Annotated in this window: 49 protein-coding genes and 1 tRNA gene; 32 read left to right on the plus strand and 18 right to left on the minus strand. The window is 46.8% G+C overall.

The window, feature by feature from the left end:
- From QUF61_RS10930 to QUF61_RS10950, 5 genes are all read left to right on the plus strand, one after another.
- Positions 1-3,236 (plus strand): Ig-like domain-containing protein (locus QUF61_RS10930; RefSeq protein WP_289681690.1); only part of this gene is annotated, 3,236 nt, incomplete at its 5' end.
- 88 nt (positions 3,237-3,324) lie between these two features.
- Positions 3,325-4,119 carry a nucleotidyltransferase domain-containing protein gene (locus QUF61_RS10935; RefSeq protein ID WP_289681692.1) on the plus strand — a complete coding sequence of 265 codons (795 nt, stop codon included), beginning with the start codon at positions 3,325-3,327 and terminating at the stop codon, positions 4,117-4,119.
- A 13-nt stretch (positions 4,120-4,132) separates the two neighbouring features.
- A complete protein-coding gene (locus QUF61_RS10940) occupies positions 4,133-4,528 on the plus strand; it encodes a hypothetical protein (RefSeq protein WP_289681693.1) in 396 nt (131 codons plus the stop codon).
- A gap of 82 nt (positions 4,529-4,610) precedes the next feature.
- Positions 4,611-6,839: a response regulator gene (locus QUF61_RS10945; protein WP_289681694.1), complete on the plus strand. Its 2,229-nt coding sequence runs from the start codon at positions 4,611-4,613 to the stop codon at positions 6,837-6,839.
- The gene (locus QUF61_RS10950; RefSeq protein ID WP_289681696.1) at positions 6,836-9,265 is read left to right on the plus strand and encodes a response regulator; all 2,430 of its coding nucleotides are present in this window, start codon (positions 6,836-6,838) and stop codon (positions 9,263-9,265) included. The genes QUF61_RS10945 and QUF61_RS10950 overlap by 4 nt, the downstream gene beginning before the upstream one ends.
- Before the next feature lie 24 nt (positions 9,266-9,289).
- On the opposite strand, the gene QUF61_RS10955 is transcribed toward QUF61_RS10950, so the two are convergent.
- Genes QUF61_RS10955 through QUF61_RS10965 form a run of 3 tightly spaced genes read right to left on the minus strand, consistent with a single transcriptional unit; the run spans position 9,290 to position 15,440 of the window.
- Positions 9,290-11,584, minus strand: coding sequence for a two-partner secretion domain-containing protein (locus tag QUF61_RS10955; RefSeq protein WP_289681697.1), 2,295 nt, complete (start codon positions 11,582-11,584; stop codon positions 9,290-9,292).
- Positions 11,585-11,592: 8 nt separating this feature from the next.
- Positions 11,593-14,505: a hypothetical protein gene (locus QUF61_RS10960; RefSeq protein WP_289681699.1), complete on the minus strand. Its 2,913-nt coding sequence runs from the start codon at positions 14,503-14,505 to the stop codon at positions 11,593-11,595.
- A 50-nt stretch (positions 14,506-14,555) separates the two neighbouring features.
- Entirely contained in the window at positions 14,556-15,440 is an 885-nt protein-coding gene (locus QUF61_RS10965; protein ID WP_289681700.1) for a DUF928 domain-containing protein, read from the minus strand.
- Positions 15,441-16,013: 573 nt separating this feature from the next.
- Between QUF61_RS10965 and amrB the strand changes: the two genes are divergently transcribed.
- Complete coding sequence (amrB, locus tag QUF61_RS10970) at positions 16,014-16,808, plus strand: AmmeMemoRadiSam system protein B (RefSeq protein ID WP_103920331.1); 795 nt, start codon at positions 16,014-16,016, stop codon at positions 16,806-16,808.
- Complete coding sequence (gene amrA / locus QUF61_RS10975) at positions 16,795-17,349, plus strand: AmmeMemoRadiSam system protein A (RefSeq protein WP_103920332.1); 555 nt, start codon at positions 16,795-16,797, stop codon at positions 17,347-17,349. The genes amrB and amrA overlap by 14 nt, the downstream gene beginning before the upstream one ends.
- Here amrA and waaF read toward each other — a convergent pair.
- The 3 genes from waaF to QUF61_RS10990 all read right to left on the minus strand — a co-directional run bounded on the left by waaF (position 17,346) and on the right by QUF61_RS10990 (position 19,658).
- Positions 17,346-18,356: a lipopolysaccharide heptosyltransferase II gene (gene waaF, locus QUF61_RS10980; RefSeq protein ID WP_289681703.1), complete on the minus strand. Its 1,011-nt coding sequence runs from the start codon at positions 18,354-18,356 to the stop codon at positions 17,346-17,348. The two genes, amrA and waaF, sit on opposite strands and share 4 nt — an antisense overlap.
- 127 nt (positions 18,357-18,483) lie before the next feature.
- A complete protein-coding gene (locus QUF61_RS10985; protein WP_289681705.1) occupies positions 18,484-18,912 on the minus strand; it encodes a DUF29 domain-containing protein in 429 nt (142 codons plus the stop codon).
- A gap of 5 nt (positions 18,913-18,917) precedes the next feature.
- The gene (locus QUF61_RS10990) at positions 18,918-19,658 is read right to left on the minus strand and encodes a sulfite exporter TauE/SafE family protein (protein ID WP_103920335.1); all 741 of its coding nucleotides are present in this window, start codon (positions 19,656-19,658) and stop codon (positions 18,918-18,920) included.
- 121 nt (positions 19,659-19,779) lie between these two features.
- Here QUF61_RS10990 and murB point away from each other — a divergent pair, with 121 nt between their 5' ends.
- The 14 genes from murB to QUF61_RS11060 all read left to right on the plus strand — a co-directional run bounded on the left by murB (position 19,780) and on the right by QUF61_RS11060 (position 35,791).
- Complete coding sequence (gene murB, locus QUF61_RS10995; protein WP_103920336.1) at positions 19,780-20,718, plus strand: UDP-N-acetylmuramate dehydrogenase; 939 nt, start codon at positions 19,780-19,782, stop codon at positions 20,716-20,718.
- A gap of 436 nt (positions 20,719-21,154) precedes the next feature.
- Positions 21,155-21,619 carry a ribosome maturation factor RimP gene (rimP, locus tag QUF61_RS11000; RefSeq protein WP_103920337.1) on the plus strand — a complete coding sequence of 155 codons (465 nt, stop codon included), beginning with the start codon at positions 21,155-21,157 and terminating at the stop codon, positions 21,617-21,619.
- A gap of 31 nt (positions 21,620-21,650) precedes the next feature.
- Positions 21,651-23,159 carry a transcription termination factor NusA gene (gene nusA / locus QUF61_RS11005; RefSeq protein WP_103920338.1) on the plus strand — a complete coding sequence of 503 codons (1,509 nt, stop codon included), beginning with the start codon at positions 21,651-21,653 and terminating at the stop codon, positions 23,157-23,159.
- Positions 23,160-23,182: 23 nt separating this feature from the next.
- On the plus strand, positions 23,183-25,921 hold the full coding sequence (gene infB / locus QUF61_RS11010; RefSeq protein WP_103920339.1) for a translation initiation factor IF-2: 2,739 nt from the start codon (positions 23,183-23,185) through the stop codon (positions 25,919-25,921).
- A 160-nt stretch (positions 25,922-26,081) separates the two neighbouring features.
- Positions 26,082-27,461, plus strand: coding sequence for a Na+/H+ antiporter NhaA (nhaA, locus tag QUF61_RS11015; protein ID WP_103920340.1), 1,380 nt, complete (start codon positions 26,082-26,084; stop codon positions 27,459-27,461).
- Between the two features lie 234 nt (positions 27,462-27,695).
- Positions 27,696-28,553 (plus strand): symmetrical bis(5'-nucleosyl)-tetraphosphatase, encoded by an 858-nt coding sequence (locus QUF61_RS11020; RefSeq protein WP_103918346.1) that lies wholly within the window; start codon positions 27,696-27,698, stop codon positions 28,551-28,553.
- Positions 28,554-28,650: 97 nt separating this feature from the next.
- Positions 28,651-29,145 (plus strand): SixA phosphatase family protein, encoded by a 495-nt coding sequence (locus QUF61_RS11025; protein WP_103918345.1) that lies wholly within the window; start codon positions 28,651-28,653, stop codon positions 29,143-29,145.
- A 128-nt stretch (positions 29,146-29,273) separates the two neighbouring features.
- Complete coding sequence (lgt, locus tag QUF61_RS11030) at positions 29,274-30,092, plus strand: prolipoprotein diacylglyceryl transferase (RefSeq protein WP_103918344.1); 819 nt, start codon at positions 29,274-29,276, stop codon at positions 30,090-30,092.
- Positions 30,093-30,095: 3 nt separating this feature from the next.
- A complete protein-coding gene (gene yrfG / locus QUF61_RS11035) occupies positions 30,096-30,815 on the plus strand; it encodes a GMP/IMP nucleotidase (protein ID WP_103918343.1) in 720 nt (239 codons plus the stop codon).
- A gap of 12 nt (positions 30,816-30,827) precedes the next feature.
- Positions 30,828-31,727, plus strand: coding sequence for a polyphosphate kinase 2 (ppk2, locus tag QUF61_RS11040; protein ID WP_103918342.1), 900 nt, complete (start codon positions 30,828-30,830; stop codon positions 31,725-31,727).
- Between the two features lie 250 nt (positions 31,728-31,977).
- On the plus strand, positions 31,978-33,234 hold the full coding sequence (locus tag QUF61_RS11045; RefSeq protein ID WP_103918341.1) for an agmatine deiminase family protein: 1,257 nt from the start codon (positions 31,978-31,980) through the stop codon (positions 33,232-33,234).
- Positions 33,235-33,361: 127 nt separating this feature from the next.
- Positions 33,362-34,381 carry a PhoH family protein gene (locus QUF61_RS11050; protein ID WP_103918340.1) on the plus strand — a complete coding sequence of 340 codons (1,020 nt, stop codon included), beginning with the start codon at positions 33,362-33,364 and terminating at the stop codon, positions 34,379-34,381.
- Positions 34,371-34,913, plus strand: a complete 543-nt coding sequence (gene ybeY, locus QUF61_RS11055; protein WP_289681710.1) for an rRNA maturation RNase YbeY — start codon at positions 34,371-34,373, stop codon at positions 34,911-34,913. Before QUF61_RS11050 ends, ybeY begins: the two co-directional genes overlap by 11 nt.
- Before the next feature lie 11 nt (positions 34,914-34,924).
- Positions 34,925-35,791, plus strand: a complete 867-nt coding sequence (locus tag QUF61_RS11060) for an HlyC/CorC family transporter (protein WP_289681712.1) — start codon at positions 34,925-34,927, stop codon at positions 35,789-35,791.
- A 65-nt stretch (positions 35,792-35,856) separates the two neighbouring features.
- Here the strand turns inward: QUF61_RS11060 and QUF61_RS11065 are convergent, their stop codons facing one another.
- Positions 35,857-36,723: an OmpA/MotB family protein gene (locus QUF61_RS11065; protein WP_103918337.1), complete on the minus strand. Its 867-nt coding sequence runs from the start codon at positions 36,721-36,723 to the stop codon at positions 35,857-35,859.
- A gap of 117 nt (positions 36,724-36,840) precedes the next feature.
- On the opposite strand from QUF61_RS11065, the gene ispB reads away from it, so the two are divergent.
- The 6 genes from ispB (at position 36,841) to QUF61_RS11095 (ending at position 42,140) form a co-directional block, all read left to right on the plus strand.
- Complete coding sequence (gene ispB, locus QUF61_RS11070; RefSeq protein WP_103918347.1) at positions 36,841-37,809, plus strand: octaprenyl diphosphate synthase; 969 nt, start codon at positions 36,841-36,843, stop codon at positions 37,807-37,809.
- Positions 37,810-37,866: 57 nt separating this feature from the next.
- Positions 37,867-37,943, plus strand: a tRNA-Pro gene (locus QUF61_RS11075).
- A 151-nt stretch (positions 37,944-38,094) separates the two neighbouring features.
- The gene (speD, locus tag QUF61_RS11080) at positions 38,095-38,901 is read left to right on the plus strand and encodes an adenosylmethionine decarboxylase (RefSeq protein ID WP_289681714.1); all 807 of its coding nucleotides are present in this window, start codon (positions 38,095-38,097) and stop codon (positions 38,899-38,901) included.
- 25 nt (positions 38,902-38,926) lie between these two features.
- Complete coding sequence (locus QUF61_RS11085) at positions 38,927-40,381, plus strand: GspE/PulE family protein (RefSeq protein WP_289681715.1); 1,455 nt, start codon at positions 38,927-38,929, stop codon at positions 40,379-40,381.
- Positions 40,382-40,638: 257 nt separating this feature from the next.
- Complete coding sequence (locus QUF61_RS11090) at positions 40,639-41,403, plus strand: ABC transporter permease (RefSeq protein ID WP_289681716.1); 765 nt, start codon at positions 40,639-40,641, stop codon at positions 41,401-41,403.
- 170 nt (positions 41,404-41,573) lie between these two features.
- Positions 41,574-42,140, plus strand: coding sequence for a thiamine phosphate synthase (locus QUF61_RS11095; protein ID WP_289681717.1), 567 nt, complete (start codon positions 41,574-41,576; stop codon positions 42,138-42,140).
- A gap of 127 nt (positions 42,141-42,267) precedes the next feature.
- Here the strand turns inward: QUF61_RS11095 and QUF61_RS11100 are convergent, their stop codons facing one another.
- The 10 genes from QUF61_RS11100 to QUF61_RS11145 all read right to left on the minus strand — a co-directional run bounded on the left by QUF61_RS11100 (position 42,268) and on the right by QUF61_RS11145 (position 48,686).
- Positions 42,268-42,651: a hydrogenase maturation nickel metallochaperone HypA/HybF gene (locus QUF61_RS11100; RefSeq protein WP_289681718.1), complete on the minus strand. Its 384-nt coding sequence runs from the start codon at positions 42,649-42,651 to the stop codon at positions 42,268-42,270.
- Complete coding sequence (locus tag QUF61_RS11105) at positions 42,614-42,850, minus strand: HypC/HybG/HupF family hydrogenase formation chaperone (protein ID WP_103920222.1); 237 nt, start codon at positions 42,848-42,850, stop codon at positions 42,614-42,616. Before QUF61_RS11105 ends, QUF61_RS11100 begins: the two co-directional genes overlap by 38 nt.
- Positions 42,851-42,980: 130 nt before the next feature.
- Complete coding sequence (locus QUF61_RS11110) at positions 42,981-44,681, minus strand: GMC family oxidoreductase (RefSeq protein ID WP_289681720.1); 1,701 nt, start codon at positions 44,679-44,681, stop codon at positions 42,981-42,983.
- The gene (locus QUF61_RS11115; RefSeq protein ID WP_289681721.1) at positions 44,678-45,232 is read right to left on the minus strand and encodes a gluconate 2-dehydrogenase subunit 3 family protein; all 555 of its coding nucleotides are present in this window, start codon (positions 45,230-45,232) and stop codon (positions 44,678-44,680) included. Before QUF61_RS11115 ends, QUF61_RS11110 begins: the two co-directional genes overlap by 4 nt.
- Positions 45,233-45,311: 79 nt before the next feature.
- On the minus strand, positions 45,312-45,758 hold the full coding sequence (locus QUF61_RS11120) for a thioredoxin family protein (protein WP_289681722.1): 447 nt from the start codon (positions 45,756-45,758) through the stop codon (positions 45,312-45,314).
- Positions 45,759-45,824: 66 nt separating this feature from the next.
- Positions 45,825-46,385 carry a hypothetical protein gene (locus QUF61_RS11125; protein WP_103920226.1) on the minus strand — a complete coding sequence of 187 codons (561 nt, stop codon included), beginning with the start codon at positions 46,383-46,385 and terminating at the stop codon, positions 45,825-45,827.
- A gap of 118 nt (positions 46,386-46,503) precedes the next feature.
- Positions 46,504-46,926, minus strand: a complete 423-nt coding sequence (locus QUF61_RS11130) for a type II toxin-antitoxin system VapC family toxin (RefSeq protein ID WP_103920227.1) — start codon at positions 46,924-46,926, stop codon at positions 46,504-46,506.
- Positions 46,926-47,168, minus strand: coding sequence for a type II toxin-antitoxin system Phd/YefM family antitoxin (locus QUF61_RS11135; protein WP_289681723.1), 243 nt, complete (start codon positions 47,166-47,168; stop codon positions 46,926-46,928). The genes QUF61_RS11130 and QUF61_RS11135 overlap by 1 nt, the downstream gene beginning before the upstream one ends.
- Positions 47,169-47,370: 202 nt before the next feature.
- On the minus strand, positions 47,371-47,580 hold the full coding sequence (locus tag QUF61_RS11140) for a hypothetical protein (protein WP_289681724.1): 210 nt from the start codon (positions 47,578-47,580) through the stop codon (positions 47,371-47,373).
- The gene (locus QUF61_RS11145) at positions 47,547-48,686 is read right to left on the minus strand and encodes an ATP-binding protein (RefSeq protein ID WP_289681725.1); all 1,140 of its coding nucleotides are present in this window, start codon (positions 48,684-48,686) and stop codon (positions 47,547-47,549) included. The genes QUF61_RS11140 and QUF61_RS11145 overlap by 34 nt, the downstream gene beginning before the upstream one ends.
- A 184-nt stretch (positions 48,687-48,870) precedes the next feature.
- Between QUF61_RS11145 and QUF61_RS11150 the strand changes: the two genes are divergently transcribed.
- The 5 genes from QUF61_RS11150 to QUF61_RS11170 all read left to right on the plus strand — a co-directional run bounded on the left by QUF61_RS11150 (position 48,871) and on the right by QUF61_RS11170 (position 55,750).
- Positions 48,871-52,491, plus strand: a complete 3,621-nt coding sequence (locus QUF61_RS11150; protein WP_289681727.1) for a two-component regulator propeller domain-containing protein — start codon at positions 48,871-48,873, stop codon at positions 52,489-52,491.
- Positions 52,492-52,820: 329 nt separating this feature from the next.
- A complete protein-coding gene (locus QUF61_RS11155) occupies positions 52,821-53,105 on the plus strand; it encodes a hypothetical protein (protein ID WP_103921795.1) in 285 nt (94 codons plus the stop codon).
- Complete coding sequence (locus tag QUF61_RS11160; protein WP_103921796.1) at positions 53,092-53,517, plus strand: type II toxin-antitoxin system VapC family toxin; 426 nt, start codon at positions 53,092-53,094, stop codon at positions 53,515-53,517. The genes QUF61_RS11155 and QUF61_RS11160 overlap by 14 nt, the downstream gene beginning before the upstream one ends.
- Before the next feature lie 51 nt (positions 53,518-53,568).
- Positions 53,569-54,513 carry a tetratricopeptide repeat protein gene (locus tag QUF61_RS11165; protein ID WP_289681729.1) on the plus strand — a complete coding sequence of 315 codons (945 nt, stop codon included), beginning with the start codon at positions 53,569-53,571 and terminating at the stop codon, positions 54,511-54,513.
- Between the two features lie 91 nt (positions 54,514-54,604).
- Complete coding sequence (locus QUF61_RS11170; RefSeq protein ID WP_289681731.1) at positions 54,605-55,750, plus strand: sensor histidine kinase; 1,146 nt, start codon at positions 54,605-54,607, stop codon at positions 55,748-55,750.
- Positions 55,751-55,754: 4 nt separating this feature from the next.
- Here the strand turns inward: QUF61_RS11170 and QUF61_RS11175 are convergent, their stop codons facing one another.
- The gene (locus QUF61_RS11175; protein WP_289681732.1) at positions 55,755-56,699 is read right to left on the minus strand and encodes an energy transducer TonB; all 945 of its coding nucleotides are present in this window, start codon (positions 56,697-56,699) and stop codon (positions 55,755-55,757) included.
- Positions 56,700-57,044 lie beyond the last annotated feature (345 nt).

A 57,044-nucleotide genomic window follows, 5' to 3' on the forward strand; every position in this document is an offset into this window, starting at 1 on the left:
TTGTAACCGGTGAAGATGGCAGCGCGACTGTGGTGATAACTGATGTCGGACAGGATGGCGGCAGCGCAGTGGTGGTGGCACGCTTTGGTGATGCCAGCGCGCAGGCACAAGTGACTTTTACCCTGGAGCCAGATAACAGCACGATTCAGGGTGCACAGCTTGCGTTGGTGCCGGAAGTGGCTTCCGGTAATGCTACTATCAGCTTAACCGCACTGCTCAAAGACAGTAATAACGCGCCGCTGGTTGATAGTCTGGTATTTTTCAGCTTTGCCGATCAAAATCAGGAAAGCTTAACCCCAGGCAGCGTTGTAACCGGTGAAGATGGCAGCGCGACTGTGGTGATAACTGATGTCGGACAGGATGGCGGCAGCGCAGTGGTGGTGGCACGCTTTGGTGATGCCAGCGCGCAGGCACAAGTGACTTTTACCCTGGAAGAGATACCCGTTACACCGGTTGCCAGTATAGAAATTATTTCTGAACACAGTGTGCTGCAAGCCAGCAGCCGTAGCCAGATCACCGTACACTTAAAAGATGAGCAAGGTGGTTTATTGGCAAACACGGCTTTTCAGGCGCAGGTTTCCGGGCAAGCCTGGCTGGATAATGTGCCGGCAAGCACTGACGGCAATGGCTACGCAGTATTTGAAGTAGAACATGGCGGGGCTGAAAATGTATTGCTGGCAGTCAGCAGCGGCGAGCAGATTCAAACCCGTGCCTTATATTTTGGCGCATCCCTGTCACTGGTTGCCGCCAGTCAGAGCGCAACAGGCTCAGTGGCTTTTACTGCGCTGCTGCGTGATGCCAATAACGCGCCCTTATCCGGTGAAAATATTCATTTTGGTTTTATCGGTCAAAGCAATGATCTGCTTGATCCGGGGTTTGCCACGACGGACAATACCGGCGTAGTAACCGTGACGGTTACGGATTTGGGCAATGATGGTGGCAATATAACTTTATATGCCCGCAGTGGGCAGTTACAAACCCAGAGCAGTGTTCAGTTTTTTGTCGCGCTGGGAGAGGGTAACACCTTGACTGCCAGTGCTTCAGCGAAATTACTGCGCAGCGACCAGAGCAGCACCCTGACCGCCACCGTTGCCAATCAGGCAGGATTTGCCATCAGTAATATGCCGATTCAGTTTTTTGCCGATGGCAATCTGCTGGGGGAAATCAGCACCGATCAAAATGGTCAGGCACAAATGCAGGTCAGCCCTGTTGCCCAGGGTAATACGATTATTACACTACAAGCGGGCAGCAGCAGCGTACAAATTCCTTTGTATTTTGGTGCGCAACTGAGTTTATCACCGAATAACAGCACGGGCATTGCCGATACCACAACTTCGGTCAACCTGCTGGCAGCTTTGCAGGATGCGCAAGGCGTAGGCATTGCCGGGCAAAAAGTGAACTTTAGCCTGGGTAATCAACAAAGCGCCCTGCTGGATAAGTTCCAGGGCATCAGTGATGAGCAGGGACGAGTACAGCTTGGCGTAACGGGAAGTCAAAGTGAGCAGGCTACCATCACCGCCAGTGCAGGCGGCTTAAACCCGGCAACAGCCACGATTAATTTTCAAACCTCCAGTGTACCCACCGTGCTGCATTTAAGCAGTATGCCCAGCGCCACCCAGCCATTATCTCTAAATGGCAGCGCGCAGATCATCGCGCAGGTGAATGATAGCCAGGGACAACCGCTGTCCGGGGTGCGTGTACAATTCAGTACCAGTGGCATTGGCGTGATTAATGAATCTGTCACCACCGACACGCAGGGGCGTGCCATTGCGACTTTCAGCGCACAAACCCAATCCGGCATTTCTACCATTACGGCCAATGTCGGCGAGGACAATGCCTTAACTGAAAGCATTACCCTGACCATACAATCTGATGCAGCAGGTCTGCTGGAACTGCTCAGCATACAACCGGAAACTATCGGCATTGTCGGCAGTGGTTCTGCGCAAAGTGCGGTAATTGAATTTCAGGTTAAAGACAATCTGGGTAATCTGGCGCAAGATGGTGTTGCAGTGGACTTTGAACTCAGCAGCGCCAGCCTCGCCGGTGATGAAAGTTTGTCTACCGGCGGCGGCATTCCCCCCGCCGCTTGTGGCAGTGTTGGCGGTACGGGCAAAAGGGTTTGTGGCGTTACCAGCAATGGCAAGGTATCAGTCAGTCTGAAAAGTGGGCGTGTTGCCGGGGTTGCAGCGATTGTTGCCAGAGTACGTAATACCGACATCAGCACCCTGGCGCGGGTCAGCATTGTCGGTGGTATACCGGATGCGCAGCGTTTCGGCATTGCCGCGCAATACCTGAATATTGCCGGTGGAAGCACCTTTGGCCTGGAAGATTTAATAACGGTTTATGTCGGGGATCGCTTTGGTAATGTGGTGGCTGATGGGACGCGGGTAAACTTTATCAGTGAAGGCGGCACCATAGGCAGCAGCGCTGGTAGTAACGCTTTTACCAGCACCACCATCATGGGTCGCGCCACGGCAGTGTTACAGTCTGCCACACCCACCACACCGCAGCTTGATGGTATCAATAACACGGGCAATGCCGCGTTCAATCGCATTGTTGCTTATACCACAGGTGCAGAATACTTTTTTGATGCAAATGGTAATGGTGCGTATGATCTGGGCGAAGTCTTCACGGATATCACCGAGCCTTATATTGATGGCAATGATAACGGTGTATTTGATAATGGCGAGCTGTATATTGATCGCGACCAAAATGGCTTTTTTACCCAGGGAGATGGTGTTTACCAGGATAATACCTTGATTTGGACGAGTATGAATATCGTATTTTCTGATGCTTTTGATATCCCTAATCCGCCTGATGATTATAAGGCTATTATAGTTAAAGATGAGGGGCGCATCGTTAATCAGGAAGTCCCCATCCTTGTAAATAAAACAAAGTCTTTTGAAGTGAGTGTACAAACCCCTTATGGGAACTCTCCGGTGAAAGGTACCAAAATCACCGTCACCGCCGAGATAAGTCGTATTGGCCTTGGAGATAGTGATACCGTTGTCCTTGATGATGTGCTAGGTGGCACGACCAATCTGGAAGTTGCTGATAGACAAGGCGTTACCCCTTTTAACTTTAGTTTAACCAACCCTGGTGTTTTGAAAGAAACACCAGTAATAGTAACCATCAGCGTAGAAGGTCCAATTGATGGAAGTATTGCTCCTGGTAGTAACGGCAGTGAAGTTGCAATAGTTAATGCAAAATTAAAACCCCCACAACCCCCACCCTGATCTCCCAGGTTTTGAAAACCTGGAAGGTCTTTGAATAAACTAACCGTCTTAAAATGCTGTTGATAAATCGCCATCAAGGAAAGTAACAATGATTGCAGAACCTGTCAGAACCGAGATTTTAAGACGTATCAAAGCGGCTGAGGCGGAACATGGCGTGCGGGTGTTGTATGCCATTGAATCCGGCAGTCGCGCCTGGGGCTTTGAATCACCGAACAGTGATTACGATGTCCGCTTTATTTATGCTCACCCTAAAGACTGGTATGTCGCCGTTGATCTGGAACAAAAACGCGATGTGATTGAATACCCCATTGTTGATGAAATCGATATTAATGGTTGGGATGTACGCAAAGCCCTGAAGTTGTTCTGGCAATCCAATCCAACTTTTGTCGAGTGGTTGCAATCGCCAATTGTGTATGTGGATGATCAGCATTTTGCACCAACAGCCCGTGCCTTGCTGACAGATGTTTATTCGGTTGAAAAAGGTATTTATCACTACCGCAGCATGGCTAAAACCAATTATCGGGGCTATTTGAGAACACCGATAGTACCGCTGAAAAAATACTTTTATGTATTACGTCCCTTGCTGTCTATATTATGGCTGGAGCAATACCAGCAGCCCGCACCGATTGTTTTTGAACAATTGCGAACGCTGATTACGGATAATACGGTGGTCAATGATGCCATCTCCGATTTGCTGGAGAGAAAAAAACGCAGTCAGGAAAAAGAGCAGGTACCTGCCGTTTTGGTGTTGAATCAATTTATTGAGGCTGAATTACAACGTCTGGAATGCTATCAGGCCAAACCCAAAGCACAGCAGATGCAGTTGAAATCCTTAAACAGCTTATTCCATGCCGTATTAGCGTCAAATCAGGTGCCTGTTTAGAAAGCGGACAGATATGAAAAAAATGAAATTCTGGTTCTTCCTGTTTGCACTGTTTTTCCCTTCGCTGGTCATGGCTGTTTGCGAGGAACAGAGTGCGGAAGCCCGTCGCTGGCAGGAAGCCGCAGAGAACTACCGGCAGCTATCCCAGGATTTACTCTACCGCTGGGATCGGCAACTGGATGAATACGAGAAACAGTTGCGGGAGTTCGAGAAGTTTCGAAGGCAACGCAAGAAACGCCTGGAACGGGAAGATCGGCAACTTGATCAAGAAGAACGAAAACTGGATCAGGATAAACGGGCGCAACAAGAAGTGGAAAAAACCGGGAAAGCATTGGAGGAAGTGCTGGATGATATGGAAAAACAATTTCAAAATTACCGTCGGGCGCTGGAAAGATTGCCCCGGCCTTGAGAAAATTTTTATCTTTATCTTATGCGCATGGCGTGATTAATACAGGTATTCCATTTTTAGACATTTCCTCAGGTATCAGTATATGATTTTTCCAAATCTGCCACAGCGTTTCTGGCTGCCCTATCTGGTTGCCATCATACTGGTTGTTATTGCCGCAGCCCTGCGTATCTGGCCGTTGGGCGGCCTGGAATTGCGCATTCCCTGGGTGACATTTTATCCCGCAGTGATGGCTGCTTCGCTCTATGGAGGGTTTGGTGCCGGGGTATTAGCCACTGGACTAACGGTTGTGGTGGTTTTAGTGTGGTCACCTACTGACACCCCCTTTATTGATGATCCCGGTGATTGGCTGGGCATTGCGGTATTTTCCATTAATGGCCTGCTTATCTCCACCATGAGCGGTATGATGTATAGTGCTAAAGCGCGGGCAATGGCAGCTAAAGAATTGGCAGAAGCGGCCAACCGCGCAAAAAGCGTGTTTCTGGCAAATATGAGTCATGAACTGCGTACCCCGCTAAATGCAATTCTTGGTTTTTCCCGCTTGATGCGTAACACACCGGATACCACCGCAGAACAGCAAGAGAATCTGGATATCATCGCCAGTAGCGGTGAACATTTGCTTAATCTTATTAACAATGTGCTGGATATTTCAAAAATTGAAGCCGGTCACATGATAAAGGAAGATGCCACCCTGGATTTGCACCAGTTCCTGCATGAAGTTCAGGCCATGATGGCGGTGCAAGTGGTGAGCAAAGACTTGTATTTCAAACTGGAACAAGGTCCAAATCTACCCCGTCATATCATAATTGATGGTGGAAAATTACGTCAGGTGCTGATTAATCTGATTGGCAATGCAATCAAGTTTACCAATGAAGGTGAAGTTGTGTTACGGGTTATTGTCGTTGAACAAATGCAGTCACAACAGGCACGGCTGCGCTTTGAAGTGAAAGATTCCGGTATTGGCATTCACAGCGAGGATTGTGAGTCTATTTTTACACCATTCACCCAAACCGGTAAACAATCCTTGACGGAAGCCGGTACTGGTTTGGGGTTGACCATCAGCCGTCAGTATGTGGAGCTTATGGGAGGGCGACTGCAAGTAAGTAGTGAATTTGGACAAGGCTCGGTGTTTTATTTTGAAATGCTGGTCACATTACCTGAACTCACTGCTAAAGCAAGCCAGGAACTACAAGCAGGCCAGGTTATTGGCCTGGTGGCGGGACAGCCCAGCTATCGTATTTTGATTGCTGAAGACAAGCTGGAAAACCGCCTGTTATTGCGCAAATTGCTGGAACCACTGGGGCTGGAAATTCGAGAGGCCAATAATGGGCGTGAGGCGCTCGCCTGTTTTGAGCAATGGCAGCCGCATTTAATCTGGATGGATATCCGTATGCCGATAATGGATGGATTGAAGGCAACCCGCCTGATCAAACAACAGGATGCGTCTGGCAAAACCAAAATCATTGCCTTGACCGCCCATGCCCTGGAAGGAGAACGACGCAAGATTCTGACAGCAGGTTGTGATGATTTCATCCGCAAACCTTATCGGGATACGGATATTTTTAATACTTTGAGCAAATATCTGGGTTTGCGTTATCGTTATAGTGAAGCCGAAGCGATACAGTTAGGCAAGGCACAGGTTATGGAGTTGGCAGAAGGGCAGCCACGCTATCGTCTACTGGTCGCTGATGATAAAGCTGAAAATCGCTTGCTGTTGCATAAACTGCTGGTTCCACTGGGATTTGAAGTGTGTGAAGTGGGTGATGGTCAGGCGGCTTTGACATTGTTTCAGCAATGGCAGCCGCATTTAATCTGGATGGATATTCGTATGCCGGTGATGGATGGACTGGAAGCAACCCGTTTGATTAAGCAACAAAGCAGTACAATCAAGATCATTGCATTGACTGCGCATGCCCTGGAAGATGAGCGGCATGAAATTCTGGCCTCAGGCTGTGATGACTTTATCCGCAAACCCTATCGAGACACAGAAATTTTTGCAGCACTGGCAAAACACCTGGGGGTACGCTATCGTTATACAAAAGCACCCCGACAGATTGAACAACAAATACCGAAATCTATGCTTGCAAGCATAATGCTGGATAATCAGCAATTGGCTCAATTAGCGCCAGATTTATTCGATAAATTATACAGGGCCACAGAATTACTGGATGAAGAAGAATGCCTTGAGGTTGCCGGTATAATTAGCGATAAGCAGCATAAATTGGGTGAACAGTTACGCACCATGATTGAAAACATGCAATTCAAAGAATTACTTGCCATACTGGATGACTTAAAGAGAAAACAAAGCACATGAATGAGGCAGGCACAGCACCCGCATTGCCGGAAGATATTCTGATTGTTGATGATATTTCACCTAATCTCAAGCTATTACGGGATATCCTTAAAGAAGCAGGCTACCGGGTACGCTCGGCTGATAATGGTGAGTTGGCATTGCGTAGCATACAGGCCAGAGCACCGGTTTTAATCCTGCTCGATGTTCGTATGCCAGGTATGAATGGTCTGGAAGTCTGCAACCATCTGCAAGCTGATCCTGCCACCCGTGAGATTCCGGTTATATTTATCAGCGCCTTGAATAGTCCTGAAGATAAAACACATGGTTTTGCGGCAGGCGGGGTGGATTATATTAGCAAACCCTTTGACAAGTCAGAAGTCCTGGCCAGGGTGCATATCCATATCATGCTGCGCCAAACACAATTGATGCAGAAACAGCAAGCTGAACACCTGCGGGAAGAAATTCGCCAGCGTTTGCAGGCGGAAGCCGCACTTCAGGTTGCGCATGATGAGTTAGAGTCACGTGTTACGGCCCGTACCCGTGAACTCAAGGAAACCAATATCGCTTTGCAGGCTTCGGAACAGCGTTATACTGATCTTTATAATAATTCCCCGGATATGTATGCATCTGTTGAAGCGGCAACTGCAAATATCCTGCAATGTAATCAGACGCTGGCGGATAAGCTGGATATCACTAAAGCGGAAATCATTGATCGCCCTATTTTTGACATCTATCATCCCGATTGTATGCCTGCTGCACAAAGTGCATTTCACTCATTTGTGGAAACGGGTGAAGTGCATGGCGCAGAACTGCAACTAAAATGCAAAGATGGCAGCAAGCTGGAAGTGGAGTTAAACGTTTCAGCAGTGCACGATCAAGCGGGTAAAGTGCTTTATAGCCGTTCCTGCTGGATCGATATCAGCAAACGTAAGCAGGCAGAGCAGGAACTGACACAATACCGCCATCACCTGGAAGAGCTGGTGGCAGAGCGCACAGCAGCATTGGAAAATGCCAAAGAAGCCGCTGAAGCCGCCAACCACGCAAAAACCTTGTTTCTTGCCAATATGTCCCACGAATTACGTACGCCACTCAATGCCATTCTGGGTTTTTCCCAATTATTACAAGCCGATAAAACGCTATCTGACAAGGCGCGCAGTAATCTGGAAATTATCAACCGCTCCGGCAACCATCTGCTGGTTCTGATCAACGATGTACTTGATATGTCCAAGATTGAAGCGGGACAAGTAATGGTGGATAAGGAAAATATCGAGCTTGGTGGATTGATCCGTGATTTAAGCGATATGATGAAAGTACGCGCCAAAGCAAAAGGTTTGCAACTCTTGCTGGCGCAGGACGTGGGGTTCCCCTGTTATGTGCAGGCCGATGAGAGCAAGCTACGTCAGATATTTATCAATCTACTTGGCAATGCTATTAAGTTTACCCGGCAAGGTGTAATTCATTTCCGGCTTGCTTGCCATAGCATGGCACAAAACGGACATGTTGAAATACAATGCGAAGTACAGGACTCTGGTATTGGAATTGCCGCAGAACATTTAGACCGGATATTTTTGCCTTTTGAACAACTGCCCCTGGATCCTGCGCTGGATACAGGGCAAAAAGGCACGGGGCTGGGGCTGGCACTGACCAAGCAATATATCGAAATGATGGGTGGTCAGATTACGCTGGAGAGCCAACCGGGCAAAGGCAGTTGTTTTCGGTTCCAATTACCTCTGGCTAAAGGTAAAGCAAGTACGCTTGCAACCCACGTAGAGCCTGAACCGGGTCGGGTTGTCAGCCTTACTCCGGGACAAGGTGAATATCGTATTCTGATTGCTGAAGATCACCCTGACAGTGCCTTATTGCTGCAACAACGCCTGGAAGGGGTTGGATTTAGTACAAAAATTGCGGTTAATGGGCGTGAAGCCGTGGATTTATTCCGCGACTGGCAGCCACATTTTATCTGGATGGATATGCGTATGCCCTTGTTAGATGGTTATGCCGCCACAGCCCGCATTCGTAAGTTACCAGGAGGCGATAGCGTTAAAATTGCCGCCTTAACCGCCAGCACTTTTAAGCAACAGGAAGCTGAAATCTTTGCTGCAGGTTGTGATGAGGTGCTGCATAAACCTTATCTGGAACGGGAAATTTTCACACTGATGCAACGACAATTGGATTTGCATTATCAATCGATAGCAGTCCCTGATGAAACAAGCAAAGTGGTATTTTCTGACTTAAATGTGGAAAGTCTGTCGCACCTGCCAAAATCAATATGTAATGACTTACACGAGGCCGTTCTAGATTTGGATGATGAACATATTATCCAGTTGGTCGCGCAAATACGCCAACTGGAACCGGCAACCGCAGATGCCGTGCAGACCTTGAGTGATGGATATCGCTATGAGGAATTGCTGATGTTGTGTGAACACAGTCTGAAGGAACGCAAATAAAATAACCTGAATGTTGAATTCAGATTAATCATGAAATCCACTGGGCAACCAGTCATCGACAGCATTAGGTACGCCTGGTGCAGAGGTCAAAATAAAACGGCTTTGATCTGCTTCTTGTTCCGCGCAGGGAGTTTGTTCCAAGTCCTTTTGAGTCAGCAGTTCTGTCGCGGGAGGAATCAGTTCGCCGGTAAATTGGGATTGCGGTGATTCGATCACCACCTCGCCATCAACACCGCGTTGTGAAGTTGCATCAATGGCACTGCTGTGACTAAGCAGCAGACGTTGTGACTGCACCTGAATATTACCACCGTTACCATCAAAAGCCTGGGCTAATAATTGCCCATTATTTAAAACCACAAAACGCGGACGATTGATTTGAATATCGCCGCCACTACCCGCACCGCGTTGCACGCTGCTGGTGACTTTACTGTTAAAGGCATATAAACGCTGTTGGGTATTGATCAAAATCTGCCCACCACCGGCATTTTTAGCCTCAGTATTAATTTGTGCATTGTGGGTTAAATCCAGGGCATTATTAACATTCAGCAGAATATTACCGGAATTACCTGCATAGGTTTCAGTGCTTTGGCTGGCAGAGGCAATGCCGCCACCATTTGTTAAGTGAATATTTTCAGCATCGATCTGAATCTGTCCAGCATTACCACTGCCTGCGGTAATACTGGAAACCACAGCTTGATTGCTGGTAGTTAAGGTTTCTGTTTGCAGATAAATATTACCGCCATTGCCAGCATCAGCCGCAGTTGACTCTGAACTGGAATACAATCCGGCATTATCTTTCATTTGTATATTTTGGGCGAGCAGTTGAATATCACCACCAGTACCGGAACCAAAACTACTGCTGGAGAGGCGTGCCTGTGAGCCTAATTCAATATTATTGGCCTGGATATTTAAGTTACCGGCTTGACCCTTGCCATAGGTATCGGAAAAAATACTGGTTCTTCCGGTTTCATGCTGTCCGCTTAAACTCAGTAAGCCATTAGCATGTAAAAGAATAGAACCACTATCACCCTCCAGTGTGCCGGTAATAATTGTGCCTCCACTACGCATATGCGCATCATTAGCCACCTGGATATTGATATTACCGCCTTGACCACTGCCATAACTGGTACTACTGATGGTTCCCGCATCACTGATTTCGAGACTGCCGACATTTACTTCAATTGTACCTGCATCACCGGCTGGGCCTTCCTGATTTTCACTATTGGAAAACAGACCGCTGAAGGGATAATCAGTCTCAGCATAAGACAGGCTTTTATTAATAGTGAGTTTGTCTGTCACATTAACTGTTAGTTTTCCACCTTGTCCGCTACCGGCAGTGCTGGTATTCAGGTTTGCGGCATTGCTGATAGTCATGCTTTTTGCGTTAACCTGTAACGTACCTGCATCACCTGTCCCAAAAGTTTTAGTATTGATTTCAGTATTATCCAGGCTTAAATTTTTGGCCTGGATTTGCACCTGTCCCGTTGTCTGACTACGGGTTTTGGCTTTGAGTGCGCTGTTTTGGAGTTGCACATCCCCCCCATGAATAAACAAGCTGCCACCCACAGTTTGGCTGACTTCCAACTCACTGGCATTTAGCTGTATATCAGCACCATTTGTTATATCTGCTATCGCATTGGTTGCCAATTCCCCCGGCTCTTGAGTGGCAAGTAACTGGATAGTACCACTGGCTGTTTTTAATTGGCTGCCATCCAGGTTAATGGGGCCGCCCGCGACCAGGAAATGCTGACCATTCGTCAGGCTTAGTTGACTGTCAGTAAAGCTGACAGGCGCGCTGTTTTGATTAATAAAGCCAAATGCAGCAGGTGATGCATTGCTTAAGTTGGAGGGTATTGAATTCGGTTGCGCAGAAAAGCGCAAATCATCAGTTAAACGCAAATAATCTGCGCTGCTGACATAAAAAGAACTGCCGAGATTCAAGCTGGCTTGTTCACCAAATTGCACCCCGGCAGGATTAAATAAATAAAAACCGGCACCGGCAATATCGCTGCTTAACATCCCGTTAATAAAAGATGTCTTGCCGCCAGTGACGCGGCTGATAATGTTAGAAACAGAATCAGGCCCGGAGAAAGTTGCGCTTTCTCCGGTCTGAAGATTCAATTGGCTGAAACTGTGAAACAAGTTCCCGCCTGCCTGCTGGCCCAAATCCGCAGTTACCTGGTAATTTGGGCCAGCAAGCGCACCTGTCTGGCCTAATGTGCCATCTAATACCACCTCAGCATAAACGGCTGAGCATAACAAACTGGTAAGCGTGGCGCACAGGCCAGCGCTGAAATTAGCGCACAGGTGCATTTTCATTGAATCTCCTATTGTGGAACAACAACCTTCAATATCAAAGGAATCACCAGCTTACGGGATTGATAAGGCGCATGCAATATAAAGCGATCTTGTGCATCCATCATAAAGTTACCCGCTGCATCGGTTGCCAGTTGCGTGGCCTGCTCGGTTCCGCGCGCAATATTGGGTGCTTCAGTCACAAAGTCCGGCACGATATCATACAGATCCGGGCCTAACTGAACCCGGAAACTGCCGTCAACCCGCTGGTAAATATCTGTTGTCGGAATACCCAGAAGATTTGCCAACATCTCCATAAATAAATCGGCATCAGGTACGGTTGGATAAACAGTTTGTGTCAGACCCGCACATTCTTCAACACCGGTATCCTGACCATAGACCAATTCTGCAAATGGGTTTTCACCTGTGCGACGTGCCGGGTAGGTATACAAACCTGCTGCCTGTTGACTGCGACGGAAGTTACTACTGCCACCACTGGGTTTGAATGACTGTGGATTATTACTAAACTGGCGACGGTTGCTTGTGCCGGAAGTTGTAGCTGGCATAAATACCGCAATACCATTTTGATCCATGCTCAATTGACTGCCTGGATTATTGGTATCACCTACGCCTAAGGCTTTCGCCATACAGGTCATGTTAGGTGGACCAAAGCTGACGCCAAATTGTTTGCCGTGATCGGTTGTGACTAAAAACTCTCCCGTCATCGGATCTTCACTAATACCCTCTGGCGTGCCTTCCGGTGCTTCCCGAATGGCATCTGGAGTCAGCATCAGGTCAAAACCGATACCGGCAAAATCTCCTTCACCATCCAGAGAGATAAAGCCTTCTGCGTCCTGTTTAAAACCAAAGCCAGGGAAGAAATCAGCCATCACTCGATCCATTTGATCCAATGCAGGCTCACCAGCACCACCTAAACCAAAGCCTTTTGCCAGGTTATGCGGTTCAAGGCGGAAATCAATATCGCTGCCAAAGACATCTGCACCAAACTCTAAAATAGGCATGGGCAGGCGTTGACCATCAAACTCATTACCCGTAAAGAGCAATTCTCCAGTGTTCGGATCAATGCTGACACCTGGTGGCAAGAAGCCTTCTACCAGCGCCAGATCATCAGCGGAAACGCCGTCAGCGGCAATGGTATCCAGGTTAGCCAGAATTTCCAGCATTTCAAATGGATTCTCTTGTGCCAATTGTGTCAGTGCTGCATCAGGCAAGGCATCAAAACGCTCAGGTGTCCAATCATTAAACACGCGGGGCGGTAAGCCATGCAAATGGTCAGCACCTAAACCGGCTAAGGCAGCATCAGGCAGTTGCATGAATTGCTCGCTATCCATTCCCATCAGGCAATCACCACCCAGGTTACCAACCTTCGCTGCATCCATTTGACCAAACATCAAAGGCGGCAGGTTTTCACAATCTTCATGATCCATGCCCTGGAAGGCATCATCTGGTAAGCCGAAGAAGACATCTTGCTGGATATCCATCCATAGTTCAGGTGGTAGCGCGGCAATATCATGCCGATCCAGACCCTGCAAGGCATCAGGATTAAGACGGTTAAATTGCGTTGGAGTTAAGCCTCTTAAAGCTTTCGGTGGTAATGCACCAATCTGTTCCTGTGAAAAATCATCAAAAACGTCTGGTGGGAAGTTAAAGAATTCTTGACCATCCATATCCATTAAAACATCCAGCGGCAGTGCTTGTACCTGCCCACTGTTCAGATGACCATAAGCATCTGGGCGGAATCCATCAAACTGCTCGGGTGTCATGCCGGCAAAAAAGTCAGGTGATAATCGATTAATATCATCTTCACCAAAGAAGTTAAATAAGGCGGGATCATTAATCAATTCCGGTCTATCAAAATCCGTGGGGTTAAAGAGACCATCGCCTTCACAATAGGTTTTGCCTAAAATCTGATCTTCGATACAAAGTCTGCCTTGATCATCGCAGGATACATTGTTATTAGGATCATTATCATCAATACAGACAAAACCTTGATTATGATTAGCATCACAGGTCATGCCATTATCCGGATCATGAATACAAGCGGGTGGGATTTCATGACAGAAAATACCTTCTAAAGGATTTTCCTCGCAAATAGGATGTCCCTTTGCATCGCAATAAATACCCTCATCAGGATTTTCTTCGCATTGTACGTCACCACAGGAAATGCCCAATTCCTCATCCGGGAAACAAAGCTGCTTGCCTCGTTCATCACAAAACAGGTTTTTACTGGGATCTTCAACGCAGACACCGGGAACATCTTCACAACCCGGGAGTCCTGGCCTAATGAGATCAACACGGCAAATCTTATGACCAAACTCATCACAGAATAAACCTCTTTCCGGCGCATCCATACAGAACTTAGGTTGTTCCCCTGTACATTCTGGCATATCCTTATTAATCAATAATGAGCAATCAATAGGGGGTGGTGTGTTTGTTGTACAACCAGGATCGACATTAGGATCGCAAGCTGCTGGATCAACGGAATCCTGGCAGGCAGGATCGACATTAGGATCACAAGCTTGCGGATCAACGGGATCCTGGCAGGCAGGATTGACATTAGGATCACAAGCTTGCGGATCAACGGGATCCTGGCAGGCAGGATTGACATTAGGATCACAAGCTGGCGGTTCAACGGGATCCTGGCAGGCAGGATTGACATTAGGATCACAAGCTGGTGGTTCAACGGGATCCTGGCAGATAGGATCGATATCAGGATCACAAGCTGGTGGTTCAACGGGATCCTGGCAGGCAGGATTGACATTAGGATCGCAAGGTGGAGGATTGGTTAAACAGATTGGATCATCAGGATTAAAATTAGGATCAGCCGGATCACAAACATCCGCGCTGGCAGTATTCATCCATCCCGCCAAGGTCATACAACTGCCAAATAGCAGCAATTGCCTCATCGTTATTGGTATTTTCATTACAAACTCCTTATAGACTGTTATAAAAACCTGGCAATAAATAGCCTTAATTATTGTCCAAGCTTCGTATCATAAACTGCGACTTTCGGCATCCCAACCTGTTCAATCAGGGCTGCACGATGTTGATGCAATAGGGCATTATCCGGGTTGGTCGCAATCAACCGCGAAATCGAAGTAATACTGTCATACCAGTAACCATGACGGGCATAAAACGCATATTGCTTATCCGTATGATTCTGTTGCTGGGTTAAAGTTGCAGAAAGTGGAGCATGTGCAATTGTCGCGCTGGCAACCATATCACCTGAACGTTGCGTTTCATCCAGAACAATACTGACAAACCACTCATATTCGGTATCAGGTTTTAAGGATACGCCATAATCTACCAGAGAGATCGCATGTACACCCCGTTGCCAGCCACCATCCGGGGTTTTTAATGAAACCTCGACAATCGGCTCAATCTGTTGGCTGTCATTTAACACAAATTCTATTGATTCTGGCCAGGGATCGGATAAATACCAATACAGTACCGGTTGGGGTTGGCTGCTTAAACCCGTATGCTTGGGCGACAAGGGCGCTAAGAGCGCGGGTAATAAAATAATAGTTTCTTCAGCGTCATTCTGACCCCGGGAAACACCTCGTGATACGCCTCGGGAAACGCCTCGGGAAACGCCTCGGGAAACACCTCGTGATACGCCTCGTGAAACACCTCGTGAAACACCTCGTGAAACACCTCGTGAAACACCTCGCTGAGTTGTTCCTGAACTGTCATCCGCTAAACCAGCTTCCCGGCGGCGAGGTAATAAATCAGCGGCAGGAGGCTGATAATGTGGCGCTGCTTCTATTATATTATCTGATTTTGCATTGTCGGCATAAACTGTCGTCATTGTGGAACATGATAAAATGACTATGGTAATAAAAAACAAGATAAATCGCATGGGAGATGCCTCCTGGATAAACTTTGGATGTCAGGGTTTTATTCTTAAATAACCTGAGTTTGGTATAAGCCCAATCAGCATTAAAGGCACTGAAAACCACTGACACCTCACGCTAACAATTAACAACATGTGCAGGATTTGAGTATTTTCAGTTAAAAATCTTATGTCAGGTTCAGGTTACACAAGATATACTGTAAGCAAATATGTATCTTAGTCTAAAAGGTTGCAGGATGAATGGAATAATCTAAACGATAGCAGGTTAGCTATGATGACAATACAACTTATGTTACCCCGTACACTCAACTTTATTAAATCAGTAAAATACAACGTATCATGCTCTGAAATTATAACAATGACTCGAACACTTTCAAGTGACAACAGTTCCGTTATCAAGCAAAAGAATATACCTGCAACATATATCAGTCCTATAATAAAAATAAGACCATGTTATTAATCTTAGGGGCTATCCAATAATAAATTTCCAGAGATTGCATAATCATATTATTCATACTCAAGACATGGCAAATGGAAAGTTATTACAGGACGGTTTCTAAGCATACAGAGGCTTAAATCATGTTTGAACAAATCCGTCCCCCTGCCGTTGCTGGCTTTTTTTATCCTGCTGAACAAACTGAACTTGAGAACATGTTACAAGGCTTTCTTCAGGTTTCTGTGGATTCAGACCTGCAAATACCGCCTAAGGCAATAATTGTGCCTCATGCAGGTTATATCTATTCCGGTTCAGTTGCCGCCAGTGCTTATGTCCGTTTGCAACCAGTACAGGAAAAAATTCGGCGCGTGGTGTTGCTAGGGCCTTCGCATCATGTGCCATTTCGTGGACTGGCAACCAGCAGCGCTACATATTTTGCGACGCCATTGGGTGAAGTAAAACTGGATACAGACAGCACTGAAAAAGTATTGCAATTACCGCAGGTGGGAATGCTGGATGCAGCCCATGAACAGGAACACAGCCTGGAAGTACATTTGCCGTTTCTGCAAATGCTGCTGGATGATTTTGTACTGCTACCGCTAGTTGTGGGTGATGCCAATGCAGCAGCCGTGGCACAAGTGCTGGAACAGGTTTGGGGTGGTGAGGAAACGCTGATAGTCATCAGTTCCGATCTCAGCCATTTTCATGATTATCAAACGGCGCAACAACTGGATGCGCAGACCTCAAAAGCCATTACCAGCCTGGAGCAAACCCCGTTACGTGGTGAGCAGGCTTGTGGTTGCAAACCAGTTAATGGTCTGCTGAAAGTGGCTAGAGACAAACATTTAAGCGTGGATGTTGTGGATTTACGCAATTCTGGCGATACTGCCGGTTCCAAAGATCGCGTTGTAGGATATGGGGCTTATGTCTTTCACTGAAACTGAACAAAATACCTTGCGTCAAGTGGCAATTGATGCCATCAGCTACGCTCTGGAAACGGGCAAGTCATTTACGCTGGATCCGCAGACTTACCCGGAAAAATTACAGGAAATCAAGGCCTGCTTTGTGACGCTGAATAAAGATAAGGCCTTGCGTGGTTGTATCGGTAGCTTAACTGCCCACCGCCCACTGGTGGCGGATATTGCTGCTAATGCCCAGGCCGCAGCCTTCTCTGACCCACGTTTTCCACCACTAACAGCAATGGAATGGCCCAACCTGAGCCTGCATTTATCGGTATTAAGCACCCCTAAAGCCATGCACTTTAAGGATGAAGCCGATTTAATCACCCAATTGCGTCCCGGTATTGATGGTTTGATACTGAATGTCGCTGGGCATCGAGGTACATTTTTACCTGCCGTTTGGGAAATCCTGCCTGATCCGGTATTGTTCCTGGCGCAATTAAAACAAAAAGCGGGTTTACCCTCAAATTTCTGGTCGGATGATGTGGAGATTTTCCGTTATCAGACAGAAATGTTTTAAATTAGCCTGCTCACGTCCTGCGGGAGAATGTCGCTAAGACAGGCCAAGTGCCCCAGTGGGCATTGGCGTTTAAAGCAGGGGCTGCAATCTAAATCTAGGGACAGGATATGTGCATTTTCACTTAAAGGCGGGGTGAAGCCAGGGTCTGATGAACCATATAAAGCAACTAAAGGCCGGTTTAAGGCGGCAGCAACATGCATTAGGCCCGAATCATTGCTGATAACGCTGTGAGCGATGGATAATAAATCAATGGCCTGTGCCAAGCTGGTTTTGCCACATAAGTTTTGACATGAACCGCCAGTCAGTTGATTGATGGTTTCCGCAGTGGCACGGTCTTTTTCTGAGCCAAACAGCCATATCTGCCAACCTTGTTCGAGTTGATGTTGCGCCACCTCGGCAAAATGTTCAGGCGGCCAGCATTTGGCTGGGCCGTATTCTGCGCCAGGGCATAAGGCCAATATCGGTTTATCCTGCTGCAAGCCAAAACTGTTCAGGGCGCGTTGAACAGCCGCCGGGGAAATTTGCAGCGCGGGAATTGGCAGTGGCTTCGGCAAGGGTGCATTTTCCGGCAAGGCCAAAGCCACAAACCGATCCACGGTGCGGGTCAGTTCGTTTTTATCCAGTTTGCGCGCCTGATTTAGCAGGAAATAACGTAATTCTCCAACATAACCACGGCGCTGCGGAATATTTGCCCAGAAAGGAATCAAGGCGGATTTTAGGGAATTGGGCAGCACCAGCGCTTGTTGATACGCTGTCTTGCGCAAGGATTTTGCCAGTTGATAACGTACCCCCAGCGCCAGTTTGCCATGCCCGACGGGTTGACAAATAGCATTTCTGACCTCCGGCATACGTTCCAGCAAAGGCAGGCTCCAGGCAGGAGCCAGCACGTCAATGGCGCGTTCTGGACTTTGTTGTTTAAGCACCTTAAACAGACTTTGTGCCATGACCATATCACCAACCCAGGAAGGGCCAATAATCAGCGTGGCGGAGTGGTGAGAATTAGGCATGATATTGTATTTTAAGTGTTGTTGAAATGTTCAGGTGCAGATTGCAAAGCCACACCCGCCCAGTTGGAGTCTGAAAAATATGCCCAAGCCCAGGCTTGGACTCTTAGAATTTGGCCTAAGCCAAATTCTAATCGGGATAAAAGTCTTCCTGTAAAATTTGTTCAAGCGGATAAGGGCACTGCACGGGAAAAGTGCGCGCAGGCAAGTTGGTTTCTTTTTCTGCTTTTAAGATGGCTTTGCTATAGGCTTTATCGAGTTTAACCTGTAGTTGTGGCTTCAAGCTGGGGTTGTCTTCAAGTAAATCCTGAATCTCCCTGCGTTGTTCAATCAGCGTTAATTCCCAACTGCGTGAGCGAATGCCCGGTTGATATTGCCATTTAAGCAAATGCATTAATAACACCGCCAATCGATTGATCAACTCCCGTCGCTCACTTGCACCCATTTTCTCCAGTTCCTCTGCCACTGACTGCATATCAACCTCGGCATAATGCCCTGTCCGCAGTGCATGAGCCGTTTCCTGTGTCCAGCGGTAAAAATCAGTTTCCTGTAAATTCATAGCGATTACCCATTAAACAACAATTTAGCAATCATCAGTAATACGATTAGCAGCGTCACTGCGCGTATCCAGTTTTCTCCTGATTGCTGTAGACTCAGATGCGCAGCCAGCCAACCACCCAGCGCCATGCCGGCAGCGAGGCTTAAACCCGCGCCCCAGTGGATTTGTCCATAATATAGGAATATGCCAAGTGCAGGCAGGGTAAATAAAAAAATAATCAGTACTTTGTAGATATTGACGACCACCAGACGGGCGTGCAGCAGGTGATATAAGCCTGCCATCAATAGAAAGCCAACCCCTACCTGGATCAGGCCGCCATAAAATCCAATGGCAAAAAAAGTCGGATAAAGCCAGAAACTGGGGGTATGATCGGGTTCCACTTCGTGAAAGTTTGGCATAAACAAAGACACTGCACTTAATAACAATACCCCAATCAATAAATAATGAAAGCTGGTTTCGTCCATAAACACCGCAACCCAGGCACCGAGTATGGCCCCCGGTAATGTCACCAAGGTCAATTTTAAGCTTTGTCCCAGCATACGCTGACCGGGTTTGCCAAAGCGCAACAAAGCGGCGATAGTTTGTAATAAAATACCCACGCGATTGGTGCCATTAGCGGTGTTAGCATCAAGTCCAGCGATGATGAGTAGCGGCAGTGTCAGCACCGAACCGCCACCAGAAAAAACATTAATCGCACCGGCAAACAGACCTGCAATAAATAGAGAAAATAAAAATAATGTGCTCATGTTCAATACTCAGGGGGCTTATAAAAATGGTGGAGTCATGCTGGACATGGCTGAAGAATTAAAAGCAGCTTAACTTAAATTCGCTATAATCAAACATTTTTAATTGATTAAGAGAATAGGCTTGAAAACAAAGTTAACAGGCATTCGTGGCACTTTATTATATGCAGAACCCATGTCCAAACATACGACCTGGCGTATAGGTGGGCCTGCGGCATGTTTTTTTATTCCCGCAGATCGTTCTGATTTAATCACTTATCTTAAGCAATTGTCCACAGCAGAGCCTATATTCTGGTTGGGGCTGGGCAGTAATTTACTGGTGCGTGATGGCGGCATTCCTGGCAGCGTAATTTTAACCACACAGTTAAATCAAATAAATATTGTTAATACAACGGACTGGTTTATTGAAGCGGGAGTGAGCTGCGCCCAGATTGCGCGACAAAGCAGTCGCGCTCAGTTAGGTGGTGGAACATTCTTTGCCGGTATTCCCGGCACCTTAGGCGGTGCATTGGCAATGAATGCGGGTGCTTTTGGCGGCGAAACCTGGCCTTTGGTACTCAGCGTGGAAACTATTGATCGGCAAGGAGTGGTACGTTGTCGTAAACCGGCAGATTATCAAATCGCCTACCGTAGCGTGCAGGGTTTTGAGGGAGAATATTTTCTCGGCGCAACTTTGCGTTTTCAAGCACAAAATGCAGAAACCGCGAGGCAAGGCGCGCAGCATATCAAAAAACTGCTGCAACAACGTAAAAACACCCAACCTACCGGTTTGCCCAGTTGTGGTTCGGTGTTTCGCAACCCCAAGCCATTATTTGCTGCAAAACTGATTGAACAGGCAGGACTAAAGGGGTTACGCCAGGGCGGTGCGGAAATTTCTGAAAAACATGCCAATTTTATTATTAATACTGGCGGTGCCTGCGCGGCGGACATGGAATTTTTGATAAAAAAAATTCAGCAGACTATTGCAGAAAAATATCAGATTAACTTAACTCCCGAAGTACGTTGCGTGGGTATCTCGTCGCCATGCACTTCTCTGGCCTCACCTCCTGTCGTTGATAAATGAAAACGCCTTGCGGGAAAACAGATAATGTCGTAAAATTGTTTATTTAAATCGCTGGTTAAAAAATCAGTAAGTTATTCAAGGGTTATCAATACTAGATAAAACCCCGGTATCCGGGGTTTTTTATTGGGAATTTATCGTGCGTCCATTTTGAAATCCGGGATTTTCCTGTTTTTTATGACAACGCTTTGTTGTAAATATACTGTTTGTTTTAGTGGAACAGGAAAATCTGTCATGATATTGAGCATACCGACGGATAGATGCTAAGTCGGAATAGACGCTGAAGTGGGCACTTGTGCCCATTTTTTTATTGAAGAAAGTTTAAAACTGATGTTATGCGGTTATCATTTTTTGCACAAATTTATAGTATTTGGCAAAACACAAATGAGAATCAGCGTGAAGCTTTTGCGTAACATCAAAAATAAAGAGGCGAACAACATTGCGCGATAAAGGTTTGCATGCACTCTTATCCCCTGTGGTTACGGCTTTAGGCTATGAGTTATTACTGGTCGAGCGTATCAAGCAGGGACGCAACGACAGCTTGTTACGTTTATATATTGATAAGGAAACGGGCGTGGTGGTGGATGACTGTGCAATTGTCAGTCGTCAGGTCAGTGCGGTATTAGATGTTGAAGACCCGGTTTCAGGTAATTATACCCTGGAAGTTTCTTCACCTGGGGTAGAACGCCCTCTGGTGACACGCGAACACTTTCAACAGTTTGTCGGACAACGCGCAAAAGTGCGTTTATTCAGTCCCATCGGTCTGGAGTCGCGACGCAATTTCAGCGGTTTGCTGGAGGGGTTTGATCAGACAAACGATACACTACAGATGGAAATTGATGGGGAGCATTATACGCTGCCGTTTGCACAGATTGAAAAAGCCAATCTGCTTGTAACTTTATAAATAGTTGTAAAAAAATGAACAGGGAGCGGCTGTGAGCAAAGAGATTCTACTGGTCGTGGATATGGTATCCAACGAAAAAGGTGTGGACAAGGAAATCATCTTTGATGCGCTGGAGTGCGCATTAGAAAATGCGACTAAAAAACGCCACACTCAGGATATTAATGTCAAAGTCACCATTGACAGGTTAACAGGTGAGTATGGCACAGTGCGTCGCTGGGAAGTGATTTCTGACGAGCCTTCTGATGAGATTCCTTTTAGTCCGCATAATCAGATTTTCCTCAATAAAGCGCAGAAACAAGCGCCTGATATTGAAGTGAATGATTATATTACTGAACCGATGGAATCTATCGCTTTTGGTCGTATTGCCGCGCAAACAGCGCGTCAGGTCATTGTACAGAAAGTACGTGAAGCAGAACGTGCGCAAGTGATAGAAGCCTATGAAAATCGCGTAGGTGAATTGATCAGCGGTGTCGTTAAGCGCGTTGACAAAGGTAATGTAATTCTGGATTTAGGGGAAAACATCGAAGCCATTATTTTGCGCGATGAACTCATTCCCCGTGAATCAATTCGCACTAATGACCGGGTGCGAGGCTATCTTAAAGCCGTGCGCGCTGAAGCGCGTGGTCCACAATTGTTTTTAAGTCGCGTTGCACAGGAATTATTAATTGAGTTATTCACCCTGGAAGTGCCGGAAATCAGTGAAGGACAACTGAAAGTTATCAGTGCTGCCCGTGATCCGGGTTCTCGTGCCAAAATTGCCGTACATACCGAAGATGCCCGGATTGATCCGGTGGGGGCTTGCGTGGGTATGCGTGGTTCCAGGGTACAGGCAGTTTCCAATGAATTGGGTGGCGAGCGGGTTGATATTATTTTATGGAATGAAAACCCAGCAAAATTTGTGATTAACGCCATGTCCCCCGCAGATGTTGTCTCTATCATTATTGATGAAGATAAACACAGCATGGATATTGCGGTTGCCGAAGACCAGTTATCACAAGCGATTGGTCGTGGTGGACAGAATGTTAAACTTGCCAGCCAGCTAACCGGCTGGACGCTGAACATCATGAGTGAAGCGGAAGCAGAAGAAAAGCAGCATTCTGAAGTAGGAAAAATGGTCAGCTTGTTTGAAGAACAACTGGATGTGGATGAAGAATTGGCAGCTGTTCTGGTTGAAGAGGGCTTTTCAACGTTGGAAGAGATTGCTTATGTGCCCTTGAACGAAATGCTGGAAATTGATGGTTTTGATGAAGAAATCGTTACTGCATTGCGTACCCGGGCTAAAGACGCCTTACTGACACAAGAAATTGCCAATGAAGAAGAATTGGAAAACAAGCAATCCACGCAAGATTCGGATTTGCTGAAATTAGAAGGTATGACTGAAGAACTGGCCGGCACTTTAGCGAGTATGAGCATTGTAAGCCAGGAAGATTTAGCAGAGCAAGCAGTTGATGATCTGCTTAGCATTGATGGAATGAGTGAGCAGCGGGCGGGTGATTTAATCATGGCAGCGCGCGCACCCTGGTTTGAGAACCAGGATTGAGCGAGGTTAAGGAGTAGTACGGCATGGCTGAGATTACAGTAAAACAATTTGCACAGGATATTGGCGTGCCGGTGGAGCGCGTTTTAGCGCAACTAACAGATGCCGGTTTATCAAAAAAGGCGGCAGATGAACATATCGATGAAGAGGAAAAGCTTAAGCTTTTAGGTCATCTACGCAAAATACATGGCAAGCAGAACAAGGCTACTGAAAAATCTCAGTCGCCGACAAAAGTCATATTAAAACGCAAAACCACCAGTAAATTAAAAGTACCGGGGTCTCAGGGTAAAAAAACCGTGAATGTTGAAGTGCGTAAGAAGCGCACCTATGTGAAGCGGGAAGCTGAAGAACAGGCCGATGCTGCTGCGGAAAAACCTGTAAAAGTCGATCCTGCGCGTCTGGAAAAAGCGGAGCAGGAACTGGAAGAAAAACTGCATCGTCAGCGTGAAGAAAAAGCTCGTTTAGAACGGGAACGTGCAGAACAGGCGGCAAAAGCACAGCGCAAACGCGAGGAAGCACAGCAACGCGCTGCCAAAGAAGCTAAAATCAAAGCTGAACGGGAAGTAGTGGCAAAGCAGGCGAAAACAGAAAAGCCAGCACCTGCATCAGCCGTACAGAAAAAACAACCTGGAAAAGTGCAGGATGCACCGGTAAACGAAACTCGGGCCAGGGCCAGGGCTAATATTGAGGCCGCGCAACAACAAGCACGCGCACAACAGAAAGAAAAGAAAGAAAATAAAAAAACAGCAAAACCGTCAGCTACTGAAGGCACGGTTAAGATTATTAAAAAAGAAGACAAAACCAAGGCCGTTGGTAAACCGAAAAAATCCGGTGCACGTGAGCGTGATACGCAGAGCGATGATCGGACGGGGCGTAACAAACAATCGCGGCGCGGCGGACGCGGGCAGGATAAAAATGCGCAGGATAATCGTCGTGGCGGCAAGAAAAAAGGCAGGATGAGCGCGCCTAAAGATAGTGATAATTTACACGGCTTTACCAAACCAACTGCACCGGTCGTGCATGAGGTTTCAATTCCCGAAACGCTCTCTGTGGCTGACTTAGCCCAGAAAATGTCCATTAAAGCCGCAGAAGTCATCAAAACCATGATGAAAATGGGCACAATGGTGACAATTAATCAGGTGATTGATCAGGAAACTGCAACCATCGTGGTTGAAGAAATGGGGCATGTTCCCAAGCCTTTGCAAGAAAATGCACTGGAAGAGGATTTAGCGCAGGCTGTCGTAGAAGGTGAACAGGTACCACGCGCTCCCGTTGTAACCATTATGGGCCATGTTGATCATGGTAAAACCTCATTACTGGATCATATTCGTGAAAGCCGGGTGGCTTCAGGTGAAGCCGGGGGTATTACCCAGCATATCGGTGCCTACCATGTTGAAACCGAGCGCGGTATGATTACTTTCCTGGATACACCAGGACATGAAGCTTTCACCGCCATGCGTGCGCGCGGCAGTAAAATTACTGACTTAATTGTGTTGGTGGTTGCCGCTGATGATGGCGTCATGCCGCGTACCATTGAAGCGATTCAACATGCGCGCGCTGCTGAAGTGCCATTGATCATTGCCGTCAATAAAATTGATAAACCCGCAGCCGATCCTGAGCGTGTTAAACAAGAATTAGTCGCTCAGGAAGTGGTACCAGAAGATTGGGGTGGCGATACCATGTTTATACCGGTATCGGCTAAAACCGGTGAAGGTATTGATAATTTGCTGGAATCCATTTTGCTCGAAGCGGAAGTGCTGGAATTACGCACAGTCGAAGAAGGCCCAGCGCATGGCGTGGTAATCGAATCCAGACTGGATACCGGACGCGGCGTAGTTGCCAGCGTATTGGTACAACGCGGTACCTTGAAAAAAGGTGATATTCTGCTGGCAGGTCATGAGTACGGAAAAGTCCGTGCGATGATGGATGAAAATGGTAAGCCCGTTCTTTCCGCCGGCCCTTCTATTCCTGTTGAAGTGTTAGGGCTTTCCGGCACCCCGATGGCTGGTGATGAAGTATTAATGGTGGCAACGGAGCGTAAAGCGCGTGAAGTGGCTTTATTCCGCCAGGGTAAATTCCGTGAAATCAAGCTGGCGAAACAGCAGGCGGCGAAACTGGAAAACATCTTCTCGCAAATGGAAGAAGGTGAAGTCAGCAACCTGAACATCGTGTTAAAAGCCGATGTACAAGGTTCTGCTGAGGCTTTGAGTGAATCACTGATTAAGTTGTCCACGCAGGATGTCAAAGTGAATATTGTAGGCCGGGGCGTTGGTGGTATTAACAGCTCGGACGTACAATTGGCTTCCGCGTCTAACGCGATTTTAATCGGCTTTAATGTGCGCGCAGATGCCGCAGCACGTAAAATTGTGCAGGAAGAAGGTATCGATCTGCATTATTACAGCATTATTTACGAAGCCATTGAAGAAGTTAAGCAAGCCATGACCGGAATGCTGGCACCTGAAATCAAAGAAGAAATCGTCGGTCTGGCAGAAGTACGCGATGTCTTCCGGGTGGCAAAAATCGGCGCAGTGGCAGGATGCATGGTGCTTGAAGGCATGGTTAAACGTAAAAATCCAATTCGTGTCTTGCGTGATAACGTGGTAATTTATGAAGGTGAGCTTGAATCTCTGCGCCGCTTCAAAGAAAATGTCACCGAAGTCAAATCTGGTATAGAATGCGGTATTGGCGTGAAAGATTACAATGACGTGAAAACTGGCGATCAAATTGAAGTTTATGAACAAGTTGAGGTTCGCCGCAGTCTGTAAGGACGTTACGCAAAGGCTTCTTTTTTGTGCCTTAGGGCACAAAAAAATTGTCATTGCTGCACACTGAGTTTTATTCGTGTCGAGTAGAGTGAGTTTTGTGATTCAACGTTATGCGCTGAATGGTACCAAACTTCGCGCTGATTTTATGGGATATTAAATCATGGCACTATGGGATAAGTGGAAAACGCGCAAAGCGCATCTGGCACCGCTGGAAAAAACTTTTGATGTGGTATTAACACCCATAGAAGAGTTTATTCATAAACAAAGTGCCAGTGGTATTTTGTTGATGCTCTTCATGGTGATTGCTTTAATCCTGGCAAATTCTCCCTGGTCCGAGACTTTTCTACATTTTTTCCATAACCATATTGTGCTGGCATTTGGTGATGCCAAATTAGATTATTCCCTGCATCACTGGATTAATGATGGCTTGATGGCCCTGTTCTTTTTTGTTGTGGGGCTGGAAATCAAACGTGAAGTATTAGTCGGCGAGCTTGCCAGTGTCCGTCAGGCAATGTTACCAATTATTGCCGCAATTGGTGGTATGGCAGTCCCCGCCCTGTTTTATGCCGCACTGAATTATGATGGTCTTGGCAGTGCTGGCTGGGGTGTGCCGATGGCAACCGATATTGCTTTTGCAATGGGCGTATTGACGCTGCTGGGAAGGCGTATCCCCGTCTCTCTAATGACCTTTCTGCTGGCCTTGGCCATTGTTGATGATCTGGGTGCAGTTGCAGTTATTGCCATGTTTTACACAGAGCAAATTCATACCCAGCCGCTGTTGATTGCATTGGGGCTGGTGTTTGTTTTGTTTGTGTTTAATCTGGCAGGTATTCGCAGACCTTTACCTTATTTTCTGATCGGTATCGTGCTTTGGGTGGCAATGCTGAAATCTGGTATCCATGCCACTTTAGCCGGTATTTTTACCGCCTGGATGATTCCTGCCCGCTCTAAGGTTGATACCCAATATTTTTATCAGCAGGTAATGCGCCTGATGGACAGGTTCAAATCAGGCGGCGTCAGAACCCGGAGCCTGCTAACCAATCAGCATCAACGCGGCATAGTACAAGCCCTGGATAATGGCATACAAGCCGTACAGCCGCCTTTGCAATATCTTGAACATCATATGCACATGCCGGTTGCTTTTATCATCATGCCTTTATTTGCCCTGGCTAATGCCGGTGTGCCACTGGCAGGTGTCAGCATTTCTCAAGTATTTGATAATGATATCAGTCTGGGTATTATTCTGGGTTTATTAGGTGGTAAATTTATTGGCATTACCATCATTTCATTATTAGCCTGTCGATTGGGTATTGCCCAACTTCCACAAGGTACCAACTGGCGGCATATTATTGGCGTGGGCTTATTAGGTGGCATTGGTTTTACCATGTCAATTTTTATTGCCAACCTCGCATTTACCAACCCTGAAAGCCTGCTGGCAGCAAAAACAGGTATTCTGCTGGCTTCAGTTTCTGCCGGTGTATTGGGTTATTTGTGGTTATTCTTTTTTACTAAGAAGACAGAATCAGGCACAGCACCTTAAGGAGTGAGGATAAAATAAATACAGAAACTGGGCGCAGGATTTTTATTCATTTTCAAGGCGTGAAAACAGGCGCATAGCAAGCTATGTAACTGTTTTCGGAACGCAGAAAATGGAGAAAAAGACCAGCCAAGTTGCTGAAGTTATAAAATTCTCGCTCCTAAGTGTCAGGCCAAACTTTCTCTGGGAAAAAGACTCAAAGCCCAAAACAGCATTAAGCACACTGAGTAAAAATGCATGGCAACCTATATTGTTGGTGATGTTCAAGGGTGTTATCAACCACTACGACAATTACTGGATAAACTGGCCTTTAACCCCGCTAAAGACAAACTCTGGTCGGTTGGCGATCTGGTCAATCGTGGCCCGGAATCTTTGCAGGTATTGCGTTTTTTCAAAAGTCTGGGGGCGCAAGCTAAAGTGGTGCTCGGCAACCACGATTTGCATCTGTTGGCAGTATATTACGGCAATCGTAATCGATATAAACCTGACAAAGATACGATTGAGCCGATACTCAAAGCCAAAGACAGCGATAGTCTGATGGATTGGCTGCGTCATCAACCACTACTGTATCATAGTAAAAAACAACAATTATTAATGGTACATGCTGGCTTGCCACCACAATGGGATTTAAATCTGGCAAAGTCCTGCGCTGCGGAAGTGGAAAAAGTCTTACAAAGTAAACATCCTGAGTCATTTCTATTGGATTTATATGGTGTTTCAGAAAAAGTCTGGAAACCACAATTACGTGGTCTAACCCGGCTGAAATTTATCACATCTTGCCTGACTCGTTTACGTTATTGTGATAGTGACGGTAAGTTGGTGATGAAAAATAAAATGAGTCCTGATATCAAACCCGGTACGGTAGATTCAGACGCGCATATTTACCCCTGGTTCCTTCACCCGAAACGGGCCAGCCGTAATCTCACCATTGTTTTTGGGCATTGGGCCACCTTGGGTTTATATACGGGTAAAAATCTCTATGCACTGGATAGTGGTTGTGTCTGGGGTGGTCAACTCAGCATTTTACGTTGGGAAGACCGTAAGATTTTTCAACTGGGCTGCCCACAAAGTCGCGCCCCCTTTGCTGAAAAATAGCCTGAGTTCGATGCCAGCTTCTTTCAGCGCTGAAAACACTGAAAACCGCTAACACCTCACGCTGATACTTGATTATAGCCTGATAGTTGAAAAAAATATGAAAACTCTGATTTTACTGCGCCATGCCAAATCCAGTTGGGATCATCCCGGCTTATCAGATTTTGAACGTCCCTTAAATGCCAGGGGACTGAAAAATGCCCCAAAAATGGGGCGCAGACTGGCACAACGCCAATTACCCATTGAGCAGATTATTTCCAGTCCCGCTAAACGGGCGCTGACAACGGCTAATATCGTTGCTGAGCAATTGCAATATCCATTGTCTGATATTCAACAGGATGCGCAGATTTATGAAGCCAGTGTTGGCGATTTGATGGCAGTCGTACAAAAATTTGACGATCAGTTAAGCTGCATCATGCTGGTAGGGCATAATCCGGGATTGACCAGTTTAAGTTATTACCTGACGGCTTATCAAGTCAATAATATGCCAACTTGCAGCCTGTTTTGTGCAGAATTTGACAGTGAACGCTGGGAAAATATTCACCCTGCCAGCGGTCAGATGACATTTTTTGATTACCCTAAAAAAATTGCCTGAAGCACTTTTTAACCTAATACCGGCCAACTAATCGCCAGTAATACCAGCATCCAGAATGTAATATGTGAAATAAGCATTATGCTGTGTCCTTTAATTTTTTTATGATTTAAATTGTTTTAAGCATCTCTATGTTGAACTATCCGCAGATAAATCCGATTATGCTCGAACTGGGCCCCTTACAAATACACTGGTATGGGATGATGTATCTGTTGGCATTCTCTCTGGGATGGGGATTGGCTATGCACAGAGCGCGCCAGCCCTGGACGCCTTATCACGCTGAGCAAATTGGCGACCTGGTGTTTTATGTTGCAATTGGCGCGGTGTTAGGCGGACGCCTGGGTTATATCTTGTTTTATAATTTTTCCGTTTATCTGCAATCACCCCTGGATATTTTTAAAATCTGGCAAGGTGGCATGTCGTTTCATGGTGGTTTATTAGGCGTTATTGCAGTACTTGCCTGGTATGCCAAAAATCAGCAACGTGGCTTTTTTGAAACCACTGATTTTATTGCCCCTATGGTGCCACTGGGCCTGGGGCTTGGGCGTATTGGCAACTTTATCAACGGTGAATTATGGGGCGCACCCACAAGCGCGCCTTGGGGTATGGTATTCAGGCATGTCGATTCCCTGCCACGTCATCCTTCCCAACTCTATGAATTTGTCCTGGAAGGCTTGGTATTATTTGTAATCGTGTGGCTATTTTCCCGCAAGCCCAGACCTGTCATGTCAGTTTCTGCATTGTTTTTAATCAGTTACGGTGCTTTCCGTTTTATTATTGAATTTTTCCGGGAACCGGATGAGCATTTAGGTTATCTGGCATTTGACTGGCTGACGATGGGGCATGTGCTAACCTTGCCCATGCTGATATTAGGCCTGGCATTAATGTATCTGGCCTACCGTAACCCACGTTTGCCGCAAGCGACAGCATCGCTTGATGTTAAAGGTTGAGATATGTCTGGCATCAACTATTCCATCAGCTCGCTGCCCTGGGGAGAAATTCAGCAGGTTTTTCTTGACATGGATGGCACCTTACTGGATTTACATTTTGATAATTATTTCTGGTTGGAGTATGTGCCGCAGCAATATGCCAAAAAACGTAATTTACCACTGGATAAAGCTAAAGCTGAATTTATGGAGATGTGCCGGCAGGTTGAAGGCACTTTAGATTGGTATTGCCTGGATTACTGGACAGACACATTGGGCCTGGACATTCCTAGACTTAAAAAAGAAATCGCACATTTAATTGCAGAACACCCTGATGTGATTCCTTTTTTACAAGCACTGCGCAGCAGTGGTCGTAAAGCAATTTTAGTCACTAATGCCCACCATAACAGCCTGCATCTGAAACTGCGTCATACCCGCATCGGTGATCATCTGGATGCGGTATACAGCGCGCACAGTCTGAAATTACCCAAAGAAGATCCTGCATTCTGGAAGGTTTTGCAACAGCATCACCCTTATGATCCGGCCCACACCCTGTTAATTGACGATAGCCTGCCAGTACTGAATGCCGCGCAGCAATATGGCATGGTGCATTTATTAGGCGTGGCTAAGCCCGACACAAAACAAGCCCGCAAACCAGCAGCCGATTACCCGCTGGTGGAAAGTTTTCAATCCTTGCTTCAATCTTTATCCAATTTTGAGCATCAAGCTCGCGTTTTTCATCATTAAGGAGTCGCAAATATGGATACCCAAAATATCGAAATCGATGGCCAGACTTTCTCTCAGGAAGAGTTGGTTCATGCTTTTAAGGATTTGCAGGAAACCAATCGACGTTATAAAAAAGAACGTAAAAAAGCCGTTATCCGTCGCCGCGAAGAACAACAGCTTAAACCTTATCAAGCCGAGTTGATTAAGCTGCAACAACATATGGAACGCAGTGGTCAGAAAATGGTTATTTTATTTGAAGGTCGTGATGCTGCGGGTAAAGGTGGTACGATTCGGCGCATTACCCGTTATATGAATGAAAAACATTATCGCATTGTGGCATTGGGTAAGCCTTCTGAAATTCAACGCACACAGTGGTTTTTTCAGCGTTATGTCGAACAATTGCCTCGTGCGGGTGAAATCGTACTGTTTGATCGCACCTGGTATAACCGCGCCATGGTGGAGCCTGTTTTTGGTTTTTGTAGTGATGAAGAATATCGTAACTTCATGATGGGCGTGGGTGGTTTTGAAAAAGATCTGGTACGCCAGGGTACCCACATGATTAAACTCTATTTCAGCGTGTCCAAAGAAGAGCAGGCGCATCGTTTTGAACGTCGTAAAACCGATCCTTTGCGTCAATGGAAACTCAGCGAAGTTGACTTACAGGCGCAGGAGCGTTGGGATGATTTTACTAATGTGAAACATGAGATGCTGCGCCAGACCCACACCAGCGTCGCCCCTTGGACAATTATTCGTTCCGATAACAAACATCTTGCTCGGCTAAATGCAATGAAAATACTGCTCAACAGCGTTGATTACGATGACCGTAACCCTGATCTGGATTTTGTACCGGATCATGATGTGATTATCTCCGGTGCCAGAGAGCTGGAATTAATGGAAGCCCAGCGTATTCAGGGTGGAAAGTTTATCAGTTAATCTAAGCTGAGTTTGGCGTAGTGCTTATAGCAATGCTTGAACTTACGCCAAACTCAGGTCTGCTAAGTAGGTGAGCATAATTACCTACTTATTAGCTCAATTAATCAGGTTCTTGGCCCAAACTCCATATTGGGTATTGATGCTCAAGGCTTCTATTTCTTCCTCACACCTCCCCATCAGGCTTTCTGCATAATAGGCAGCCACATCCAAAGGGGAAATTCAAAATACCCGTTTGAAGGCAAATTAAAAAATGAATAGACGTGAATTTATGAAATTAGCTGCCGGCAGTTTGTTGCTTGGTAATCAATCACTATCAGCATTATGTCGTGAAGTAACATGGGTCATGCCGGAAGAAGGTGACAGACATCAACAAACCTGGATGGCTTTTGTTGCTAATGATTATATTTGGTCAAGCGCGCAAATCCCTGTTGTTAAACAAAATTTAGTATTGATTGCGAGCACCATCGCAAAATATGAGCCTGTTTCAGTCCTAGTCAATCCTGAAGATTATACTGAGGCCACTGCTTTATTCGGTGATCTAAATCGCCACCCCTATCCAATCACACTCATTGAATTTAGCATAGATGATTTATGGTTACGTGATACCGGTGCAACTTTTGTTAAGGGTAGCGATGGCAAAAAATATGGAATTGATTTTAACTTTAATGGTTGGGGTAATAAACAAACCCATGAGTATGACGCAAAAGTTGCCAATTTCATCACCCAACAAAGCGGGGCAATTACAAAATCCAGCCTGCTGGTACTTGAAGGTGGTTGTTTTGAAATTGATGGATACGGAACCGCAATATTAACCAAAAGCTGTGTATTAAATGCCAATCGCAATCCAGATACCACGCAAGCAATGGTAGAAGCAGAGCTTAATGACTTGCTAGGTATCAAAAAAGTCATTTGGTTAGAAGGTATTAAAGACAAAGATATTACTGATGGACATACTGACTTTTATGCCCGTTTTACTCAAAAAGGCAGAGTATTAGTCAGTAGAGATAATTATCAGGATTCTTATGATTATGCCGTCACCCGGCAAAATATTGAAACCCTGAAAAATGCAACAGATGCCGAAGGTAATAAACTTAATATTAGCATTATTGACACTCCTGATATTATCAATGAAACCTTTGGCGTAGATAGCTTTGCTGCGGGTTATATTGGTTATTATGTTTGTAATAACGCTATTATTATGCAAGGTTTTGGCGACCCAACGGCAGATGAGCAAGCAAAAGCTATTCTACAACAGGAGTTTCCCAAGCACATAATTGAGCAAATTCGTATTGATGGTATTGCATCAGGTGGCGGCAGTATTCATTGTGCGACTCAACAAGAACCTAATATCAGTAGTGATGCAAGTGTGAGTAATAATCTGGATATTCATCTGCCATCTGCGGACTATAATGATAATAAAATTTGGGTTGATTTGAAATACAGTGGTGTTGATGACAAAAAAGAACATATCTGGAAGTTGAAAAATTATGGGTTGATTAAAGAATAAAACCAGTTGAATTACCGGTTGAATTAGCAGAACTCCAATCACTCCTTAGCAGTGAGAATTTTATAACTTCAGCAACTTCAGGTTATAATAAAAAGCCACTTAAAAAACAGGTTCCATAACATCTATCATGACGAGTCCTACTTCTTCGGTTTCCCCGGAAAACACCATCACCCAATTTCTTGAGTTGACACCGCAGGACAATCAGCGGCTGGCGAATTTCTGCGGTCAATTTGACAGCCATTTACGGCAACTAGAGCAACGTTTTGGTGTGGAAATCCATAATCGTGGGCATCAGTTTAATGTCACCGGCATTGCTAAAAACGTGGAAGAGATTATCCCGGTTTTGCGCCACTTATATGCGACAACCAAAGAAGAAGTGCTTGATGGCGAGCAGGTACATATCCAGACCCAGGCTGCGCATGTTGACAGCTTACAGGAATCAGAAAAACCCGGCGCGGAAGATATAGAAGAAGTGCGCATTCGTACCCGCCGTGGCGTAATTAAAGGCCGTGGGGTGAATCAATGCGCTTATTTACGCCGGATTTTAACTCATGATATTAATTTTGGCATTGGCCCTGCGGGTACGGGGAAAACTTATCTGGCGGTCGCTTGCGCCGTTGAAGCTCTGGAACAGGAGCAGGTACGGCGTCTGGTGCTGGTGCGCCCAGCGGTGGAAGCCGGGGAAAAGCTGGGATTTTTACCGGGTGATCTGGCGCAGAAAGTCGATCCTTATCTGCGTCCCTTATATGATGCCTTGTTTGAAATGTTTGGTTTTGAGCGGGTGGACAAACTGATTGAGCGTAATGTCATTGAAGTTGCGCCGCTGGCTTACATGCGTGGGCGCAGTTTAAATGAATCATTTATCATTTTAGATGAAGCCCAAAACACGTCTATAGAACAAATGAAAATGTTTTTAACCCGGATTGGTTTTGGCTCCACTGCGGTGATTACCGGCGATGTCACCCAGGTGGATCTGCCGCGCAACCAACGCTCCGGCCTGAGTCATGTGATGGATGTGCTGCAAGATATTGACGGCATTAGTTTTACTTTTCTTGATGCCCGCGATGTAGTGCGTCACCCTTTAGTTGGGCGCATTATCAACGCTTATGAACGTGCAGAAGCGCAGGCCAAAAAAAATGAAGCCTGATGCGCTTATCCCTGAGCTTGAATTAGATATTCAATATATTAGTGAAAATCAACAAATACCAGATACTGGACAATTTCAGCAATGGGCGCAGGCGACACTACAGGTGGTCAGTCACAATGCAGTGGAACCCTATCAACAGACCTTGCAGGAAAAATGGCAACATTTACATCAGCAACTGGATGACTTTACCGTATTTCTCAGCTTGCGTATTGTTGATGAAACAGAGGGTACGGAACTGAACGAAACCTGGCGCAATAAATCCGGCCCCACCAATGTATTATCCTTTCCTTTTGACCCCGCCCCCGGCATGGAAGATATGCCCTTATTAGGTGATATTGTGATTTGCGCGCCAGTGGTGGAAGCCGAGGCAAAACAACAGCACAAGCTCATCACTGCACATTGGGCGCATTTATTGGTGCATGGGGTTTTGCATTTACTGGGGTTTGATCATATAGACGCGGAAGAAGCACAGGTAATGGAAACATTGGAAATTCAGGTTTTACAAGACCTGGGATATGATAATCCTTATTAGCAAAATAAATCATGGCAAAAAAAAATCATTGGTTGCACCGTTTCTGGCCGCGCCAACTTAAACGCTGGTTAACACCGACACCACAAAACACCCATCAATTACTGAGGTTTTTGAAAAAAAGCCAGGAAAGTCAGTTGTTCAGTCTGGATACCATGAACATGATTGAAGGGGCTTTGTTGGTATCCGGCACCCATGTACGTGAGGTGATGATTCCCCGCGCGCAAATGGTGGTTTTGCAATATAACGAACACCCCGATAAATTTATTGAAAGCTTGGTAGAATCCGGACATTCCCGCTTCCCTGTGGTTAATGAAAGTCGTGACGCAGTACAGGGTATTTTGCTGGCAAAGGATTTGCTCAATTTTTATGCTGCCAGCCCAAAAAATGCACAACGCTTTCAGATGCGGGATTTATTGCGTCCACCGGTATTCATTCCAGAAAGCAAACGCCTGAACGTCTTATTAAGAGAATTTCGCAGCAGTCGCAATCACATGGCCATTGTTGTGGATGAATATGGTGGTGTTGCAGGTCTTGTCACCATTGAAGATGTAATTGAAGAAATCATTGGTGAAATTGATGATGAGCACGATCTGGATGAAGAAAATTACATCCGCAAACGCAGCAATGGCTGTTATCTGGTACGCGCCCTGACCCCTGTTGATGAATTTAATGCCTATTTTAAAACCAGTTTCAGTGATGAGGAATTTGATACCATCGGCGGCGTATTGTTGCAAGCCTTTGGGCACATGCCCAAGCGTGGGGAAAGCATGGAGCTACAAGGCTTTTATTTTGAAATAAGCCGTACTGACCGCCGCCGCCTGCACTTATTAGAAGTCAAGCGCCTGGAGCTTAAACCCAAACAAGCAAAACAAACCTAAGCAGATGATGGGCACTATTGCATCGCCTATCCTACACACTTAAAAGAACAATCTATTTTCTGGTCTCATTCTCTGTCCGGCAATTTTTCACTTAAACGTTGTATTAATTCCGGTGCCGGCGTTGCCATTAAAAAGCGCAAATCAATACGCCGGTTTTTACGCCGGTTTTCCGCACTATCCTGTGGCGCTACCGGTCGCCTTGAGGCATAAGCACTGACGCTTAACAGGGCCTGTTGCTGCGGATTTTTCAAGCTATCCAAAGCGGGTACCACCTGGATTAAGGCTTTCCAGGTATTTAATGCACGGGCGCTGGCCAAGGCCCAGTTATCCTTAAAATCCGGGGTATGGATAGGGCGGTCGTCAGTGTGACCTTCAATTAACACAGCCTCTAAACGGGCTTGGTGCAAGTCGCTATCAAGTGGCATTGTTGCGCAATGCTGCTGCAAATTATCAGGCGCTATGCTGTAACAGGGTAAAATAACTTTTAACGCCTGTCCTAAATGTTGTATCGCCTGTTCCCCGACTGCTTGCAGTTGGGCCTCACCAGATGCAAACAACAAGGTCTCGGGCAAACGCAAAATACCATTTTTTTCATCAATCAGTACCTGCAAACCTTGCTGCTTAAGCATGGATTGGATATCTCGCAACAAACCACGGCGCACGGTATCATTATTAGTCAAACGGCTGACCACTTGCTCCAAATGTTGTTTTTCCTGTAATAATAAAACTCGTGTTTGCTGCTGAGCCTGGGTTTCCTGTTGCGTTTTCTGCTCAGCATGGCGATAATTTAATGCAAACCCCATTAAAATAATAATAAAAACAAACAACAAGCCAATAATTAAATCACTCAGAGAAACCAGATAATTTTCCTCTGCAACATGAGAGGAGCGGCTGGAAACAGATGAAAAATGGTTTAAAGAAGTCACAGGCATTGGATGATTTTCTTGTCAGGTATTAGAATCTGGTAAACTATAGCATTTTTACGGTACACACAGTAATTTACACACAGTAATTCACTTATGACAGCATCCCATGCCATGCCCACGACGATGACCTTAGATGACGTACAACAACTGATGCAGGAAGATATGCAGGCAGTCAACACGCTGATTCGCCAACGTCTACACTCTGATGTGGTACTCATCAACCAACTGGGGCATTATATTATCAACAGCGGCGGCAAACGTATTCGCCCCCTGCTGCTGATGCTCAGCGCCCATGTTTTTGACTACGATAACGAGCACCACTACACACTGGCTGCCGTGGTAGAATTTATTCATACTGCAACCTTATTACATGATGATGTGGTGGATGCCTCAGAATTACGCCGTGGCAAACAAACCGCCAACAGCTTATGGGGCAATGAGGCCAGTGTATTGGTTGGTGATTTTCTTTACTCCCGCGCTTTTCAAATGATGGTTGGGGTACAGGATATGCAGGTGATGGAAATTCTCTCTGATGCCACTAATGTCATCGCTGAAGGCGAGGTGTTGCAGCTACTCAACTGCCACGAACCCGATACCACCGAAGCACAATACCTGGAAGTGATACGTTATAAAACCGCCAAACTGTTTGAAGCTGCCGCCCAGCTCGGTGCTGTGTTAGCCAAGCAACCCCCGGAAATTGAACAAGCCATGATTCACTACGGACAACATCTTGGCACGGCTTTCCAGCTCATTGATGACGTGCTGGATTACAGCGCCGACAGTCAGGCCATAGGCAAGAATATCGGCGATGATCTCGCCGAAGGCAAACCCACGCTTCCTCTCATTTATGCCTTAAAACACAGCAGCCCGGAAGAACAGGCAGTCATCCGCCATGCCATCACGGAAGGGGGACGCGATAACATAGAACAAATCACCACCACCATCACGCAATGTGGCGCAATTGATTACACGGCGCAAGCGGCTGCCAATGAAGCAAAAAAAGCCATGCAGGCACTGGAAATCCTGCCCACATCGCTATATACTGACGCGCTTTATGCACTTGCAGATTTCACCATACAGCGCAATCATTAAGTTGCAATCAAGTGAATATTTCAGGAATACTGTTCCGTATTCCAAATAAGCTTCAAACGGGGTGTAGCTCAGCCTGGTAGAGCACTGCCTTCGGGAGGCAGTGGCCGGAGGTTCAAATCCTCTCACCCCGACCAATTAAACCAAGCACTTACAAATAAAAAATCCATTTTTTCATTGAGCGCCCCTACTGACATCAGGTTGTTGCAATATACCCAAAAAATACCCTATTGTATCGTTATACTTTAAAGGGGTTTCAAAATTAGCAACAATGAAGGGATTAATTTTGTGAATAACTGCTATCAAAAACTCAAATTACACGGTTTTAATAATCTGACCAAAAGTCTGAGTTTTAATATTTATGATATTTGTTACGCAACCACGCCTGAACAACATACCGCCTATATTGAATATATTGACGAAGCCTACAATGCCACGCGTTTAACACGTATTTTAACGGATGTTGCCAATATTATTAGTGCCAATATTCTCAATATCGCGCATCAGGATTACGATCCTCAAGGTGCCAGTGTTACCATGTTAATTTCAGAAGAACCTATACATTCAGAACAGTTGTCTAACAGCCCTTCTCCCGGTCCTTTGCCGGATGCGGTGGTTGCGCATCTGGATAAAAGCCATATTACCGTACATACTTACCCGGAAACACATCCCGATGGCGGCATTAGCAGTTTTCGCGTTGATATTGATGTTTCCACTTGTGGTCGAATTTCTCCACTAAAAGCCCTAAACTACCTGATTCACAGTTTTGACTCGGATATTGTGATCATGGATTACCGGGTGCGCGGCTTTACCCGTGATGTTGATGGTCATAAACACTATATTGATCACACTATTCACTCCATCCAGGATTACTTATCCGACGATACCAAAAATGCTTACCAAATGATTGATGTCAATGTTTACCAGGAAAATATTTTCCACACTAAAATGTTGATTAAAGATTTTGAATTGGAGAACTATCTGTTTAATGTTGATATTTCACATTTATCCACGTATGAATGCAGCGCCATTGAAACCTGTTTACGTCAGGAAATGACCGAAATTTTTTATGGTAAAAACCTTAAAAATCACTAGGTATTATAAAAATCAGAGAAAACACATGAATGCAGACACCTTACGCCCCGTATTTACCCAATTACTAACGCCAAAAAGTATTGCGCCGGTAGAAACCTTCCCGGAAGACCCCAGCCTGTTATTTACCGAACTCCCGGATATTGAAGATCGTGCAAAAATCCGTTTTATTCTGGGGGAAAAAATACAATTCAAAGCTGCCAGCAGCGAAGATGTTGAACGCCTGATTAAATACTGGCGCGCGCGTCTGACCCCGCAAATTGAAGACAACGGCGATGACAGTCTGTTTAATGACGATGCGGAATATGATGAAGATCTGGCCTCCGAAGCGCCGATTATCCGTATGGTGAATCATCTACTGGAACGCGCCATGGATATGAGCGCCAGTGATATTCACTTTGAACCGGAAGAAGATGCGCTGATGGTGCGTTGCCGGGTTGATGGGGTGATGGTTGAAATTGAACGCCTGTCGGCACGGGTCACACCGGCTGTGGCTTCGCGCCTCAAACTCATGGCGCGGCTGGATATTGGCGAAAAGCGTCTACCCCAGGATGGGCGCATACAATACGCCCTGGATGCGCGCAGCCTGGATATGCGCGTATCCACCCTGCCGGGTATACACGGTGAGTCTATCGTATTGCGTATCCTGGATCGCAGCGATGTCAATGTCAGTCTGGGACAATTGGGGATGCCAGCAGATGTGCTTACTCAATATGAGCAGATTATCCGCCAGCCATTTGGTATGATTCTGGTCACTGGCCCTACCGGTAGCGGTAAAACCACAACCCTGTATGGCACACTGGAAAAAGTGAACAGCGGCAACCAGAAAATCATCACCGTGGAAGACCCGGTGGAATATCAAATGGCAGGTATTACCCAGATTCACGTCAATGCTAAAATCGGTCTGAGTTTTGCTGCCGGTTTACGCTCCATTGTGCGTCAGGACCCGGATGTCATTCTGGTGGGTGAGATTCGCGACCAGGTAACCGCAGAAATTGCCATTGAATCTGCGCTCACCGGTCACCTGGTCTTCTCCACCCTGCATACCAACGATGCTGCCGGAGCCATCACCCGCTTGCAGGATATGAATATCGACACCTATTTGATCAGCTCCAGTGTGCTGGGCATCATGGCACAACGTCTGGTGCGTAAAGTCTGCCCTCATTGTGCGGAAAAAGTGGCTTTGGAAGCGGAAGAAGCTAAACTACTGGGCATCACCACCGCGCAATGCCCGGAAATTGTGCGCGGCAAAGGCTGTGAACGCTGTGGTCAAACCGGTTATCGGGGGCGGATTGGTATTTATGAGCTGTTAATGATGTCCGATGACTTGCGCCACGTTATCAGCACAGGCGGCGATGCCAATGCCATTCGCAGCCAAGCTGAAAAGGAAGGTTTACGCACCCTGCGCCAGGATGCACTGGAAAAACTGTATCAGGGTTTAACCACACCGGAAGAAATCGTGCGCGTGACCCGAGCCGTTTAAAAGAGGCTGAGTTTACAACGGATTCAGGTTAAAATACCGGGTTTTGTTCTCAATGTTTGCCTTAGTCCGGGTTTGATTTAGACACAAAAACCCTATGTTGAACTCAAGTTAACCTGAACCCAATGTAAGGTTTTTTAACAAAAAGCCATGAAGTCCAATACACACTATCAATAATTTAGCGTGAGGCGGAAGCGGTTTTCAACACATTTAGCGTTGAAAGAAGCTTATGCCGAACTCAGGTAAGTTACTTTAAAAAGATGTATAACCGTTATTTTGAGCTTGTTTTATATAAAACCTACGCCGATCTGAAAGCCGAAAGTGAGCGCACTTATCTCGGTTTTCTGTGGTGGGTGTTTGAACCAATTCTGTTTATGGGGGTTTTCTACGTCATATTCGGCTTATTGATGAAACGTGGCACGGAAGATTTTGTACCATTTTTGCTCATTGGCTTAACCACATGGCAATGGCTGAAATCCTGCATCAGCCACGGTGCACTCAGTATTACCAATGGTCGTCATCTGATGCAGCGGGTGCATCTGCCCAAAGTCATTTTCCCCATTGTGGTGATTTTGACTGACAGCGTAAAATTTGTTTTTATCTTTGTTCTGCTGCTGATTTTTTTATGGTTATCTGGTTATACGCCTAATCTCAATTATTGGGCCTTACCGCTGGTTTTATTCACGCAGTTGCTGGTGATTATTGCCGTCACGCTGCTGGAAGCCGCCATCGTGCCTTTTGTCCCGGATTTGCGTTTTGTGATTGAAACGGTATTACACGCTTTGTTTTTTTTAACCGGTATTTTTTTTAATGCCGCAGACATCGTACCCGAAGAATTCAAATTTTATTTTTACCTCAATCCTATGGCAAATCTCATTGAGGATTACCGTAATATTTTAATGTACGACCGCCTGCCGGACTTTTCCAGTTTAGCCGTGATAGCAGCGTGTTCACTATTCACAATCTGGCTGGCAGTACGCATTATTAAACGTTATGAGTACGTGTATCCCAGAATCAGCATCTAAGGAGTGAGAATTTTATAACTTCAGCAACCTGGCTGGTCTTTTTCTCCATTTTCTGCGTTGTGAAAACAGTTACATAGCTTGCTATGCGCCTGTTTTCACGCCTTGAAAATGAATAAAAATCCTGCGCCCAGTTTCTGCATTTATTTCATCCTCACTCCTAAGGAGTCTTTATGAGGTCATTACTACCCAGTCACTACATGATTACCGGCAAATTCACCGATCTCGGAGATTTCCGGTACAAGCTGGAACAAGCATTACAAGCAGGCCCCAAGGTGGTGCAGTTACGCTGCAAGGGCATGGCTGATGAGGAGTACCGCGAAGTTACTCGTCTTGCTGAAACAATTTGTGCCCATTTTGAAATGCCGTTGCTGCTGGTAACAACACCTGATTTATTTACAAAAACCAAGGCAGACGGCCTGCACTTGAGCAGTGATAAACTTGATGGTTTCAAAAAGCGCCCGATTGCTGAAGATAAACTGCTTTCGGTTTCCTGCCACAGCCAGGAGGATCTAAAACGCGCAGACCAGCTTGGCGCGGATATTCTGCTGCTCTCTCCTGTTAAACCCACTGCCAGCCACCCCGAACTTGCAGGACTGGGCTGGCAGGGTTTCAGTGAAATGACGGCGGGATTACCGCAAGCCACTTATGGCCTGGGCGGGATGAAACCTGAAGACCTTGATGACGCTTTGGCTGCGGGTGCGCGCGGCATTGCTGCCACTGCTGGTTTTTGGTCATGACAATCATCAAAATAACAGGAACTTAAATTTGCCGCTGAATGTGCAAAAAAACGTAAAAATTTTCTGTGCATTTCTGCATTGCTTACGTTGCTTTGTAAATTCGGTAAATCGTTTTTGGACAGCTTCTTTAAGAATCATCCACATCAAGTTCCACCCGTTCCAGCAACAACTCATCACCAGAAATCAAAGTGGTATGCCAATCACCACAAGCGCCGCAAATCAATTTATTGATACGGGCATCAGTTTCTGCCCCACAGGTGCTGCACCGTACCCGTAATGGGCCTTCAGTGATTTTAAGCAAGGCATCCTGAGCGGACGTACCTGCGCTGGCAATGGGAAAAGCATCTGCCAGCAAGGCAGGCACAACCCCGGATAACGGCCCCATTTGCAGATGTACAACCGCAATTGTTGCCTGCTGATGTGCTCTGGAAATAGTTTCAAGTTGCTGTATCAGCGCCTGACAAATCGCCAGTTCATGCATTACCGGCTTCCCGCGCCAGCATTTCGTCATAAATTTCCCAGGCAGTACGCGCTTCCTGCGGGGTGACTTTCTGGATGGCATAACCCACATGCACCACCACAAAATCACCTGCCTGGATGTCTTCATGTTGCAGCATGAATAAACTGACATCACGCTCTATGCCCTTAGCTTCACAACGGGCGCTATAGTCTTCAATGGTTTTGACTTGCATGGGGATGCCCAGACACATGCTTGATACTCCTATATCGAACTCATGTTATTTATTTTATTTCTCCCGCAAAGATAAAAAGCCAGAAACCAAAAACCTCTGCACTTTTGCGCCTCTGCGGGAACCCCATTTTAGTTGAATAAAGCACTTTCTAAGCATATTTTTTCCACCCACCAAGTTGCGCCACAATCTTATCCGCCACCCGGAACGCATTGGCGTAAATCGTCCAGGTATAAGGCACGCTGCCGCCGGTGGGCATAAAACTGCCATCAGACACATACAAATTGTCCACCTCATGCGCGCGGCAATCGGCATTCAGCACCGAGGTTTTTGGGTCATCACCAAAACGACAGCCACCGGCGATAAGATTGGTCGGTGGTGATCCAGAAGCAAATGCCAGCACATCTTCCGCCCCCATTTTTTTCAAAACTTCCGCAGATTTATTCGCCAGATACCAGCCCACTTGCAGATTACGCACATGAAACCCCGTGCGCACTTTGGCAACCGGGCGCTGCCACTTATCTTTAAGCGTCTTATCCAGACTGACAAAACAATCATCAATTGGCAGCCAGTCACAAAATGCCTCAACCTTGATGGAACGGCCTTCGCTGAAATAAGATTTTAATTGCTGTTGCAGCGGTTTACCCCAGATTAAACCCTGACGATTGCGCAGTTGCCGGGTGGCGCGCGCCACAGGATTGGGGTGTAGATGTACAAAATCAATAGTACCACCTTTTTGTGCAGGGCCAAAATCCGGGTCATCAATCACATACCAATCCTGCAAGGCGCGGTTAATAAAGGCACCGGGGTATTGTTTCAGGGCAGTGGCTTTCTGTGCATCAAATCTGGCATAGTTAAACCGCCCGGAACCTGCGCCGCCACCAGCAAATAACAAGTTTTTACCAACCAGGCCATTGCTATTGGCTAAACCCTGCGGGTATTTTTCCCCGGTAGATAGTAATAATAAACGTGCGCTTTCTATCGCCTGACAAGCCAGTACATAAATTTTAGCATTGACGTGCTGGGTTTGTTCCTGCGCATCCAGATATTCTACATGCGTAATGCGTCCCTTGGCATCACTGCGCAGGCGCGTGACATTGGCATGAGGGCGCACTTCACAGCGTCCGGTCGCCACTGCACGATTTAACAAAGCGGCACGGGCGCTACCCTTGGCACCGGTGGCACAACCATAAGCCCCACAAAAACCATTATAACTGCAACTCTCCCGCCCCATCGCCGGTTTGGACAAAATCGCGCGCGCCATCGGCAAACTGTGATAACCCAGTTCCGTGCAGGCTTCATCAATATAAGTCGCAAACGGATGTTCCGCCGTCGGTGGATAAGGATAATCCTTAGTACTACGCGGCTCAGAATGCGGATGTTTCACCACCCGTCCAGAAACCCCGACTTCATGCTCAACCTTGGTGTAATACGGCTCCAAGTCCTCATAACTAATCGGCCAATCTGCGACATTTGCGCCTTTGATCGGGCCAAAACGTGATTTCAACTGAAAATCCAGCGGTTTCAGGCGATGAAAAAAACCACTCATAAAATTACTGGAACCACCGACACAATTGCCGTTCCAGAAACTGTCACTGGAACGATACGTGGAATGGCTGTACCAGTTGCCGTCATCATCTTCTTTTTCAATCACATGCGGCTCATCTTTTAATGATGCGGTATAGGTTTCCCGCAGACAGCAAGCCAATTCATCCTTATAAAAATCCTGTTCATTAAACCAGGGGCCTTTTTCCAGCACCAGCACCGAATAACCCGCTTGTGCCAGCGTCAAAGCCACCGGCCCGCCCCCTGCGCCGCTGCCAATTACGCACACATCAAAATCCGTATTCATAATAAAAAATACCTTTTGTCAGTGGGTGGACGCGGGAAACCATGTTCATGCCCCACCCAGGCCCAGCCGATACCGCGAGGATTGCCGCCATACACCGGATCGGTTAACAAGGCTTCCATCAAATAATTCAGCACTGTGCGCAACCACTGTGCGCCGGTTTTATCCTGCTCCATGTGACGCAGCACCTGTTCGCGCTGACTTTCGTTTAATTCAGTAAAAGCCTTTTGCTGTTGTTGTCGGCTTATGTCCGCAACTTGCAGCACTCCATCACGGATAAAATTCCTATCCTCAGGAGTTTGTTCCGGCTGGCTTAACACATTTTGCAAATAAACCAGGGCGTTCAAATCATCCGCGCCGGGGGTATCGGGCTGTGCGGGAAATAAATGCTCCTGCACCGCAGCCAGCGTTTGCCACTGACCGGCAGATAAACCCGCAACATCAGAAAAATGATTAGGCGCGGCATTGAGCGGAACTGTCGGCAATAAACCCGCTACCGCCAACCCGCCACTGCCTTGCAAAAACAAACGCCGGTTGAATGATTTTTTGAGCATGATACATAACCTTAAAATGAGCTTGAACGCTCCCCCCACCTTGCAGGCGGGGGTCAGGGGGCGGCAATCTATAGCCTTATTACCGATGCGCCTGAGGTGCTGGATTCTGCGCCACGGCTTCCAGCGTCCAATACATAAACTGCGGCTTAATATAACCCTTTTTCTTTAATAGCTCCGTACCCTGAGCATTAAAAATCACCGTGCCGGGAAAGCCATAATGCGCGTACTGTACCGCCAAAGCGGGATCGGTTTCATTGTGAATGCGCACCGGCAGATAATATTGTTTGATGCTGGCAAGCACTTCGGGGTCTTGGTAGGTGGTGGCATCCATTTTTTTACAAAACGCGCACCAGTCCGCGCTTAAATCCAATAAAACCAGCTTATTCTCAGCCTTGGCTTGCGCAAACACCGCGTCCGACCACTTGTGCCAGTTAATCGCCGTTGTCTGCGTCTCTGCAAAACTGTTCACACTATAAAACAGCAGCCAGCAAGCCAGCAGCCAAGTCCCGTTTAGATTATTTTTCATTTTGTACCCTCAGACGCTGTTGTGGAAAGTAATCAAGACCGTTACGGCATGGGAAATCTTTCGAGTTTAGCCTGTTGATTCCGCTTTCAACATAAAATTAACCGTATGCTCGCTCATATACCCCGTCAAAAACTGCAAGCGTTCCATCTCGGCCTGCAACGGCTTCTTAAAAGCCAGCCAGCCGCGCACCCCTGTCCGGGGCGCAATAATACGCTCGCTTAAACGGGGTCGTCCTTTATCCTCAAAGAACTGGCTCTGACTCACACCGTCATAGCTGTAATTTTCCGTATCAAACATAATCCACTGACCAACGCGGCAGGAAAGCGTTGTCTGCACCTGATTGCGGTACTCAACATTGGCATACACCATCCACTGATTCTTGATTTTTTCCTCAAAAATCTCATGGACGCATATCTCATAATCCCCCACCCTGAGCCATTGCCCTAATTGATGGGTATAAGTCACCAAAGGCCGCAGCTTATCCTGCTCGGCGGCAGGTATTTTTTGCACCTGATTTTCCAAGATAAAATGATTATGACAATGCTCGCAGTCAAGGCTGTTGACATTGCCTGCAACTCGTATTGCAGCCCCGCAGGTCGGGCAGGATAGTGTGACCAGATTTGCCATAAGTCGTCCCTTGTTGATTAGCTATTTTCTCGTTCCCAGCGTTCCGGTGGGAATGCATAGCTAGCCGCTCCAGCGGCATGGTTGAACTTGGTGCTGGAGCACCCAAGTAGGCATTTTTTTACGTACTTACGAGCAAGCCCAATTTTTTTGCCGCTTCAGCCATGCCTTTGTCCAAGGTAAACAAGGTTTCACACGCATGATTTTGCATGATAGCCAGATGCAGCGCATCACCCGCCCGCAGACCACTTTCAAAATCCTGAATGAATTGCGCTGCGAGGTGAAAGTCTGATGCGCCAGGAACGAGTAAACGACAAGATTCTTTCAGTAATTGCTCGAAAGCGATTAATAGCTGTTTCGCCATGTGTGGTTCCAGTTCGCGCATACGCACGCGTCGGGCAGTCAGGCTGTAAAATTCGGTTTTAGTCCATAGACTCAAAGCCAGTTGTTCCGGCGGAATAAGCGCCAGCGCAGCAGCCACTTTATCTGATGTCGCCTCATTAATAAATAATGGTGCAATGAAACTGGTATCAATATAAAACATTAATAACGGCTTTCTTCTCGCAAGCTTTGCAGCAGGCTGACTGAGTCATTTTTGGCTTTTGGTTGGGCATTGCGTAAAGTCTCCAATTCAGTGAACGGAAAAGGTTTGATGGTTTTGCTGATTCCCGCTAATTTAGCCACAGGACGACCGTGCCGCGTGATAATAATCTCTTCCCCGACTTCTGCCTGATTTAATAATTCACTCAGATGCGTTTTGGCTTCCGCAAGGCTGATGGTGCGCATGAGACCTCCATAAAATTAGTCATTTCTTTGGTCATTTTAGATATTAGCATGAAAGGCACAAGATAGCTTCGGGTTATGAATGCAGATGCCGTTGTTCAAGATTGTCTGCTTATCCAGCGTAGCTTGTTACGTCCGGTGTTTGTCAACATAGTTGTCCCGTTAGTGGATGATTGATGATATGCGCGCAAGCGGGAATCATGGCTTAGCGATAATCTTCCGCCATCTGCTGAATCTCTGCCAGAATTTCCTGCACCGGTTCTGCCAGTTCCGGTGGCTGACGCATGGCATCGGGGTGTTGGCTGAGGCTTAGGAAAGCGTAATACAGGGGTTTGAAACGGGCTTTGAGGTCGATTTCCGTGTCCTGGAAATGGGCTGCTACTAGCGGGTATTGTTGTTTGGCGAGCAGTAGCATGAGGTAACGGGCAATGTCGTCTGGCCATTTTTCATAGGCTTTTTCATCATAAATAAACCCCTTGGTGGCTTCTGCTGCCTGGGTAAAATTATCATTCCAGGCTTCCACACAGGCATGCTGTGCGCTTGCGCCAGATGAAGCAACAAAGGCAAAGCAAATGCCAGTTCAGCCTCGTCCAGGGTTTTCTTGAGACGGCTGTAATAATGTTCAAAGTATTGACTATGACGGGTATTGGTGATGTCGGCGAATACCGTATCAACATCGGCTTTGCGCAAGCCTTTTAGTTCCTTATCGTGATAACGGTCAATCAAACCTTGCGCGGCTAATTGCACATGAAACGGCACCAGCCATGCCAGTTTATCCAGTAGATGTTCTGTTGTGGCGGGGCTGCATATAACCTTCTCATGCAGAAACAGGCGTTGCAGCAGGTCTGTTGCTTCATTATCTTGTAACGGCGGCACTTCCACGATATTAATATCGTTGATTTCCTTGCTGGCATCGAGTTTTTCCGCAATGCTTTGCAGGCCGATGGAACCGGTATAAATAAACTGCACCTTGCCGCATTGCTGGCGCAATTCCCGGTTTAGTTGCAGAAACTGCTCGGCTTCACCATTGCCGTGTTCGCGGCGCAGATTTTCCACGGTCTGGGGAAATTCATCCAGCATTAATACCAGACGTTGCCCGTCAAGGGTTTCCAGGTTTTGCAGTTGCTGTTTGAGTTCACTGAAAAAGGCCACGCCTTTGCTGTCGCCGCTGCGCAATTCGAGTTTGACCCCGGCAAGCTCGATTTTTTCCAATCGTTGCCAAAGCGTATTTAAACGGCTGAGCGATTTATCCGCCAAGCCCTGCATTGTGCGCAGGCTTTCCAGCAAACGCTTAAAATAAACGCCCAGTGTTTCCACTGATTCCACTGTGAGATACTGAAAACAATAGCCTGCGCGGGGGTTGTCTGCAAGGTGCTGCATAATGGCAGTTTTACCCACGCGGCGCGGAGCAGCAATATAGACATGACTGCCACTGCCCAGGCGGCGGTAGATTTTATTAATAACGTTGTCACGTGGGTAAAAATTGCTCCCTCTGGGAACCTGACCGACGATATTTTGCATAATTCAATTGTTTGTTTTTGACTTCAAGTAATAGAAATTTTAATCATACCTGAAATTTAGCCTGCTATTCGCTTAAAAATTATGTGTGAAATCATAATTCGATTCTATACTTTATAGACAGGCGTTAGACAAAAACTTCTTTTTTGTGCTTTAGACGCAACAGAAAAAGTACAGGAGAAAGCACATGAACCGGCATCCTGCTTTTGCTATCAGCAAGCTATTATTATGGCTTTTTCTGAGCCTGCAAACCTGCATGGCGCTGGAGTTGGAGCCTGCTGCGCCTGTGCTGGAAGCGGGTGCGTCCATCACCTTATCGGTTTCTGCCGCCACCGGTGATGTCACCTGGAGCGTGATTAAAGGCACGCTTCAGGCTGCCGGTCTGCAAGCAGTGTATACCGCACCACAGCAAGCCGGGGTGGATGCAGTTACGATTATTGATCAAGCGGGAGCAGTTGCGGCGTTTAAGATTACGGTGCTGGCGGCACAAAGCCTGGAACAAAGTTTTGCCCCGGAAAATGCGCTGTGGCAGGTTTTTACCCATCGTGGCGAAGTCACGGCGGTTTTGTTATCACCGGATCGGCAGACCTTGTGGGTGGGTACGCAAGGCGGTCTGGAACAACGCGATGCCAGCAGTGGAGCTTTGTTGCAGTTATATAGCAATACCGGTGTGTTGCCGGATAATACCCTCCATGCTTTGCATATGCGCGAGCAGACCTTATGGGTGGCAACGGCTAAGGGGCTGGCAAGGCGTGATGGCAGCGGTGTCTGGCAGGTGTTTAACACAGATAACAGTGATTTACCCGATAATGACGTTTATGCAGTGCTGCATGACGGTATAGACTTGTGGGTCGGTACGTGGGCGGGTTTATCGCGTCTGGATGAGAACGGGCGCGGCGAAGTTTATACCAACAGCAATAGCGGATTAGCGGGTAATCATGTGTTATCTCTGGCTGAAGATGGTCAGCAGGGGTTATGGGTTGGTCTGCACAGCGCGGGTTTGGCGCATCGGGATAATAACGGCAACTGGTCGGCTTATACCGAGGATGACAGCCCTTTGCCCTCTAATATCATTAACAGTCTGTCTTTTTATGACGGGGTGTTGTGGATAGGCTCAGAATATGGCCTGGGTCGCCTGAATAACGCAACTGAGTGGCTGCATTATACCCAAAACAACAGCCCGTTGGATGAAAACGCCAATATCAAAGCCGTACACAGCGACCATACCGGGCTGTGGCTGGCGATGAATGGCAGCGGCATTGGGCATTTAAGCCCGGACACTAGCTGGCAGGTTTTTACGAAAGACAACAGCATCCTGCCCAGTAATTTTAACAAGGCCATAGTCAGCAATGGTGAGGGTTTAAGCTGGGTTGGCAGTGCGCTGGGGCTGGTGCAGTTAGACCATGCTGGCGCTGGCAGGGTTTATGACGAAGGCTTGCAGGCGTTGCCGCATAATACCGTTAAAGCCTTATACAGCGATGACGCCGGTTTGTGGATAGGCAGCAGCCTGGGTTTGGCGCAGCTCAGCGCGGAGGCTGGCTGGCAGTTGTACCAACGCACGGATGATGGCACGGGTTTGCCGCATAATTCAGTCAGCGTGTTATTAGGTGATGGTGAGGATGGGTTGTGGATAGGTACGCACGGCAGCAACAGTGGTTTGGCGCGGTTGCATACTGATGGCAGTTGGTCTTATTACAACGAAAGCAACGGCATTTTGCCTCATGATTATGTCAATGCCCTGCACCGTGAGGGCAGTGACTTGTGGATAGGCACTAATGGCGGCTTGGTGTTATTACGCGCTGATGGTAGTTTTCAACACTATAATCCTGACAACAGCGACTTACCCCACGCCGATATTCAAGCCTTAAGCGGTGATGGCGCAGGTGGTTTGTGGATAGGCACGGATGGTGGTTTGGCGCACAGGGATGTGCAGCAACAATGGCAAACCTACAGCAAAGCAGACAGTGATTTACCCAGCGACAGCATTTATGCCTTGTATCGGGAAAGTGAAGGCCGCTTGTGGATAGGCACGGCGTATGGTTTTGTCGGTCTGGATGCGGATGGCAGTTGGAGCAATGACCTGATTCCCAAAACCTGGATTCGGCACATCATCGCTGATGGTAACGGCGGTTTGTGGATTGCAACGAATCACGGCCTGTTGCGGCGTGATGCCAAAGGCGCATGGACACAATACCACAGCGCCAACAGCGGTTTGCCGCGTAATGATTTGCGTACCGTGCATAGAGATAATAACGGCGTGGTGTGGGCTGGCGGTTGGGAAAGCGGGCTGGCGCGGCTGGATTTTGGTGAAAAACCCGGTTTGGCGGGATTGATTCAGGATGACAACCAACGCAGTCAATTATTAACCACAAAACGTGCAGCAATTTTAATCCATCCTCGCGGGCAAAGCAGTGGTTATAACCAGGCGCAGGCGGTGGATTTTATGGCGGCTTATGCCTATCACAGCCTGCGCGCCCGGGGTTATGACAATAATGAAATTTATCTGCTGTCGCACAAACCCGATTTGGATGTCAACCAGGACGCGCAGGCAGATTATTTCGCCGTAGACGGCCCCGTAACCCTGGCAGATTTTCGCGCAGGCACAGCAGCGCGTGATTTGACTTTGGACGATATTAATACAGCCTTATCATGGGCCACTGAGCAAGGCACGCTGGAACAACCGCTGCTGCTGATTTTTATTGATCACGGCATCCCCAACGGCCTGTTATTAGACCCGCTGGGTGCGCAAATCCTGGATGGTGCAACCTTTGACGCGCTACTGGATGATTATCAGCAAAATACAAATAATGCCGTGACTGTGGTGCTGGAAGCCTGTCACACCGGTACTTTGCTCAGTCAATTAGCTGCCGATAAACGCCTGATAATCAGCAGCACGGGAGAAGGTCTGGCTTATTATGATGACCTGGGGCGCAGTGCTTTTCTAAAATTGTATCTGGATCAACTGCGCCAGGGCGAAAGTTTTTATCAATCGCTGGATAGCGTGAATTTACGCCTGCGCCAGCAAATCATACCCCTCAATCAGCAACAAGCCCGGTTGCAAGACCCGGAGCAGGGCGCAATGGCGCGTCGCCTGTGTCTCAATGGCTGCTGGGGCGGCTTGCCGGGACTGCTGACGCTGACGGTAACACCACCACCTGCCGTAGTAGAGCCGGGGCAAAGCCTGGATTTGCAGGTGCAGACCCACATCGCTGGGGGTAATGTACAGCAGGTCTGGGCGGCTATCCAAACCCCGGAAATCACCAACCAGCGCACGGAACAGGGTTATGCCCGTCAAGCCATGCCAACAGGGTATTTGCGCCGCGAAGCGCAAAATGTGTGGCGACAGGAGTTTGATGATTTTAATACCAGCGGTGATTATGTCATCCGCGTCAAAGCCCAGGACAACAGCGGTTTTATCAGCGAAGCCCTGCCCGTGACCATCACCGTCAGCGGCGAATCAACGCTGCAACAAGCGCAGTTTGACATACACACAAACCGCCTGTCCCTGCCTGCTTTAAGTTTTCCGTTAGATAGCAGCGGCGTGGTGCTGTATCAGGTGGATTTATATGTCAGCAGCTTCGAGCCTTTGTATCTCAGCCCGGACATGGCATCGCTGCAAGCCACTGCGCAAAATATCAATGCCGCTTATGCCAATTTTAACCCGCAAAGCTGGGGTATACACATCCCGATACTGGAAGTGGCAGACGCAACAGGCATAATCAGCCGTTTCAGCGTGGATTTGGCTTATGTTGCCGGTTCAGAACCGTTGCAATTTCACGTATCATCGTTGCATCCGTTTGAGCAGTAATGCAATTTTTAAAGGCATCCAATCCTTTTAGGGTAGATTGAAATGACAATTTTTAAAGGCATCCAATCCTTTTAGGGTAGATTGAAATGAAAAAGCAATTACAAGCCATTCTACCTCGTTCCCAACGTCTTCGTTGGGAACGCCTGCCCTGGAAGCTCTGCTTCCAGTACGTCAAGCAGAGCTTGGCGGACAGGCATTACCAAATAGTGATTTCACCGTGTACCATAATGCCTCAAAACAGGTGTTTCACAATATCTTTTTTGACTGAAAAAATATGACCGATTGTGCTTATTAAACAACTTGAAGCCAAGGAAGAACAAGGAAAAACTATGACACTTTTACAAACAATTCAACAACATGTAGAGAATTTTCCACCTGAAAAACAAGCGGAAGTGCTTGATTTTGTATTATTCGTAGAACAAAGATTACAAACTTGTTCAAAAGCATCTGTGAAAACACAAGAAAATGAGCTTATCAATCAGGATAAATTTCAACCCGCAATTGCCTTACAAAATTCTGGGCTGATGGGTTGCGCAGACGGTGCGGTGGATTTATCGGAAAATTATAAGGAATACCTTGGGCGTTATTGGGCAGAAAAACATGATCATTGCTGATACTGGTTTTTGGGTTGCCTTTGCTAACCAAAAAGATAAGCACCACCAAGCTGCGACCACACAAATGCAAAACCTGCTTGCACGCCGGGAATATTTGATAACAACTTGTGCTGTGATGACGGAAACCTGTCATTTGCTACTACGTGGTCTGGGGCAAAATGCACAGCAGCGTTTCATGGAAGATTACCGTTTAGGTGGTTTTCGGGTATTTGAATTACGCGAAGCTCATGCGGCGAGAATTACCGAACTCATGGATAAATATGGCGACTTACCGATGGATTTGGCTGATGCCTCATTGGTGATATTGGCTGAAGAATTGGGTCATGGACGAATTTTATCTACTGACCGGCGGGATTTTCAGACTTATCGCTGGAAGAACAGACATCCGTTTGAGAATTTGTTACTGGATTAGAGACGTATAAATATTTTAAAGGCCATTTTTTATTTTAAACAAGGAACACCCATGCGCAAAATACTTGTTTTGACCCTTTGCCTGTTGCTGAGTTGCGCAGTGCAAGCCGCTGAACTTTCCCGCGAGCAATTTATGGATCAATTCCTCAGCGCCGTGCAAGCTAAGGACGCGGAAAAAATCAGCCAACTGCTGCAAGAAAATCCCGCCACTGCCCGCAAAATCCAGCGGGCTTTGCAAGCGGTGGAAGGCGAGGCGGAAAACGCGCAACAGGCGCGGGCTTTGGGTGGTTTGCTGGGAGAACTGCTGGGGGCATCGGCGCAAAGCGGGGACAATGCCGCCGGTAGTGATATTGCCGAACTGCAACGTTTGCACCGGGAAGCTGAACAAGCCTGGAATCACAGCGATTACCCCACCGCCCTGGAAAAATGGGAACAAGGCTTGAAACTGGCGCGGCAACTCAAAAATCGGCAAGCTATCAGTGCTTTCATCGGTAATCTTGGTGCAGTGTACGATGACCTCGGCCAATACGCCAAAGCGCTGGAATATTATGAACAGGCGCTGGCTATCCACCGCGAAATCGGCGACCGCGCAGGGGAAGGCGGGGATTTGAACAACATCACCGTGCTGCATGAAACCCAGGGCGATTATTCCAAAGCCAGGGACAGCTACCAGCAAGCTCTGACCCTGTTCAGCAAAACCGGCGAGCCGGAAAATCTGTGGATGGTGTGGAAAAACCTTTACGAAGTCATGGAAAAACTCAACAACCCCAATGCCGCGATTTTCTACGGTAAACAGGCAATCAACACCATCCAGCGCCTGCGTACCCATGTCGCCAGGCTGGATGATAAAACGCTGAGTCAGTCCTTTCTAAAAGACAAAAAACATGTTTATGAGGAGCTGGCGGATTTGCTCATGTCTCAGGGGCGTTTGTTTTTAGCACCGCAGCGGGAAGATTTGCAAAAGCGTTTACTGGCCTATCAGCAAACGCAGAATTGAAAAAATCTGGTAACTATTCAATTTCCTGAACAGTTACAAAATCTGATTAAAGAATCCGTAAAGAATCCGTAAAGAATCTGGGGTGATTGAAATGAAAAAGCAATTACAAGCCATTGTTGAAGCGCGACTGTTTCAAAATTTCATTATCGGTGTCATCTTGTTTTCCACCCTGATACTGGGGCTGGAAACTTATCCAGACATACCTGAAAACTACAGCTTCTTGCTGCAAAATCTGGAGTATCTGATTTTGGGTATTTTTGTGATTGAACAGGTGCTACGCATCGGCGCGCACGGGGCGCGTCCCTGGTTGTATTTTAAAAGCCCGTGGAACGGGTTTGATTTTATGATTGTTGTGGTGTGTTTCCTGCCTAATGCGCAGTTTGTCGCGGTGCTGCGGTTAATGCGTATTTTACGCATATTACGTTTGCTGGCGATTTTGCATGAAGCGGAATTAGAACATCACCATCATCAGGAACTCACGCAGGCTTACCAGAAACTTGAACAAAATCATGCCGAACTCAACACGCTGAATCAACAACTGGTACAGCTTAATCAGGATAAAAATGAATTTCTCGGTATTGCCGCGCACGACTTAAAAAATCCACTTTCCGCCATCAAAGGTTTGGCTGAAGAAATTGAAGAAGCTTATGATGATATGAGCCGTGAGGAGGTGGTGGAATATGCGGGGAAAATTACCGAAGCCTCACAGAAAATGTTTGGCCTGATTACCAATTTGCTGGATGTCAACGCCATTGAATCTGGCAACATGCAGCTTAATCTGGAAACAGCCGATATACTGCCGGTGGTGCAGGAACGGGCTGAACATTACGCGCAGCGCGCCAAAGCCAAGGGCATCAAGGTACAATTTTCCGCCGATGAAGCGCATTATTCCACGTTAATTGATGTCAACAGCACCCATCAGGTGCTGGATAATCTGGTATCTAATGCGGTTAAATATTCGCCGCATAATAAACAGATCGAAGTCAAACTCTGCCACCACCAGGAAAAAGTCCGCTGTGAAATACACGATCAGGGGCCGGGTTTAAGCCTGGAAGATCAGCAGAAATTATTTGGCAAGTTCAGCCGCCTCAGCGCCAAACCCACTGGCGGTGAACACTCTACGGGGCTGGGTTTGTTTATTGTTAAAAAACTGGTGGAGACTATGCACGGACAAGTCTGGTGCGAGAGTGAATCAGGCAAAGGCGCAAATTTTATTATTGAGTTTCCAAAAGCTTAAAAGCTTAATGACTGGAAAAGCCGCCATAAATATCAAATTTCCAGGTACTGATAATATGTAATATGCCATTTGCGCCAATTTCTTTTTTAATGGCGCGGGTCAGGGGTTGGTAGGGAGAGGCCATGCGCGCAATTTCTACTGCTGCATCATCTAACACGGTTGATTTGGAACCTTCAAGAATTTCAATTTTATGAATCGTGCCATTGGGATTAATTGCCAAATCTATCATGATGGAGCCGCTGATGCGGTTTTTTAAGGCCATTTCAGGGAAGTGCTGTTCACCGAGTTCTTCAATCTTGAGTCGCCAGACATGCATGTAACGCGCATAATGCGAGGCTTTAGCGCGTGCTGCGGTAATGTATTTATGGGGTGGGCGATTTTTGTGTTTACGATACTCGCTGTCTAAATCTGCCTGGATGCTGGCGATTTCTTTTTGAAATTTGATAATGAGTTCAGTTTGATTAATGCCGGTGGTGGGCGGGGTGGTTTGCAAATCCTGCCCCGGCGTTTCCTGCGGTTGTTTGACATCTTCTTTTGGTGTTACCAGGGCAATTTTATCTTCTGCCTGCTCTGCGGTGAGTTGCTCTAATACAGGGGGTGCTGATTGTGCCGCCAGTTGTGGTTGGCTTGCGGCGCTGGTCATTTCCGGGGTTGGTGCGGGAAATTCTGCGCGGGTTGGCGTGGTGGCACGTTCTTCCTGTTGTTCGTTGCCGCCGCCATCGAGATTGGCTTGTGCCAGATATTTGGCATCTTCCGGTGCCTTTTTACTCTGGCTTTGCACCAGAATAATATCCATGCGGGTATTCATGCGCTGATTGTTTTGCTCCAGGTTAAAACCGATGCCAAACAATAAAAACAAGTGTATCAGCAACGCAAAAAACAAGGCCACCACAAGGTGCTCAGTGGCATTGTCAACGCTGGGAAGAATTGTGATTGCAGATGCACCCATAAATACAGCTCTTAAAACCAATAAACAAATCTGAGCATGGACGAAATTATTTAAAAGAAGCTTACGCCGAACTCATTAGATTAAACCGGCTATCTTACAATACTCTAAACGCAAACGCACATCCTCATGTTTTTAATCTGAATACAATATCAGATTTTTTAAGAAAAAATCGTGAATCCTTATAAAGACTATTTGCAATAGAATTTTACAGAAAAATTAATAAGGAGTGAGGATAAAATAAATACAGAAACTGGGCGCAGGATTTTTATTCATTTTCAAGGCGTGAAAACAGGCGCATAGCAAGCTATGTAACTGTTTTCGGAACGCAGAAAATGGAGAAAAAGA

This window comes from Candidatus Venteria ishoeyi (genome assembly GCF_030378065.1).
In the GTDB taxonomy this organism is placed as follows: Bacteria; Pseudomonadota; Gammaproteobacteria; order Beggiatoales; family Beggiatoaceae; genus Venteria; species Venteria ishoeyi.

Coding starts and splice junctions, on each gene's coding strand:
- QUF61_RS10935 (WP_289681692.1), top strand. CDS start 3,325: ATGATTGCAGAACCTGTCAGAACCGAGATTTTAAGACGTATCAAAGCG.
- QUF61_RS10940 (WP_289681693.1), top strand. CDS start 4,133: ATGAAAAAAATGAAATTCTGGTTCTTCCTGTTTGCACTGTTTTTCCCT.
- QUF61_RS10945 (WP_289681694.1), top strand. CDS start 4,611: ATGATTTTTCCAAATCTGCCACAGCGTTTCTGGCTGCCCTATCTGGTT.
- QUF61_RS10950 (WP_289681696.1), top strand. CDS start 6,836: ATGAATGAGGCAGGCACAGCACCCGCATTGCCGGAAGATATTCTGATT.
- QUF61_RS10955 (WP_289681697.1), bottom strand. CDS start 11,584: ATGAAAATGCACCTGTGCGCTAATTTCAGCGCTGGCCTGTGCGCCACG.
- QUF61_RS10960 (WP_289681699.1), bottom strand. CDS start 14,505: ATGAAAATACCAATAACGATGAGGCAATTGCTGCTATTTGGCAGTTGT.
- QUF61_RS10965 (WP_289681700.1), bottom strand. CDS start 15,440: ATGCGATTTATCTTGTTTTTTATTACCATAGTCATTTTATCATGTTCC.
- amrB (WP_103920331.1), top strand. CDS start 16,014: ATGTTTGAACAAATCCGTCCCCCTGCCGTTGCTGGCTTTTTTTATCCT.
- amrA (WP_103920332.1), top strand. CDS start 16,795: ATGTCTTTCACTGAAACTGAACAAAATACCTTGCGTCAAGTGGCAATT.
- waaF (WP_289681703.1), bottom strand. CDS start 18,356: ATGCCTAATTCTCACCACTCCGCCACGCTGATTATTGGCCCTTCCTGG.
- QUF61_RS10985 (WP_289681705.1), bottom strand. CDS start 18,912: ATGAATTTACAGGAAACTGATTTTTACCGCTGGACACAGGAAACGGCT.
- QUF61_RS10990 (WP_103920335.1), bottom strand. CDS start 19,658: ATGAGCACATTATTTTTATTTTCTCTATTTATTGCAGGTCTGTTTGCC.
- infB (WP_103920339.1), top strand. CDS start 23,183: ATGGCTGAGATTACAGTAAAACAATTTGCACAGGATATTGGCGTGCCG.
- nhaA (WP_103920340.1), top strand. CDS start 26,082: ATGGCACTATGGGATAAGTGGAAAACGCGCAAAGCGCATCTGGCACCG.
- QUF61_RS11020 (WP_103918346.1), top strand. CDS start 27,696: ATGGCAACCTATATTGTTGGTGATGTTCAAGGGTGTTATCAACCACTA.
- QUF61_RS11025 (WP_103918345.1), top strand. CDS start 28,651: ATGAAAACTCTGATTTTACTGCGCCATGCCAAATCCAGTTGGGATCAT.
- lgt (WP_103918344.1), top strand. CDS start 29,274: ATGTTGAACTATCCGCAGATAAATCCGATTATGCTCGAACTGGGCCCC.
- yrfG (WP_103918343.1), top strand. CDS start 30,096: ATGTCTGGCATCAACTATTCCATCAGCTCGCTGCCCTGGGGAGAAATT.
- ppk2 (WP_103918342.1), top strand. CDS start 30,828: ATGGATACCCAAAATATCGAAATCGATGGCCAGACTTTCTCTCAGGAA.
- QUF61_RS11045 (WP_103918341.1), top strand. CDS start 31,978: ATGAATAGACGTGAATTTATGAAATTAGCTGCCGGCAGTTTGTTGCTT.
- QUF61_RS11050 (WP_103918340.1), top strand. CDS start 33,362: ATGACGAGTCCTACTTCTTCGGTTTCCCCGGAAAACACCATCACCCAA.
- ybeY (WP_289681710.1), top strand. CDS start 34,371: ATGAAGCCTGATGCGCTTATCCCTGAGCTTGAATTAGATATTCAATAT.
- QUF61_RS11060 (WP_289681712.1), top strand. CDS start 34,925: ATGGCAAAAAAAAATCATTGGTTGCACCGTTTCTGGCCGCGCCAACTT.
- QUF61_RS11065 (WP_103918337.1), bottom strand. CDS start 36,723: ATGCCTGTGACTTCTTTAAACCATTTTTCATCTGTTTCCAGCCGCTCC.
- ispB (WP_103918347.1), top strand. CDS start 36,841: ATGACCTTAGATGACGTACAACAACTGATGCAGGAAGATATGCAGGCA.
- QUF61_RS11085 (WP_289681715.1), top strand. CDS start 38,927: ATGAATGCAGACACCTTACGCCCCGTATTTACCCAATTACTAACGCCA.
- QUF61_RS11090 (WP_289681716.1), top strand. CDS start 40,639: ATGTATAACCGTTATTTTGAGCTTGTTTTATATAAAACCTACGCCGAT.
- QUF61_RS11095 (WP_289681717.1), top strand. CDS start 41,574: ATGAGGTCATTACTACCCAGTCACTACATGATTACCGGCAAATTCACC.
- QUF61_RS11100 (WP_289681718.1), bottom strand. CDS start 42,651: ATGACGAAATGCTGGCGCGGGAAGCCGGTAATGCATGAACTGGCGATT.
- QUF61_RS11105 (WP_103920222.1), bottom strand. CDS start 42,850: ATGTGTCTGGGCATCCCCATGCAAGTCAAAACCATTGAAGACTATAGC.
- QUF61_RS11110 (WP_289681720.1), bottom strand. CDS start 44,681: ATGAATACGGATTTTGATGTGTGCGTAATTGGCAGCGGCGCAGGGGGC.
- QUF61_RS11115 (WP_289681721.1), bottom strand. CDS start 45,232: ATGCTCAAAAAATCATTCAACCGGCGTTTGTTTTTGCAAGGCAGTGGC.
- QUF61_RS11120 (WP_289681722.1), bottom strand. CDS start 45,758: ATGAAAAATAATCTAAACGGGACTTGGCTGCTGGCTTGCTGGCTGCTG.
- QUF61_RS11125 (WP_103920226.1), bottom strand. CDS start 46,385: ATGGCAAATCTGGTCACACTATCCTGCCCGACCTGCGGGGCTGCAATA.
- QUF61_RS11130 (WP_103920227.1), bottom strand. CDS start 46,926: ATGTTTTATATTGATACCAGTTTCATTGCACCATTATTTATTAATGAG.
- QUF61_RS11135 (WP_289681723.1), bottom strand. CDS start 47,168: ATGCGCACCATCAGCCTTGCGGAAGCCAAAACGCATCTGAGTGAATTA.
- QUF61_RS11140 (WP_289681724.1), bottom strand. CDS start 47,580: ATGCTACTGCTCGCCAAACAACAATACCCGCTAGTAGCAGCCCATTTC.
- QUF61_RS11145 (WP_289681725.1), bottom strand. CDS start 48,686: ATGCAAAATATCGTCGGTCAGGTTCCCAGAGGGAGCAATTTTTACCCA.
- QUF61_RS11150 (WP_289681727.1), top strand. CDS start 48,871: ATGAACCGGCATCCTGCTTTTGCTATCAGCAAGCTATTATTATGGCTT.
- QUF61_RS11155 (WP_103921795.1), top strand. CDS start 52,821: ATGACACTTTTACAAACAATTCAACAACATGTAGAGAATTTTCCACCT.
- QUF61_RS11160 (WP_103921796.1), top strand. CDS start 53,092: ATGATCATTGCTGATACTGGTTTTTGGGTTGCCTTTGCTAACCAAAAA.
- QUF61_RS11165 (WP_289681729.1), top strand. CDS start 53,569: ATGCGCAAAATACTTGTTTTGACCCTTTGCCTGTTGCTGAGTTGCGCA.
- QUF61_RS11170 (WP_289681731.1), top strand. CDS start 54,605: ATGAAAAAGCAATTACAAGCCATTGTTGAAGCGCGACTGTTTCAAAAT.
- QUF61_RS11175 (WP_289681732.1), bottom strand. CDS start 56,699: ATGGGTGCATCTGCAATCACAATTCTTCCCAGCGTTGACAATGCCACT.